This is a genomic window from Pelotalea chapellei (assembly GCF_018531195.1).
Lineage (GTDB): Bacteria > Desulfobacterota > Desulfuromonadia > Geobacterales > Pseudopelobacteraceae > Pelotalea > Pelotalea chapellei.
The window spans coordinates 1-57199 of sequence record NZ_JAHDYS010000010.1 but is presented as its reverse complement, the minus strand read 5'-3'; the positions used below and the strand labels follow the sequence as shown (position 1 = coordinate 57199).

The 57199-nt window shown below is 51.3% G+C and carries 57 protein-coding genes and 1 tRNA gene (1 of these 58 cut by a window edge); 31 read left to right on the top strand and 27 right to left on the bottom strand.

The genetic code is table 11. The annotated features are described in order from the left end of the window. Both KJB30_RS11655 and KJB30_RS11650 read left to right on the top strand, forming a co-directional pair. A protein-coding gene (locus KJB30_RS11655; protein ID WP_214299412.1) for a DUF1540 domain-containing protein crosses the window boundary here: on the top strand, window positions 1-14 show its 3' portion. 274 nt of this gene lie to the left of the window's left edge; only the last 14 of its 288 coding nucleotides appear in the window; its start codon lies off the left edge, out of view; its stop codon occupies window positions 12-14. Between the two features lie 103 nt (window positions 15-117). Continuing rightward, complete coding sequence (locus KJB30_RS11650) at window positions 118-489, top strand: rhodanese-like domain-containing protein (RefSeq protein WP_214299410.1); 372 nt, start codon at window positions 118-120, stop codon at window positions 487-489. Window positions 490-585: 96 nt separating this feature from the next. Here the strand turns inward: KJB30_RS11650 and KJB30_RS11645 are convergent, their stop codons facing one another. Next, window positions 586-5103, bottom strand: a complete 4518-nt coding sequence (locus tag KJB30_RS11645; protein WP_214299408.1) for a glutamate synthase-related protein — start codon at window positions 5101-5103, stop codon at window positions 586-588. A gap of 340 nt (window positions 5104-5443) precedes the next feature. Here KJB30_RS11645 and KJB30_RS11640 point away from each other — a divergent pair, with 340 nt between their 5' ends. The 4 genes from KJB30_RS11640 to KJB30_RS11625 all read left to right on the top strand — a co-directional run bounded on the left by KJB30_RS11640 (window position 5444) and on the right by KJB30_RS11625 (window position 8666). After that, on the top strand, window positions 5444-5857 hold the full coding sequence (locus tag KJB30_RS11640) for a hypothetical protein (protein ID WP_214299406.1): 414 nt from the start codon (window positions 5444-5446) through the stop codon (window positions 5855-5857). A 116-nt stretch (window positions 5858-5973) separates the two neighbouring features. Continuing rightward, on the top strand, window positions 5974-6891 hold the full coding sequence (locus KJB30_RS11635; RefSeq protein WP_367618973.1) for a L,D-transpeptidase family protein: 918 nt from the start codon (window positions 5974-5976) through the stop codon (window positions 6889-6891). Then, complete coding sequence (locus tag KJB30_RS11630; protein ID WP_214299402.1) at window positions 6888-7211, top strand: c-type cytochrome; 324 nt, start codon at window positions 6888-6890, stop codon at window positions 7209-7211. The genes KJB30_RS11635 and KJB30_RS11630 overlap by 4 nt, the downstream gene beginning before the upstream one ends. Before the next feature lie 21 nt (window positions 7212-7232). Continuing rightward, window positions 7233-8666 (top strand): OmpA family protein, encoded by a 1434-nt coding sequence (locus KJB30_RS11625; protein ID WP_214299400.1) that lies wholly within the window; start codon window positions 7233-7235, stop codon window positions 8664-8666. Window positions 8667-8757: 91 nt separating this feature from the next. On the opposite strand, the gene KJB30_RS11620 is transcribed toward KJB30_RS11625, so the two are convergent. The 6 genes from KJB30_RS11620 to KJB30_RS11595 form a co-directional block, all read right to left on the bottom strand. After that, window positions 8758-8967: a hypothetical protein gene (locus KJB30_RS11620; protein WP_214299398.1), complete on the bottom strand. Its 210-nt coding sequence runs from the start codon at window positions 8965-8967 to the stop codon at window positions 8758-8760. A 32-nt stretch (window positions 8968-8999) separates the two neighbouring features. Beyond that, window positions 9000-9470, bottom strand: coding sequence for a bacterioferritin (gene bfr / locus KJB30_RS11615; RefSeq protein WP_214299390.1), 471 nt, complete (start codon window positions 9468-9470; stop codon window positions 9000-9002). A gap of 46 nt (window positions 9471-9516) precedes the next feature. After that, a complete protein-coding gene (locus tag KJB30_RS11610) occupies window positions 9517-10923 on the bottom strand; it encodes a dihydrolipoamide acetyltransferase family protein (RefSeq protein ID WP_214299388.1) in 1407 nt (468 codons plus the stop codon). A gap of 49 nt (window positions 10924-10972) precedes the next feature. Next, window positions 10973-11965, bottom strand: a complete 993-nt coding sequence (locus tag KJB30_RS11605; RefSeq protein WP_214299386.1) for an alpha-ketoacid dehydrogenase subunit beta — start codon at window positions 11963-11965, stop codon at window positions 10973-10975. Window positions 11966-12058: 93 nt separating this feature from the next. Beyond that, window positions 12059-13036: a pyruvate dehydrogenase (acetyl-transferring) E1 component subunit alpha gene (gene pdhA / locus KJB30_RS11600; RefSeq protein WP_214299384.1), complete on the bottom strand. Its 978-nt coding sequence runs from the start codon at window positions 13034-13036 to the stop codon at window positions 12059-12061. Between the two features lie 51 nt (window positions 13037-13087). Then, window positions 13088-13282 (bottom strand): ferredoxin, encoded by a 195-nt coding sequence (locus KJB30_RS11595; protein WP_214299383.1) that lies wholly within the window; start codon window positions 13280-13282, stop codon window positions 13088-13090. 301 nt (window positions 13283-13583) lie between these two features. Here KJB30_RS11595 and KJB30_RS11590 point away from each other — a divergent pair, with 301 nt between their 5' ends. Next, a complete protein-coding gene (locus KJB30_RS11590) occupies window positions 13584-14069 on the top strand; it encodes a ferritin-like domain-containing protein (protein WP_214299382.1) in 486 nt (161 codons plus the stop codon). A 51-nt stretch (window positions 14070-14120) separates the two neighbouring features. Here the strand turns inward: KJB30_RS11590 and KJB30_RS11585 are convergent, their stop codons facing one another. Both KJB30_RS11585 and KJB30_RS18470 read right to left on the bottom strand, forming a co-directional pair. After that, complete coding sequence (locus KJB30_RS11585) at window positions 14121-15404, bottom strand: GGDEF domain-containing response regulator (RefSeq protein WP_214299381.1); 1284 nt, start codon at window positions 15402-15404, stop codon at window positions 14121-14123. Window positions 15405-15455: 51 nt separating this feature from the next. Further along, window positions 15456-18287 (bottom strand): sensor histidine kinase, encoded by a 2832-nt coding sequence (locus KJB30_RS18470; protein WP_214299372.1) that lies wholly within the window; start codon window positions 18285-18287, stop codon window positions 15456-15458. A gap of 186 nt (window positions 18288-18473) precedes the next feature. Here KJB30_RS18470 and KJB30_RS11575 point away from each other — a divergent pair, with 186 nt between their 5' ends. From KJB30_RS11575 to KJB30_RS11565, 3 genes are all read left to right on the top strand, one after another. Further along, window positions 18474-18998, top strand: coding sequence for a YkgJ family cysteine cluster protein (locus KJB30_RS11575; protein ID WP_214299370.1), 525 nt, complete (start codon window positions 18474-18476; stop codon window positions 18996-18998). A 38-nt stretch (window positions 18999-19036) separates the two neighbouring features. Further along, window positions 19037-20212, top strand: coding sequence for a class I SAM-dependent rRNA methyltransferase (locus KJB30_RS11570; RefSeq protein WP_214299368.1), 1176 nt, complete (start codon window positions 19037-19039; stop codon window positions 20210-20212). Between the two features lie 256 nt (window positions 20213-20468). After that, window positions 20469-20954 (top strand): YehS family protein, encoded by a 486-nt coding sequence (locus tag KJB30_RS11565; RefSeq protein WP_214299365.1) that lies wholly within the window; start codon window positions 20469-20471, stop codon window positions 20952-20954. A 3-nt stretch (window positions 20955-20957) separates the two neighbouring features. On the opposite strand, the gene KJB30_RS11560 is transcribed toward KJB30_RS11565, so the two are convergent. After that, entirely contained in the window at window positions 20958-21209 is a 252-nt protein-coding gene (locus KJB30_RS11560; protein WP_214299363.1) for a DUF2917 domain-containing protein, read from the bottom strand. A gap of 178 nt (window positions 21210-21387) precedes the next feature. On the opposite strand from KJB30_RS11560, the gene KJB30_RS11555 reads away from it, so the two are divergent. Together KJB30_RS11555 and KJB30_RS11550 are read left to right on the top strand one after the other, a co-directional pair. After that, the gene (locus KJB30_RS11555; RefSeq protein WP_214299361.1) at window positions 21388-22818 is read left to right on the top strand and encodes an aminotransferase-like domain-containing protein; all 1431 of its coding nucleotides are present in this window, start codon (window positions 21388-21390) and stop codon (window positions 22816-22818) included. 72 nt (window positions 22819-22890) lie between these two features. Beyond that, window positions 22891-25149 (top strand): PAS domain-containing hybrid sensor histidine kinase/response regulator, encoded by a 2259-nt coding sequence (locus tag KJB30_RS11550; RefSeq protein WP_214299359.1) that lies wholly within the window; start codon window positions 22891-22893, stop codon window positions 25147-25149. 93 nt (window positions 25150-25242) lie between these two features. On the opposite strand, the gene glgC is transcribed toward KJB30_RS11550, so the two are convergent. Continuing rightward, complete coding sequence (glgC, locus tag KJB30_RS11545; RefSeq protein WP_214299357.1) at window positions 25243-26475, bottom strand: glucose-1-phosphate adenylyltransferase; 1233 nt, start codon at window positions 26473-26475, stop codon at window positions 25243-25245. Between the two features lie 153 nt (window positions 26476-26628). Here glgC and KJB30_RS11540 point away from each other — a divergent pair, with 153 nt between their 5' ends. Beyond that, the gene (locus tag KJB30_RS11540; RefSeq protein ID WP_246545651.1) at window positions 26629-27645 is read left to right on the top strand and encodes a zinc-dependent alcohol dehydrogenase family protein; all 1017 of its coding nucleotides are present in this window, start codon (window positions 26629-26631) and stop codon (window positions 27643-27645) included. A gap of 27 nt (window positions 27646-27672) precedes the next feature. Here KJB30_RS11540 and KJB30_RS11535 read toward each other — a convergent pair whose 3' ends face one another. The 8 genes from KJB30_RS11535 to KJB30_RS11500 all read right to left on the bottom strand — a co-directional run bounded on the left by KJB30_RS11535 (window position 27673) and on the right by KJB30_RS11500 (window position 32052). Continuing rightward, complete coding sequence (locus KJB30_RS11535; protein ID WP_214299355.1) at window positions 27673-28428, bottom strand: SDR family NAD(P)-dependent oxidoreductase; 756 nt, start codon at window positions 28426-28428, stop codon at window positions 27673-27675. A gap of 22 nt (window positions 28429-28450) precedes the next feature. Next, a complete protein-coding gene (locus KJB30_RS11530; RefSeq protein WP_214299353.1) occupies window positions 28451-29338 on the bottom strand; it encodes a pseudouridine synthase in 888 nt (295 codons plus the stop codon). A gap of 59 nt (window positions 29339-29397) precedes the next feature. Next, window positions 29398-29601, bottom strand: coding sequence for a hypothetical protein (locus KJB30_RS11525; protein ID WP_214299351.1), 204 nt, complete (start codon window positions 29599-29601; stop codon window positions 29398-29400). A 93-nt stretch (window positions 29602-29694) separates the two neighbouring features. After that, a complete protein-coding gene (gene hisG / locus KJB30_RS11520; RefSeq protein ID WP_214299349.1) occupies window positions 29695-30570 on the bottom strand; it encodes an ATP phosphoribosyltransferase in 876 nt (291 codons plus the stop codon). Window positions 30571-30614: 44 nt separating this feature from the next. Further along, window positions 30615-30995: a phosphoribosyl-AMP cyclohydrolase gene (hisI, locus tag KJB30_RS11515; RefSeq protein WP_214299347.1), complete on the bottom strand. Its 381-nt coding sequence runs from the start codon at window positions 30993-30995 to the stop codon at window positions 30615-30617. Between the two features lie 151 nt (window positions 30996-31146). Further along, a tRNA-Met gene (locus KJB30_RS11510) sits at window positions 31147-31223 on the bottom strand. A gap of 105 nt (window positions 31224-31328) precedes the next feature. Beyond that, a complete protein-coding gene (locus KJB30_RS11505) occupies window positions 31329-31658 on the bottom strand; it encodes a hypothetical protein (protein WP_214299345.1) in 330 nt (109 codons plus the stop codon). Between the two features lie 181 nt (window positions 31659-31839). Then, on the bottom strand, window positions 31840-32052 hold the full coding sequence (locus KJB30_RS11500; protein ID WP_214299343.1) for a hypothetical protein: 213 nt from the start codon (window positions 32050-32052) through the stop codon (window positions 31840-31842). Window positions 32053-32385: 333 nt separating this feature from the next. Between KJB30_RS11500 and KJB30_RS11495 the strand changes: the two genes are divergently transcribed. After that, entirely contained in the window at window positions 32386-32868 is a 483-nt protein-coding gene (locus tag KJB30_RS11495; RefSeq protein ID WP_214299341.1) for a hypothetical protein, read from the top strand. Between the two features lie 119 nt (window positions 32869-32987). Continuing rightward, window positions 32988-33428 carry a hypothetical protein gene (locus tag KJB30_RS11490; RefSeq protein WP_214299340.1) on the top strand — a complete coding sequence of 147 codons (441 nt, stop codon included), beginning with the start codon at window positions 32988-32990 and terminating at the stop codon, window positions 33426-33428. Window positions 33429-33475: 47 nt separating this feature from the next. On the opposite strand, the gene KJB30_RS11485 is transcribed toward KJB30_RS11490, so the two are convergent. The 5 genes from KJB30_RS11485 to KJB30_RS11465 all read right to left on the bottom strand — a co-directional run bounded on the left by KJB30_RS11485 (window position 33476) and on the right by KJB30_RS11465 (window position 39007). Then, a complete protein-coding gene (locus tag KJB30_RS11485; RefSeq protein WP_214299338.1) occupies window positions 33476-34534 on the bottom strand; it encodes an acyl-CoA thioesterase in 1059 nt (352 codons plus the stop codon). Between the two features lie 113 nt (window positions 34535-34647). Beyond that, window positions 34648-35367: a FadR/GntR family transcriptional regulator gene (locus tag KJB30_RS11480; RefSeq protein WP_214299336.1), complete on the bottom strand. Its 720-nt coding sequence runs from the start codon at window positions 35365-35367 to the stop codon at window positions 34648-34650. Between the two features lie 162 nt (window positions 35368-35529). Then, the gene (locus KJB30_RS11475; protein ID WP_214299334.1) at window positions 35530-36756 is read right to left on the bottom strand and encodes an AI-2E family transporter; all 1227 of its coding nucleotides are present in this window, start codon (window positions 36754-36756) and stop codon (window positions 35530-35532) included. Window positions 36757-37050: 294 nt separating this feature from the next. After that, window positions 37051-37686, bottom strand: a complete 636-nt coding sequence (locus KJB30_RS11470) for a response regulator transcription factor (RefSeq protein ID WP_214299332.1) — start codon at window positions 37684-37686, stop codon at window positions 37051-37053. Further along, window positions 37658-39007 (bottom strand): sensor histidine kinase, encoded by a 1350-nt coding sequence (locus KJB30_RS11465; RefSeq protein ID WP_214299329.1) that lies wholly within the window; start codon window positions 39005-39007, stop codon window positions 37658-37660. The genes KJB30_RS11470 and KJB30_RS11465 overlap by 29 nt, the downstream gene beginning before the upstream one ends. Window positions 39008-39371: 364 nt before the next feature. Here KJB30_RS11465 and KJB30_RS11460 point away from each other — a divergent pair, with 364 nt between their 5' ends. From KJB30_RS11460 to KJB30_RS11390, 15 genes are all read left to right on the top strand, one after another. Continuing rightward, window positions 39372-39521 (top strand): lmo0937 family membrane protein, encoded by a 150-nt coding sequence (locus KJB30_RS11460; RefSeq protein ID WP_214299327.1) that lies wholly within the window; start codon window positions 39372-39374, stop codon window positions 39519-39521. 87 nt (window positions 39522-39608) lie between these two features. Continuing rightward, window positions 39609-41000 carry a lipase family protein gene (locus KJB30_RS11455; protein WP_214299325.1) on the top strand — a complete coding sequence of 464 codons (1392 nt, stop codon included), beginning with the start codon at window positions 39609-39611 and terminating at the stop codon, window positions 40998-41000. Window positions 41001-41151: 151 nt separating this feature from the next. Continuing rightward, window positions 41152-43284, top strand: coding sequence for an Ig-like domain-containing protein (locus tag KJB30_RS11450; protein WP_214299301.1), 2133 nt, complete (start codon window positions 41152-41154; stop codon window positions 43282-43284). Between the two features lie 98 nt (window positions 43285-43382). Continuing rightward, window positions 43383-44528: an OmpA family protein gene (locus tag KJB30_RS11445; RefSeq protein ID WP_214299299.1), complete on the top strand. Its 1146-nt coding sequence runs from the start codon at window positions 43383-43385 to the stop codon at window positions 44526-44528. Window positions 44529-44591: 63 nt separating this feature from the next. Continuing rightward, window positions 44592-44771, top strand: a complete 180-nt coding sequence (locus KJB30_RS11440; protein WP_214299297.1) for a CsbD family protein — start codon at window positions 44592-44594, stop codon at window positions 44769-44771. Window positions 44772-44824: 53 nt separating this feature from the next. Beyond that, a complete protein-coding gene (locus tag KJB30_RS11435) occupies window positions 44825-45475 on the top strand; it encodes a hypothetical protein (RefSeq protein WP_214299295.1) in 651 nt (216 codons plus the stop codon). A 54-nt stretch (window positions 45476-45529) separates the two neighbouring features. Beyond that, window positions 45530-45811 carry a sll1863 family stress response protein gene (locus KJB30_RS11430; RefSeq protein WP_214299293.1) on the top strand — a complete coding sequence of 94 codons (282 nt, stop codon included), beginning with the start codon at window positions 45530-45532 and terminating at the stop codon, window positions 45809-45811. Window positions 45812-45957: 146 nt separating this feature from the next. After that, entirely contained in the window at window positions 45958-46161 is a 204-nt protein-coding gene (locus KJB30_RS11425) for a hypothetical protein (RefSeq protein ID WP_214299291.1), read from the top strand. Window positions 46162-46234: 73 nt separating this feature from the next. Then, a complete protein-coding gene (locus KJB30_RS11420) occupies window positions 46235-47086 on the top strand; it encodes a hypothetical protein (RefSeq protein ID WP_214299289.1) in 852 nt (283 codons plus the stop codon). A gap of 132 nt (window positions 47087-47218) precedes the next feature. Further along, window positions 47219-47806, top strand: coding sequence for an outer membrane beta-barrel protein (locus KJB30_RS11415; RefSeq protein WP_214299287.1), 588 nt, complete (start codon window positions 47219-47221; stop codon window positions 47804-47806). Window positions 47807-47877: 71 nt separating this feature from the next. Continuing rightward, window positions 47878-48225, top strand: coding sequence for a hypothetical protein (locus KJB30_RS11410; protein ID WP_214299285.1), 348 nt, complete (start codon window positions 47878-47880; stop codon window positions 48223-48225). A 144-nt stretch (window positions 48226-48369) separates the two neighbouring features. Next, window positions 48370-49959, top strand: a complete 1590-nt coding sequence (locus KJB30_RS11405; protein ID WP_214299283.1) for a DUF748 domain-containing protein — start codon at window positions 48370-48372, stop codon at window positions 49957-49959. Between the two features lie 90 nt (window positions 49960-50049). Next, window positions 50050-51339 (top strand): alpha/beta hydrolase, encoded by a 1290-nt coding sequence (locus KJB30_RS11400; protein ID WP_214299281.1) that lies wholly within the window; start codon window positions 50050-50052, stop codon window positions 51337-51339. Continuing rightward, window positions 51336-52130, top strand: coding sequence for an MlaA family lipoprotein (locus KJB30_RS11395; RefSeq protein ID WP_214299279.1), 795 nt, complete (start codon window positions 51336-51338; stop codon window positions 52128-52130). The genes KJB30_RS11400 and KJB30_RS11395 overlap by 4 nt, the downstream gene beginning before the upstream one ends. A gap of 55 nt (window positions 52131-52185) precedes the next feature. Next, window positions 52186-52398, top strand: a complete 213-nt coding sequence (locus KJB30_RS11390) for a hypothetical protein (protein ID WP_214299277.1) — start codon at window positions 52186-52188, stop codon at window positions 52396-52398. A gap of 167 nt (window positions 52399-52565) precedes the next feature. Here KJB30_RS11390 and KJB30_RS11385 read toward each other — a convergent pair whose 3' ends face one another. Both KJB30_RS11385 and KJB30_RS11380 read right to left on the bottom strand, forming a co-directional pair. Beyond that, complete coding sequence (locus tag KJB30_RS11385) at window positions 52566-52823, bottom strand: DUF3553 domain-containing protein (protein ID WP_214299275.1); 258 nt, start codon at window positions 52821-52823, stop codon at window positions 52566-52568. 359 nt (window positions 52824-53182) lie between these two features. Then, entirely contained in the window at window positions 53183-54052 is an 870-nt protein-coding gene (locus KJB30_RS11380) for a hypothetical protein (protein WP_214299273.1), read from the bottom strand. A 228-nt stretch (window positions 54053-54280) separates the two neighbouring features. Here KJB30_RS11380 and KJB30_RS11375 point away from each other — a divergent pair, with 228 nt between their 5' ends. After that, complete coding sequence (locus KJB30_RS11375; RefSeq protein WP_214299271.1) at window positions 54281-55717, top strand: lipase maturation factor family protein; 1437 nt, start codon at window positions 54281-54283, stop codon at window positions 55715-55717. Window positions 55718-55782: 65 nt separating this feature from the next. Here the strand turns inward: KJB30_RS11375 and KJB30_RS11370 are convergent, their stop codons facing one another. Next, the gene (locus KJB30_RS11370) at window positions 55783-57042 is read right to left on the bottom strand and encodes a DUF445 domain-containing protein (protein ID WP_214299269.1); all 1260 of its coding nucleotides are present in this window, start codon (window positions 57040-57042) and stop codon (window positions 55783-55785) included. Between the last annotated feature and the right edge of the window lie 157 nt (window positions 57043-57199).

Here is a 57199-nt window from a genome sequence, read left to right as displayed (position 1 = left end):
TTCAGAGGAAATGATAAAGCAAATACCCTTTTCCTAAAAAACCACAAGAAGCTGCCCCTTCTTGTTTTTACGTTGAGAATATCTGTTGAATCAATGACTCAAGCGAGGGAGGTTTCCATGATTGACACCTTTGAGGTGAGCGTTGAAGAACTGAAACAACACATTGAAAAGAGGGAAGATTTTTTCTTCATCAACCTGCACCACCATCATCACCGGGACTGGTCCCTGATGAAGGCCAGGGGAGCCCTTGTTGTCGACGACGATGAGGTAGGAAAGCATCTTGAGGAAATCCCCCGAAACCGTCCTGTGATCGTATACGCCACATGTACAGGGGACGAAGCCGCCTTCAAGGTAGCCCACGAACTGCAGAATCATGGCTGGACAGATGTTCATCCCCTGACAGGGGGATTTGCGGCCTATGTGGGGGCCGGTCTGCCGGTGGAACCGAGCAAAGAAACGACTCAGGCACGAAAAACCATGCTGCTGTAAAGGCAGGTTGAGACTAAGGTTAAAGTTAAGTATTGAGGTTAAGGTGAAATGCTTCTCCTGCTTCTCCTGCTTCTCCTCAACCTCAACACTGTTTCCTTACTCCGTACTGGCCGGCATCAGCGCCGTCTTTTCGGGTACAATTTTCACAAAGCAGTCCCGGCTGCGGGCCATGACGTTTGCCACCCAGTCAGCCTCCTCTTCCTGATGGGAATGGAGCAGTTCACGGTGATATTTTCCCAGCAGCAGTTCGAGCTGACTGATATCTTCCTCCTCCACGTTGCGGATCTCCACACCGGCCCCAGCGGCAATCCGCCGTCGCAGTGCTTCCCGATCAAAGCCCATTGGCGCGTCCAGATAACAGTATACCGTCCCTCCCGTCATGCCGGAACAGAGCCACGGTCCCGGATCTCCCAGTACAACCACTCTGCCGGCGGTCATATACTCGCAGGCGAATCCTTTCAGATTGGCCCTCCCCGCGATATTGCCCAGACTGTCATCAAGAGGAGTCCGGATGCGCCCCCCCAGTACTACATCCGCTCCGGAAAGGCGGATACAGGCCCGGCTGTCCGCGTCCCCCTGGATAATGAAGGTACCTCCCTGGGCGCCATAGGCCAGTCCTTTCCCTACTGCTCCGCCGACCCTGGCTCCATTGCGATTCTCACCCTTCAGTACAACGATTTTGCCCCCCTGGGTCGATTTACCAACTCCATCCTGAGCTCCCCCCTCAACCCGTATGGCGATGCGCGGGATGGTAAAGGCCCCAAGACCATTACCGGGAATCGAATCGCGACGGAAGTAAAGCAGCGCTTCGCAACCGGAGGTAAAGCTGTTGTCCTGCCATCCCCGGACCATTGACCCGGCCAGATGAGTACCAATGGCCCGATCTGAACTGGTAGCATTGTCGTCGTCATAGCGCACACGCTCTTCTCCGGAAGCAAACGACTTGGAAACAAGATCAGAGATCAACGAAGTAAGGTAGTTGAGGGGTTTGCGGATTATGCGTACTTCGCTCTCCACTGGGCTGGCGGTGGTATGTGCCGGCTTCAGAAGGTCGGCCAGGTCCAGTCGATCCAGGCCGCGGGCCTGCACCAGCAGGTCGGCGTGACCGACAAGGTCCTGACTGCGTCTGAAACCGAGCTTGGCGGTCAGAATCCTGATCTCACGTGCCATGCCTCTGAAAAATGTGGTCTCATAAATGACGCCATTCTCCAGCACACGGGGGATGAAGCGTTTTAAGCCTTTCTGTTCAGCCTCTTCCGCAGTTTCAATCTGGGTGGCGATACCCACATGGCAGGTCCCAAGATGGCAGCCGCGACAGGTGGTACAACCGATGATGACCATGGGCAAGGTACCGAATCCGACCCGGTTGGCCCCCAGAAGCATCAGCTTGACCACATCCCGTCCGGTGCGCGCACCGCCATCGGCCCAGATCTCCACCCGCTCGCGCATCCCCGCCGCCACCAGGGCGCGATGCGCCTCGGCAACTCCGATATCAGCAGGCAAACCAACAAATTTAATGGCATGCTTCCTGGCAGCACCAGTGCCGCCGTCATAGCCGCTGATGGTAATGATATCAGCTCCCGCTTTGGCAATGCCCAGGGCAATGGTGGCAATGCCGGCCACTGCCGGCACTTTGACCGAGATGCGGGCCGTGGGATTGGCAGTGCGCAGCTCTTCGATAATCTGCGCCAGATCCTCGATGGAATAGATATCATGGTTGTTTGAGGGGGAGATCAGCGAAACCCCCGGGGTGGCATGTCTGGCTGCCGCAATCTTGGCGGTCACCTTGAAACCGGGCAGATGTCCCCCTTCCCCCGGCTTTGCCCCCTGTCCTACCTTGATCTCCAGGAAATCTGCAGAGTTAAGATACTCCATGGTTACACCGAAACGGCCTGAAGCGATCTGCTGGCCCCGGTTCGAGCGATATTTGCCGAGCATGTCGGCTATTTCGCCCCCTTCGCCGTTCATGCAGACGATGTTCAACCGCCGGGCGGCTTCGGCATAAATACGAAAAGGGGTCTCCCCCTGTGAACCGAAGCTCATGGCGGAGAATAGAATCGGCAGGTCATGGTTTCCAATAGTGGTGTCTACCTCTTCAGGGTCCACACTCAACTCATCCTGGTAACGCAGATCAATCAGATGGCGGATCGAGGTGGGATGTTCTCCCTCCAGTTGCTGGATCAGTCGGGAAAGTTCCGCATAACTCTCCTCCATTTTAGCCACCTGGCCCACCATTTTCCAGATACGAGGATACAGGCGGAACTGCACCGGTACAGGCTGCTTGTCGTTGCTGCGGGCCACAGCAGTACGGCTTCTGTTTTCAACCTCCAGACGTTCCAGGGTGAGGCCCCCCTTGCCGGAGCCGCAAAAGTTGGGAGTCTCAAAAATACCTGCCAGATGGCTGCACAGGCCGATGGATGCGAAATATTTGCCGTAGCCCCCTATCTCGTGTGTACCCATGGTGGAGATCACCTTCTCCAGCCCTTTGGCCAGCACGCCGTAGAGGTTATCCACTCCGTTTTGGTGAGCAGTCGCCTGTTCCCACATCAGGTAGGGACAGAGGGCATCCGCTCCCATGCCGAGAGCGAAAATCAGGTCATGCAGGTTACGAAGAGCGCCGGAACGTACCACGATCGAGGCATTGCGCCGCAGGCTGAGCCCGCCCTTGGCAGTAATCTTTTTAAGTGCCTTGTGCAGCACCGCAACCACCAGAAAAGGATCGAGGAAGCTCTGCCCAGGTGCAAAAGCTCTGCTGTCATCCAATAACAGGATGCGCACACCCCCCTGTACCGCCTCGATTGCCTCATCGGACAACCTCCGCAACGCATCGTGCAGGGATTCATTTCGGCCCATGGCGCAGGAAAGAATGCGGCTGCGTCCCCGACCAGCCTGGATCAGCAGAGCCTCAAGAGTGGTTATGCCATGACGACGTGCAATTTCGGTTTGCTCTTCCCCCGCTGCTGTACGGAATCCACCCAGCAGCAACGGCACGGCAAGTTCAACAGCCGGCTGAGGAGTTCCGGTCAGAGCTGGACGTGGCCCAAGATACACCCGGGTGGAAAAATGCTCCGCTTCCCGTTCCCGGTCAATGGCCGGGTTGGTCACAACCGCCACCTGTTCCTTGAAGTAGTCGGACAGGTTCTGGCGCGACAGCGAGAGCGCGGCCAGCGGGCCGTCGTATCCCAGCGAAGCAATCGGGTCCTGTCCCTTTGAAGCCATCTCCCGCAGGTTCTGCACGTCGGTCGATTTCCAGGCAAGAGCTGCCAGCAGATTATCCTGCACCAGCTTGCCGGTATTTCCCCACGACATGGCGGGGGCAATCGGAAGGTCGGCGCCCTTGACCAAAGCCTTTGCCTGACGTGCGATACGAGTCCTTTTACGGAAGAGGCTGATAACCTCGTGGCGCAATTCGTGATGCTGCAGCAGCTGCGGGGATCTGCCCTCGAAAAGACGGACGCCCATCTTTTCACCTGGGGCCAACGGCCGGGGATCTCCCATGATTTCTTCGTGGGGCACTACTCCCAATTCTGATGACGCGAAGATCTCCTTGGCTGTTTCCCCCACCCACAAGGGACGCAGTCCCATGGCGTCAACACTGAACACACAGCGTTCGCCGTAGCGGGCAATGATGGCGGCCGGTCCCTGGGCGCTGGCGGTCAAATACCGGCGAAACCAGGTGTACATGTCACGCTGTTCCGGCTCCATCCGGTCCATCACACTGAAGATGGGAGGAAAGACCATTTCCATGGCCTCGAAGAGAGTCAACCCACTGTCGCAAATCAAACCTTCAAGGGTACGGTTTAAGTCCTGGGAGTCGCTTCCTCCCAGCGGCAGGCCGATGCCCAGCATGGCTGCCTCCTCCCTCAGACGGGCGATTGTGTTGATTTCTCCATTGTGCCCCAGTAGTGAAAAAGGCTGGGCACGCAAAACAGTGGGGAGTGTGTTGGTGGAGTAGCGACTGTGGCCGATAGTCACGCCGGAAAGAAAATCGCGACGCTTAAGCTCGGGATAATAACGAGGCAGTATTTCCGGTGCTCCGTGCACCTTGTAAGCAGCCACACTTGTTGACAGGGAGGCAACATGGATTGGAAATTCATCCTCCAGAGCCGCCTGCAGCCTGAACAGTACACAGGGAGCAAGAGGCGGGTCAGGGCATAATAGTCCCATCTGCCACAGAAGCGGTTCTCCCTGATGGGCACGTGTGGTCAGCACCTCGCTGCGCACCGATGCCGGCCGCTCCACAAGGATTTCAACTCCTGCATCCCGGATACGCTGCATTATCGATTCCTGCATTTCGGGATGGCGCGCCAGGTCGTGACGGTCGATCATCAGGTGGGCCACGGCAAAACCGGGTGCCGTGGCTAGTTCCGGATTCCGTCCCACTGCATGCAGCATCTCCGACCAGATCAGGCGCGGGATATCGGTAAGAATGCCACATCCGTCCCCTTCGCCATTAATCTCACCTGCCCGGTGTCCCATCTTAACCAGTGCATCGATGGTGCGCTGCACATTTCCATGGGAGGGACGGCCAAGTTTATTGATATAGCAGATGATGGCACAGGCATCTCTTTCCTGCGGGATCAGGCCTGAAGGATCGGGATCTATTGTTTTCATGGGGGCTCCGGTAGCGGATTGGATATTTTCTAAATGCAGCAGAGATGGTGAGTGTAATCCGATTAGAGTAGAGGCGTCAATGGGCTACGGGAAAACGCATTACCGAAAGGGCACGTAAAAAAGCAGCTACGTAAAAAATTTGTCATTAAAGAAAAAATTTATTTTTACAGTATAATAACCACAGCATGTTTGTTCAGCAGCTGTAGCCCGGGCAATTTTTCAAATATCCCCAGAGCAATAAGCAATAAGCACCAGAAAGCGATGAAGTTACGCCAGAGTAACGGGAGCCGGTGAGCTCACGTTCCGGTACTTCAAATAATGAGGCCAGGAGGTAATAATTATGATGCGTATGAAAATGCCGTTGATGCTGGTGGGACTGGCACTTGTTTCAGGCTGTGCTACAAAAGGGTATGTCAGCACACAGACCGACCCCATAGTGGAGCGACTGAGTACACTCGAGCAGAAGATGTCAACTCTCGATGCACGCGTTCCGGCTCTGGATTCGCGGGTAACGGTACTGGACTCGAGAGTGCCGGCGATGGAATCGAAATTAACAACCCTTGATACCAGAATGACGACCATGGAGAACAAACCAGCACCCCGTGCAGAACTGTCGCCAGCCGACCAAACCGCCATCCGTGAGGCCCGGGATATGGCAAAAGCCGCGCTGGATAAGGCCAACAGCGCCGAAGCAGCAGCTCAGGACGCGCTCAAGCGAAGCGACAAAATGTTCAATCTGCATCAGAAGAAGTAGATCAGACAACGGAGGTCAGATGTCGGACCATTGCCCGACGTTTGACGCCTGACGTCTGGGGTCTTTCTCCCCCCTCTATCATGCACCGAGGCCTATTAATCCTCATATGTCTGCTCGTGGCATGCTGCCCGGGTGCAGGCAGTGCATCAGAGTATCATTCACAGGCTTTTGGCTTTGATGATGCAGTGCTGCGCTATGCCGTCAAGCCGAATGAATCGCTGCCTGAAATAGCCCGCAGATTCGGTCTGGGCTACAACTCCATCATGAATGCCAATCCTGATGTCGATCCGTATATCCCCCCCACCGGCACACTGCTTACCATCCCCGCAGCCTGGATCGTGCCCGACACAACCGGATTTCAAGGGGGCATACTGATTAACTTGCCGGAACTCCGCCTTTACTTCTTCCCGTCCAATATGAGCGGTTCAGTCATTTCTTTCCCGATTGGAATCGGAGACCTTGGTAAAGACACACCTGTAGGTACCTTCACTATCATCGAGAAGAAAACCGAACCTACCTGGTATGTGCCGGATTCTGTCCGCCGTGAGAAACCCTATCTTCCACGGGTTGTGCCGCCAGGTCCCGACAATCCACTCGGCAGCCATGCCCTGCGGCTCTCTCTGCGCACCATTCTCATTCATGGCACCGATAAACCCTGGGGAATAGGCAGAAGATCGAGTTTTGGCTGCGTGAGGCTCTACCCGGAAGACATTCGACAGCTCTACAACCTGGTGCAGACCGGAACCAGGGTCACCATCGTCAGCCAGGCTGTCAAAGTTGCTGTTACCGCAGATGGAAATGTCTTTGTGGAAGTCCACCGCTACGACGACAGGAATTATCTGCACGATGCGGTCAGACTGCTTGGTGAGCACGACCTGCTTGAAAAAATCGATCTCTTCAAATTATTTGGTGCATTGCAGGAAAAAAGGGGCATGCCGGTTGATATAACAGCAGGAAATGACCTGCCTGCCACCCCCATCAGACATGCCGCTTCTTCTAAAACCGGATCTGCGGCGGAAAGGAAAATACCATGAACTCTCGTTCCATATTTTTAATCGTATTTACGCTGCTGTTCTCTGCCCTTCATGCCGAGGCAGATGCCAAAGGCAGGTTGAGCGGCGAAAAAGAGTTTGAGAAACATTGCGCCTCGTGCCATCCGGATGGAGCAAATACAATCAATCAGAACAAACCGCTGAAGAAGGAGAGCCTTAAAAAAAACGGCATCACCAACTGGCAGGGAATCGTGGCTGTCATGCGTCAACCAGGTCCGGGTATGATTAAGTTTGATCAACAGACCATACCTGACAAAGAAGCTCGTGCCATCGCGGAATATGTGCTGAAAACATTCAAGTAGTACCAAAACAGGAGGTAACTTATGAAACACTTTGCACGGTACCTGTTGTACACCGCCATGTCTTTAGTCGTGGCGATGGCTGTTCAAGCCGAGGCGGCCAATCGGGAGGGGCAATTTTCAGTCTCCCCGGTTATCGGCGGAATCACCTTCGATGGTCCGCAACACCTGGCTACCAGGCCATTCTTTGGTATCAGGGGAGGATACAATTTTACCGACCACCTCGGAGTGGAAGCACTCCTGGATTATGCTCGAATCGATGCCACCAGGGGTGGAGGTGAGGCAAATTTCTTTCGCTATGGTGGTGAGCTGCTTTATCATTTCATGCCAGAAAAAAGACTGGTCCCTTATGTGGCGGCAGGATATGGCGGACTCAATTTCGATGAATCCAGGGGATCCATGTTCAAAACCACTAAAGGAGTTTTCGATTATGGTCTTGGCTTGAAATATTTTGTAACCGATTCCATCGCTTTGCGTGGCGATGTACGTCATCTTGTTTACAAGGTCGGCGACACCCGCAACGCTGTGGAATATTCCCTGGGTCTCTATATTCCATTCGGAGGTTCACCGGCAGCGGCAGCAGCGGTGCAACCAGCTCCAATAGTTGCTGAACCTGCCCCTGCACAAGCAGAGCCACAGGCTCAACCCCCGGCTCCCGAAGCAGGGCAACAGACTCAACTTCAGGAGCCTCCACTGGAACCGGTGCCGGCCAGCGAACCACAGCCGGGAAGATATAAGTACTGTATCGGCCTGAATATTGAGTTTGATATCGATAAAAGTAAGATACGGCCAGAGTTTCACGATGAAATTGCCCGGGTTGGAAATTTCATGAAAACCTACGATACGACTACAGCCGTTATTGAAGGGCACAGTGACAGCGTGGGCACTCCGGAACACAACGCTAAACTGTCCTTGGCCCGCGCGGAAAGTGTGAAGCAATATCTGGTTACCACATTCGGCATAGACCCAGCCCGGCTGACCGCTAAAGGGTACGGTCCCTGGCGCCCGGTGGCTGATAATACCACCGAGGCAGGTAAACAGAAAAACAGACACATTGATGCAATCATTGACTGCGCCTTTGATGTCAAGGAAATCAAGCCACCCGATACGCTTTGCATGCAGCTCAATATGGAGTTCGACAGCAACAGCACCGAAATCAGACCGCAATATTATCCAGAAATTGCAAGCGTCGGGGAATACATGAAAAAATATCCCACGGTCACCGCCCTGGTTGAAGGGCATACCGACAACGTCGGCGGAAAAGAAGCTAATCTGAAAATATCACGCCAGAGAGCCCAGCACGTGGTGGACTACCTGGTAAATACACTGGGGATCGATCGCTCCCGTCTGACGGCAGTCGGATATGGAGAAAGTCGCCGAGTGGCCTACAACTCGACCCCCGAAGGGCGCCAGAAAAACAGGAGAATTACTGTCATAATGGATTGCGTTGTCAGATAGTTGCCGAGCGCAGGAATTGTAATTTGCGAAGGGCAAAAAACGGGCGCTATGCCATCGGCATAGCGCCCGTTTTCATCTTATAAACCTCTGTTCAATGCAGTTTTTGATAATCTCCGCGTACATGGGGAAACACATCATGGCCGACCTCATGGTCGAGCGCCATGATCTTGCCGCACGAAACACAAAGATACTTGTCTCCACTTGTAGCGTAGTCGCTTCGTTTGCACTCGTCGCACCAGACTCTGATGTGGCATTCTCCACCAGGCTTTGCTGTCATGACATCGATTTTAGGATCGCTCATAACCATTGCCTCCCTTTGCTTCCAGACCGACCTTACTCGCGAATCTGGGCAGCTAGATAGTTCTGGATGCCCATTTGACCGATCTCGTCAAGTTGGGCTTCAATCTCGTCGATATGTTCCTCTTCATCCTTAAGCAATGAATTCAACAAATCACGAGTTCCATTGTCCCCCACTTCCACCGCCAATCGGATGGTTTCATTGTAGCCACGTATGATGGTTTCTTCTGAGATATGATCATTATGATGCATCTTCTCAACCTCTGCCCCAATGCGAATGTTGTTGAGATTACTCACAATGGGTCTGCCCTCCAGGAACAGAATCCGCTCGATAAGTTTTTCCGCATGCACCATCTCCTTGAAGGCGCGTTTTTCAATCTGCTTGTGCAGGCGTTCATAACCCCAGTTTTCGCACATCTCGGAATGCACCATATATTGGTTGATGCAGGTCAGTTCTTCTGCCAGGCGGGTATTCAACTGTTCGATTACCTGTTCGTTTCCTTTCATACCATCTCCTTTATGAGGTCCTAGTTGATGCTGCATTCTGCAGCCTCTACAACAGGAGCTGCACCGGGTTTTCCAGTATTCTCTTCAACTCCTTGAGGAATGTCGCTGCCTCAACCCCATCCAGAACCCGATGGTCGGCTGACAATGTTGCTTTCATGTAACGCTCGACTGTCGGTACTCCCTTGCCCCCCTTCACTACGTCACAAACGGTGCCTGTTGCAAGAATTGCCACTTGAGGAGGAAGGATGATTGCCGTGAACAGAGTGATATCGTACATCCCCAGATTCGATATGGAAAAGGTTCCCCCACTTATTTCAGATTCGGTGACTGTACCGCCACGTACCCGCTCCAGAAGTTTCCTGGTACTGCCGGAGATTTCCAGGAGCGAGAGAGCCTGACACCCCTTGACAACCGGCACCAGCAGGCCGTCCGGCACCTTGGCCATGATACCGATGTTGATTTCTTTATTGTATATGATGCCCTTGTCATTAAAGACGGAATTGACTTTGGGAAACTTGAGCAGGGCCAAAGCGGCAGCCTTGATGATCATGTCTGTAAGCGAAACCCGGACGCCATTGATCTTTAATTCCCTGCGGGTCTGTTCGGCCCGGTCCATGCGAATATCCTGAACCACCGAAAAATGGGGAATGGAGCGCCAGGATTCACTAACCGTTTTGGCAATGGCAGCCTGCATGCGGTTGAAAGCATGACTCTCCCCTTCCCTGTGCACCTGCGCATCACGAGGCCTTACCGCCTCTTTTCTCTCTTCCGGTGCTGCCTCTTCCGCCTCCTTCCTGCCTGATGCTTTCGGCATTCCGGCATACTTTTCCAGGTCATCAAGCAGAACGCGCCCCCCCGGGCCGCTACCATTTACAGCAGCGAGATCAATACCTAGTTCATGGGCGCGTCTTCGTACTACTGGTGCACTCTTTTCTCCGGAAGCGGCCTTATCCGATTCAGTGGTTCTTGCTTCCACCTGCTGTTCCGGGGCACTACCCATCTTGCCTGTTTCTTCGTGCAGATCGGTTTCAGGGCCCGGTGCAGGAAGACGAAACTCTGCAGTCTGTTGATTTTCGTCCGGAAGCACAGCTTCTTCGGCAGGAGCTGGCGGCTCGTGTTCCACATGCGCTGGAGGCTTGGCCTCGGAAGTTGTCACTCTGACTTCAGCAGGCGCTGCCGGCTTGGTTTCAACCGGTGCCGATGTTTTCGTTGCCTGTTCAGCTTCACCGATTACCCCGATCACCGCACCTACGGCAATCGTTTCTCCGGCTCTCACACGCTGTTCCACCAATATACCGGATGTAAATGCCTCAAGTTCCATGGTCGCCTTGTCAGTCTCTACTTCGGCAATAATGTCACCTTTGGAAACCTGATCGCCCACTGACTTTTTCCACTCCCCAAGCACCCCCTCGGTCATGGTATCCGATAACTTCGGCATGGTGATTTCAGTCATGAAGCCTTCTCCTCTGTCCGGCGATTTTCATTGTTAACTCAAGGTGGACTCACCCTTGGGATGCGCCGGACAGCACACTCCGCACCGCCTGAATGATTGAAGACACCTGAGGGATGCAGAGTTTTTCAAGCTTGCGAGAGTAAGGCATCGGTACATCAAGCCCTGAAACACGGGCCACCGGTACAAGCAGCGTTTCAAAGCAGGCATTATGGATACGCCAGGCGATGTCCCCCCCCAGTCCCGCTGAATGCCAGCACTCTTCCACCACTACTGCTCTGCCGGTCTTGCGGGCAGATGAAATAAACGTTTCTGTATCCAGCGGCGTCAGCGTTCGCAGATCGACCACCTCGCAGGAAATACTTTCCCGTTCCAGCTCTATGGCTGCCTCTAGCGCAAGAGCCGTCATTCGGGAATAGGCTACTATGGTCACATCACTCCCGGCTCGTATCACATTGGCCTTGCCAAAGGGGATCAGGAATTCCGGGTCTTCCGGCACCTCTCCCTTGCTGTTGTAGAGCAGTTCATGTTCAAGAAACATGACCGGATTGTTGTCCCGGATAGCTGTTTTGAGAAGTCCTTTTGCATCGGCCGGGGTAGTCGGCATTGCCACATACATCCCGGGGCAGTGCATGAAAAAAGTCTCCAGGCTTTGGGAATGCTGCGCTGCCAGTTGGCTGCCGCCCCCCCCTGGCGCACGTATCACCATCGGAAGAAAAGTCTGTCCGCCGAACATGTAGCGGATCTTGGACATGTGATTCACGATCTGATCCATGGCGAGCAGTGCGAAATTGACGGTCATCAGCTCGGCAACCGGGCGCAATCCTCCCATTGCCGCGCCAATGGCAACACCGATAATGGTGTTTTCCGAAATAGGAGTATCCTTGACCCTCTCCTCTCCAAATTCAGCCAATAGCCCACGGGTTACCTTGAAGGAACCTTCGTAAAGCGCAACATCCTCTCCCCAGGTTACCACCGAGGAATCACGCCGCATCTCTTCCTTGAGAGCAAGGTTGATGGCATCGCGATAGGTCATCTCCGGCATACCACCTCCAAAGGCAGTCGCAAAGTCACGGAGTCTCTTAGCCACTCAGTGTCAACCCAAAGGTTCAGACTCAGAGACCCACGGGACTGCCTCTTAAACATACACATCCTCATACACTTCATCATCCTCCGGCCAGGGAGATTCCTCCGCAAAACGGACCGCTTCTGATACCTCCTCGCTGCACTCCTTTCTAATCTCAGCCAATTCGCTTTCAGTAACAATTACTTCTTCAATCAATCGCTTGGCAAAGGATGGAATGGGATCCCTGGCCTTCCACATCTCATGCTCGGCGGCACTGCGATATTTGGCGGGATCCGACATGGAATGCCCCCTGAAACGATAGGTCACAGCCTCCACAAAATAGGGGCGCTGCTCTTCGCGCACCTTGTCCGCGGCATGTCTGATCGCCCGCAGAACTGCAATCACATCCATGCCGTCCACCTTTTCCGATGGTATATCGTAACCGCAGGTGCGCTTGTGGATGCTGGCCAAGGCTGAAGAACGGTGCATCTCGGTTCCAATGCCGTAGAAATTGTTTTCGCAAATAAACAAAACCGGAAGTTCCCAGAGTCGCGCCCAATTAAGGGATTCGTGAAAGGTGCCCTGATTGACGGCACCATCTCCGAAAAAGCATGCTGTAATACGGTTTTCACCACGCTGAACGGCACTGAGTGCCAGACCAACCGCTATGGGAAGTTGTCCCCCCACTATAGCGTAGCCACCCATGAAGCTGAGCTCCGGATCGAAGAGATGCATCGACCCCCCCTTGCCCTTGCACATGCCGGTGGCTTTGCCAAACAATTCAGCCATGACTCTGCGAGGCTCCGCCCCGCGGACGATTGCCTGGGCATGTTCACGATAGGCTGAGAGAATATAATCATCTCGCCCCAATGCCGCGGTGGCACCTACCGCCACAGCCTCCTGACCAGTGTACAAATGCAGAAATCCGGTTATATTGCCCTTCGTATACTGCTCGGCGCAGGCATCCTCAAATTCCCTGGACAACACCATCTGCCGGTAGAGCCTGATCAGCTCTTTATCGGCCAGGACAGCACGCAGTCGTACCTCCATCGTTTTTCACCCCGCTTGAATTGGGCTGACGCACTCCTGACACAATGAAAATCAATCTTTCCAGTGAATGCACAGTACCGGGCAGGCATCAATTGCCTCACTCTGGATCTCCTGTTCGCTGGCTCCCTCTGGATCGTAACATTCAGCCTTGCCGTTATCGGCAAACTGGAAAACATCCGGTAAATTGTTGATACATAGACCGCAGCTGATGCATGCATCCTCATCTACCCATGGTTTGCGTGCCATTTGGTTCTCCTTTTGATTCAGGCTTCTTGAATTATCGACCGTCGATGTTTTTCCAACAATAACGCCGAAACATTAAATACTTAAAAGCGTGATTTTCCAGATCGAACGCTCAACGCTGGTGCATCCTGTTCAGTTTTATGTAACATACAATTGTACTTTGGCAAGCCGGAGGGGATCGAGCTGGAGCAACAGTCAAGCGGCATCAGGAGATTGACAAAAGGTGCTTTGAAGGTAAATTTAATCTAAATATTTCTATAATAAGGCCCACTGGCAGGGGCTGGACCGCAGGAGAGAAAAAACAATGAATATTCTGGATTTTGCGCTGAAAATGGAACTGGACGGCAAGGCGTATTATGAAAAGCTGGCTGTTGAAACAGACATACTCAGTCTGAGAACCATCTTCATTAACCTGGCTGCAGATGAGCAGAAACATTACGATATTATCAGCTCTTTCAAAGCAGGTACAACAACCGGAATGGCCGATTCTACTGTTCTGGAGGACGCAAAGAATGTATTTGAATGTTTGCGCCAGGACAATGAAACTCTGGGAGCATTGAAGAAATCACTGCATGGGTATGAGTATGCTAGGAAGATAGAAGCTGACAGCATCAAACTGTACGAAGAAATGGCGGATAAAGAAAGTGATACCGGGAAGGTGGCATTGCTACAAAAAATAGCCGCTGAAGAAAGGAAACATTACAACATCATGGACAACCTGGCTGATTTTACTCTGAAACCGGAATATTATCTGGAATGGCGTGAGTTCAGCAATCTGGAACAGCTCTAAGCACAACGTCACCCACATGCGCGGTGCGCTTTTAAGGCAGATTCTTCCTATTCATGATTGATAAAAGCGGTAGGTATTCTTCCCCTGCTGTTTGGCCAGATACATTGCCATATCCGCGTTACGGACAAGAGTATTAAGATCTGATCCATGATCTGGATACACCGCAATACCGACACTGGAGGTTATGTCCACACTGAATTCGTCTATCTCAATTGCGGGGATTAATACATCAAGTATTTTTTCAGCAGCCCGTTCTGCATCGGGCAGCCCCCCTACCGAGCTTTGAACGATGATAAACTCGTCTCCTCCCAATCGGCATATCGTATCATTGGCACGGAACAGGCTCTGCAGTCGTCGAGCCACCTCCTGCAACACCCCGTCTCCCACCCCATGACCGTATGAATCATTAATGAATTTAAAGTTATCCAGATCGACAAAAAGTACCCCCAATTGCTCCCCATTGCGGCTGGCACTGGCCAGAGCCATTTCGAAGCGCGCCATGAGAAGGCTGCGGTTGGCCAGACCGGTGAGATTATCGTGCTGGGCGAGGTTACGGAGATTTTCTTCTGCCAGTTTGCGTTCACTGATATCCGAGAAGATACCGATACGATTAGTTACCTGACGGTGTGAATCGTAAAGTGTGGTGATGGAAAGCCACTCGGGATAGATCCTGCCACACTTGCACCTGTTGATCACCTCCCCCTGCCAGCATCCTTTGGTGGCAAGATCCCTCCACATGTTTGTATAAAAACGGACATCCTGATATCCAGATGAGAGTACCTTCGGTGTTTTTCCCACCACTTCTTTGGGTTGATAACCGGTAATGGAACAAAAAGCGGGGTTCACGGAAATGATTTTATTTTCCGCATCCGTGATCATGATTCCTTCCATGCTGCTTTCGAGTGCTTTTGCCGCCAGCCTGAGCTGGTCTTCAACCCGCAAACGATGCGCACAGTCCAGCAGTGCGGCGTATAATCGTTCGGTTATTACCGGCTTGATAACATACTTATCCACTCCCACATCAATTGAACGCAGCAGATAATCAGTCTGTTCAAAGGCTGTGGTGACAATGAAGGGGACGCTGTGATCAATCGCTTGAATTTCCTTCAGCATTGACAGTCCGTCCATAACCGGCATCTGGATGTCCGTTATGATGATGTCAGGTGCATGATCGCGAAATGCTCTTAATCCTTCTACACCATTGAACGCGGTGAGCAACGTGGCGCAACGACGACGCAAGAAATATTCAAACTGACGTCGAACCTCTTCATCATCTTCGATATAAAGCACGGTGAGAGTTTTGAGATAATCGAGATCAAGATTGTCTAGTTGCATCAATTACTCCTTCCTCGAATTGCAGATTGAACAGCTGATACCGATCTGATTTCAACTGCCTGCCGCAAGCCGGGTGCAGACCCTGAATTCTGCTCCCTCCTCCACATTGCGCGCCGAAATGGTACCATTCATATTACGTTCTATAATCATCTTGGACATGTAAAGTCCGATGCCCGTACCCATTTTCTTGGTAGAGAAATAAGGTTCAAAAATCCTGTCCATGGCATTCTCGGGAATGCCCCCGCCATTGTCTCTTACGGTGACACAGCCCTTTCCAAGCTGTTCGGAAAGTTCTATCTCCACACAGCCGCCCATTGCCCCTCGTGCCAGGATAGCTTCTTTCGCATTAGTAAGCAGGTTAAGCAGCACTTGGGAATACTCGTTGGGAAACCCGTACAACTTCAGGTCATGGTTGGATGTAACCTGAATCTTGATGTTATCGTTTCCAAAGCTGGATTCTACCAGGCTGATAGCTTCATTAACCTGAGTGAGTGCTGAAAAAGGAACCCTTTCCTTGTCAGGCATAAAAAAATTACGAAAGTCGTTGATGGTGGAAGACATCTTCTGGACCAATCTATTACCATCGGCAACCAGCTGCGCCAGACAATCCGCATCCAACTCATCAAATTGATGGGCTTCACGAATGTTTGTCAGGACCATGGCCAGTGCATTCAGGGGCTGCCTCCACTGGTGGGCGATGTTACCGATCATTTCACCCATGGCAGCCTGACGGTTCTGAGTGATCATAAGCTGATCCTTCTCGCGGTTTTTGCTTACCTCCGCCTGGACCATTTGTTCGAGATTGTCATTAAGCAGCTGAAGCTGCTCCTCCATATTTTTCTGTCCGGTGATATCTGACACAAAACCATGCCATATAATGCTGCCATCCTCCAAGCGTTGAGGTCGAGCCGTTCCATACCTCCATTGCAGTCCCTGGCGGGGCAAAACCACCCTGAACTGACATTGCCAATGGTCGAGGGTGCGGGCCGACTCTTCGATCCCAGCCATGACACTTTCGCTATCAGCAGGGTGCAGGCAGTTAAAAATTAATGCAGCGTCCTCACGCACCTCTTCCGGAGTGACTTCAAAGAGATCGCTGATAGCTTCACTGGCATAGGGTATGGAAACACGACCATCGGGAGCCAGTACGAACTGGTAGATGAATCCTGGCAACTGCTGAGAAAGGTTGGTCAGCAAATCATGGCTCCTGCGTAGATCGGTGGTACGTTCCTCAACCCTCTGCTCAAGGCTCTGGGTCAAATTTTCCATTTGCAGGACATGATGCTGCAGCGTAGTCGCCATCTGCTGAAAATTTGCTGTGAGTCCCTCAGCCTCGCTCACCATGGCAGGAGGCCATGAAATGGTCTCACCGGCTACGATTCGATCCGGCAGCTGTTGTGTTATATTTTTCAGCTGCACGAAAATGTTTGCCAGGTATTTGGAGAGCAAACGGGACAAGGCTATGATAACCAAAAGTATTGCGGCAACAATACCCAAGGATCTGATAGTTTTACTGCTTATATTTTCCAGCGACGGCTTCAGTGACGATTCCACGACTACTTTCCAACCACCCACTGCTGAAATTGGCGCTTCGCTCTGGTAATAGGAATTTGTCCATCGTTTCATGCTCCCCCCTTCCTTAAGGTCGGGAACAAGTTGTTTCACCCCTTCTTCCAGAGGCTTGAGCCGACCTTTAACTGGCAGGGTATACATGTCCAGCGGTGTAAGTCCCTCACGGGTGCTGGCTATAACCTTGCCGTGGTCGAGCAGGGTGATATTCAATGGGCGATTGCCAATCAGCTTCCGCAGCATGTCCTGCAATACTTTTATATCCAGCACCCCGACAACCGCACCCTGTATTGTTCCCTCCTTTAACAGCGGGACAGCCAGCGTCAAGCGTGGCCCCGGATCCCCCAACTGCCCCACAAAGAGATCAGTCACAAAAGGACGACCTTCATCCCATAGTTGGCGAACAAAAGGCCGGTGCGCGAGGGAAGCACCAACACCGGAAGAACCATCCTCCAGAACTGCGGGAGAAAAAGTGGTGGCCACCTTATTCCGGTCCAGAACTATTATCCTTTGAAAATCCTGGTTGATACGGAGAACATTTTCTGTAGAGCGCTGCAGTTGAGAGCGGGAAACGGTTGAAGGATCACTGGCCAGACTGGCAAGTGTCTCAATAGCCTGTCGATTGGTGGTGATCCAGAGTAACAGGATGTCGGCCGCCCTGCCTGACATCCTTTGGGTAGTTTCCTGCACCATTCCAAATTCCTCTTTTTGTTCCCTCCGAACATCGAAATAGAGAAATCCAAAAACAGGAAACATGACCAGCAAAAGCATGGACACAAAGAGGATCTGCCTGAAAGAAGGTAGCTGTCTTTCGGGCTGGTTTAAGCGACGCAGGATCAGGTCCAACGTCAGTGCGATCAAGGTGTTGAAGATTCCGTTCAGCCCTTGCTTCATAGCCACAAGTAACGCGCTTTGAGTAGAAAATCCCATTACGTTGTAATACAACAGCCACACCAACACTACGCCGCCGCTGAACCAATAGAAAATATCAGCCAACAACAGATCCCAGCCACGTCGTTTATGAAGCCATCCTGCCCACAGCACTTCTATGGTGAAAATGACAATGGCCCAGGGATGGTTCCAGTGAATCAGCGTGTAGAACGAGGCGATGATACTGGCGACTGCGCCGGCTGCCACCCCATACCGCAGCACCACCAGCATGACGAAGATCGACCCGAACACCAGGTCACAGTCAAAGAAAAGCTCCAGCTTGAAGCGATTGCCCAGTAAGGCGGCAATGACAAGCAGAGCAAACAGCACTACAGACCGGATGTTCATATGAGTTGAAGCAGAAGTTTTATCTACAGTATTCACCTTTTGGGCCCCGGACGAAAGTTGCGGAAGTATTGAATTCAAGGTGACTAACGAGGTAAATCTACGCGATTAATTAGATTATGTAAACAAAACAGTAAGCGCTATCTGTCGAATTCTTACTATCCCGTTAATCTCCATCCTACCGTGGACTTTAACTTTATTAAAATGTGTGCTACCTGTAGAAACATGGAACCATTACTTGAAAACTACCGCCAGCTTGTGGCCCGGGTGGATGCTCTCTGCCAGGAGATTGAATCCATCCTTGGAAAAAGCATCACCTGTTCTGCCGGGTGCAGCTCATGCTGCACATCTATTTCAATTTTCCCTGTGGAAGCTGCTGCACTTGCTTCCGGACTGAAGCGCCTGTCTGCTGAAGATGCTGCCACTATCCACAATCATGTAACACAGGCTGCTAGCGGAGAACGCTGCCCCCTTCTCCACAATAACCACTGCCTGCTTTATCAGTCGCGCCCAATCATCTGCCGCACCCACGGTCTGCCGATCCTGTTCATGGAAGAGGGCCAACAACGAGTAGATTGCTGCCCGCGCAATGATCTGGAACACACGGAGCTGACCGGCTCGACTGTCATTGACCTGGAGCGGCTTAATTCCGTACTGGTGGCTGTCAATGCACTCTTCATTTCTCAGACTGGTGCTGCTGCACAGTCTTCAGAACGAGTTACGATTGCCGAAGCGATAGAAGCCTGTTGACGGGATGCATGAACCATGAAGTAGAAAGGTGATACAGCATGCTTTCCCTGAGATTGAAAAAGAACGAAGACCGCCGCATCAAGTCAGGCCATCCCTGGGTCTTCAGCAACGAGATTGCAAGCATTGTCGGCACACCGGAACCGGGTATGAGCGCCGAACTCCTGGATGCCAGCGGTGCTTACATCGGCTGCGGATACTATAACTCTCGCTCATTGATCGCCTTTCGGCTCCTCTCACGCCAGCGAGTGGACCTGGACAACGTTGATTGGTACGAGCAGCACATACGCGCAGCCCAGATCCTTCGCCAGGCCACCTACCCCAACTTGCGGACTTTCCGCGCTGTGTATGGCGAAAGCGACTTTCTCCCCGGCCTGGTTGTGGACAAATATGGGGAGTACCTTTCCATTCAGATTCTGTCTGCCGGCATGGAACGAAGACGTGATCTGCTTATTGAAGCTTTGCAGCGAGTCTATGAACCACAGGGAATTATCGCTCGCAATGATGTTTCCGTACGCACTCTGGAGGGACTGACGGAGAACGTCGAGGTGCTGACCGGAGAAATTCCGGAGTTGGTGGAGATCGAGGAAAATGGTTTGAAGTTTCTGGTGGATCTGGTTAATGGCCAGAAAACCGGCGGATTTCTTGACCAGAAGGAAAATCACCTGCTGCTGAAGAATATTGCGGCAGGCAGGGAGGTGCTGGATTGCTTCTGCTATGCCGGCAGTTGGGCAGTGCATGCCGGTGCCTTTGGTGCTGACTCTGTCCTGGGGATCGACATTTCGGCTCGAGCAGTGGCCCAGGCATCTCGAAATGCCGATCTGAACGGTCTGTCCGGGCGGGTCAACTTCGAAGAGTGCGATGCCTTTGACCGCTTGCGATCTCTCAAACATGAAGGACGCCGCTTTGGTGTGGTGGTCATGGATCCACCAGCTTTTGTCAAAAGCCGCAAAAACATAGCCGAAGCCACTAAAGGCTATCTAACCGTGAATCGCCGCGCCCTTGAACTGCTGGAGCCGGGTGGCTACCTGATTACCTGCTCATGTTCACATCACATGGGACGCGAACTATTTCGCGACATGCTGACCCAGGCAGCTCGTCAGGCCAAACGCGAGGTGCGCCTGGTGGCTACCTGCTCACAAGCGGCCGATCACCCGGTGCTGCTCTCCTTTCCGGAATCTGAATACCTTAAATGTTTCGTATTGCAAGCGGTCTGATCGCCACCTCCCCTAAGAGGCTGTTGAAATACTCAGGTTGTTCAAAAATAGTCAGATCGTCGCACCCGGAGAAAGCCCTGCGGAGGCAGCCCCCTCTCTATCTCTCCCCCGCTGCGGCCCTCACCCAATCCCTCTCCCTGTGGGAGAGGGATTGGGTGAGGGCCGCAGCGCTACGCCGCACAAGGGGGTTTTCGAGGACGGCGGCGAGATGGCTGTTTTTCAACAACCTTCTAAACATCCAAGACGGAGCCCTCTGATGACAAACAACGACATACTGCGCCGATTTCGCTATGCGCTTGATATCAGTAACGCCACCATGATCGAAATTTTTTCCCTGGCCGGGGGGAAAGTGGATCAGCCAAGCCTGTTGGATCTACTTAAAAGAGAGGAGGAGGTTGGGTATCGTGAGTGCGATGCTACTCTCATGGAGCAATTTCTGGATGGATTGATCGTGCTGAAGCGTGGACGGCAGGAAATTGCTGTGGGACGGCCACCTCAGGCGGTGACAGAATTAAATAACAATGACATTCTTCGAAAGCTGCGGATTGCGTTGGAATACAGAGAGGAAGATATGATCGCCACCATGCATGCGGCTGACGTAACCATCTCCAAGTCAGAACTGAGTGCGCTGTTCAGAGCCAGGGGGCACAAAAACTACAAGGAATGCGGCGACCAGTTCCTCAGGAATTTCCTTAAAGGGCTGACCATCCGTACCAGGAATATCAATCCTGAAGAAGGCTGAATCCTAGCAAGGCGCCAGGCGAATTACGGTTTTCTGCATCAGCGCAGGCTTGCCCAGGTAAAGTTCACTTGTCTGCAAAGCCTCTACAATGGCGCTTTCTCCCCTGGGGAGTTCAAAAACCTTGCCCGGGGCTACCAGATAATCGGCTCCATCTCCCCGGGTTAGCCAGACAGCTCCGCTTGAACAGCGAAGAATCAAACCGGCCTTACCACCATCCAGCCTCATCAACTCACCTTTCCTGAAACAACATTCCATCGCCTGTCCTCCACCTGAGAGTGTTTAATCATGTTAATAATACTACACCTGATGCGGGAATAGGTACAGATACAGCATATTAATTTTGTAACCATAACAGTTATGATGTAGTGTATCTGCACCCACACAAAAAGCATGAAACTGTACCTGTGTAAGAAAACATCTGCGAGAGGATACAATGGCAATGGAGAGCACTCTGCTGTACGAACGTGTAGCGGCAGAAATTGCGGGACTTATTGAGGGAGGCACCTTTCGGGCAGGCAATCGGGTTCCCTCTATCAGGCAATTGAGCAAGCGCATGAACGCCAGTATCAATACTGTCATGCAGGCCTATGCAGTTCTTGAAGACCGCCATCTGATCGAGGCCCGCCCCCAATCAGGCTACTATGTGCGGGCGCGTGCACCGGAAATTTTCGAGCCCGATCTGACGACGCGCCAGATTATTACTCCCGCCACGGTGACCATCAGCGATCTTTGCCAGCAGGTTATCCGTAACATGATGAACCACGACCTGTTGCCGCTAGGCAGTGCCATACCTCACCCACACAACCTGCCGACTGGCAAACTGAACCGCATGATGGCCAGCGAGTGCCGAAGATTCGGAAATCAAAGTGTTGGCTACATGATGCCCCCCGGCAATGAGCGCCTGCGCATCCAGATAGCACAGCGTTCTCTGGTTGCCGGAATAGGTGCCAGGCCGGACGAGGTGCTCATTACCTCCGGATGTGTAGAAGCCGTTGTGCTGGCCTTGCGTGCCACCTGCCGGACCGGAGACACTGTCGCAGTTGAGTCTCCTTTCTATTTTAACTTTTTACAACTGATTGCAGAACTAGGGCTCAAGGCGCTGGAAATTCCGTCTACGCCACGTGAAGGAATCAGTATTGAGGCTTTACGCTATGCCATCGATCACAACCGGATCAGCGCCTGCCTCGTGATTCCCAACTTTGGCAACCCCCTGGGCAGCCTCATGCCCGATGACCGCAAGAAGGAACTGGTGGAACTACTGTGCCAGCACGAAATACCTCTCATCGAGGATGACATTTATGGCGATCTTTACTTCGGGCCACAGCGTCCGATTGCCGCCAAATCCTTCGACCGCACCGGCTCGGTGATTTACTGTTCCTCGTTTTCCAAAACTCTGGCACCAGGGTATCGAGTTGGGTGGGCAATGGCCGGACGCTATCAGACGGATATGGAGCGCCTTAAAACGATGATCAATCTGGCCACCTCTTCGCCGCCTCAATTGGCTATTGCCGAATTCCTGGCAACCGGCGGCTATGATCATCATTTACGCACCATCCAACGCATCCACAGCCGCAACCTCTCCCAGATGGCTGAAGCGGTGGTCCGCTATTTCCCCTCCGGCACCCGCATGACACGGCCGGCAGGAGGATTCATGCTCTGGGTGGAGATGCCGTCGGAAATAGATGCGATCCAGCTCTTTCACCGTGCCGTTGAAAACGGCGTCAGCATCGCGCCCGGACCCCTCTTCTCCCTTACCGACAAGTACCGTAATTACATCCGCCTCTCCTCCGCACTGTGGGACGATCGGGTTGAACAAGGCATCCGCACTCTGGGAACCCTGGCTCACGATTTGCAAACCGGTTGAGGTTAACTGCAGATGCTTGCACACAAAGACAGTAAACGAACGAACTTCAACTTTTAACAGGAGAATGTTCCCATGCCTGTTTTCATTTCTTCACTCTGCCGCCTGACTTTAGCCGGTCTGTTTTTCCTGCTGTCATTGGCCAGTTTTCAGCCGGCTCATGCCATGGAAAAGGCTACGGTACAGCTTAAATGGCTGCATGATTTCCAGTTTGCCGGATACTACGCTGCACTGGAAAAGGGCTTCTATGATCCCACCGGCATCATCTATCACCCAAAACCTGAAAATGACCACGGAGTGTTGCTGGGTGCCATCTTACTGCTCAGCCTGATTACCATCACCCTGACAGGTACTGTGCTCGCGTTCAAAAGACTCAACAACCGGCTGAACAGGGAAATAGCCGAACGAAGAGAAACGGCAGATGCCCTGCAACAAAGCCATACCCTGCTGAACATGTTGTCGCAGCAGGTGCCAGGCATCCTGTTCCAGTCATGTCTTTCACCTGATGGCAGTTTCCAGACACCCTATGCCAGCGGCAAGTCACATGAAATTTACGAACTCTCACCAGCAGAGATTAAAGCCGATGCCACCGCAGTTTTCAGGAGATTTCATCCCGATGACAGGGAACGGATCATGGCGACGATTATGGAATCAGCCAATAAACTGACGCCATGGAAATGTGATTATCGGGTGCTGTTGCCACGCCAGGGCTTGAAATGGCTCTTTGGTACCGCCCTACCTCAAAAACTGGAAGATGGCAGTGTGGTCTGGTATGGCATCGTCATGGACATAACAGAGCGCGTCAGAACTGAAGCAGAACTGCATCGTACGGAATCCAAATACCGCAACCTTCATGAAAGCATGATGGATGGCTATGTTTCCTCAGATATGCAAGGATCTTTGAGGGAGTGGAACGAAACTTTCAGAAACCTTCTGGGATATTCACCGGAAGAGATGTGCGGACTGACCTATCAGAAACTGACCCCCGAGAAATGGCATGATCTTGAAGAGGACATCGTCCGGGAACAGATTCTAACCCGGGGATATTCGGAGGTGTACGAAAAGGAATACCGCTGCAGTGATGGCAGCATTCTGCCGGTCGAACTCCGGGCGACACTTTACAGGGATGAAAGAGGTGAACCGGCAGGTATGTGGGCAATAGTTCGTGACATCAGCGAACGAAAGCACCTGCAGAATGAGAGTCTCAAGATGCAGAAACTGGAGTCTCTTGGCGTCCTGGCCGGTGGAATTGCACATGACTTCAACAATATCCTCACCGGCATCCTGGGCAACATCTCCTTTGCCCGAATGTTTTTAGATTCATCGCATAAATCCTGGAAAATACTATTAGAAGCTGAGAAAGCATCCCGGAGGGCAACGGAACTGGCTCATCAACTCCTTATTTTCTCCAAAGGCAGCCAGCCAATTAAAAAACCGGTATCACCCCGGCAGTTGTTGGATGCGTCCGCTGCGCTGGTGCTGAGCGGCTCCAATGTTTTGAGCATCATGGACATCTCCGACGATCTTCAGGCTTTGGAAGCTGACGATGGCCAGATCAGTCAGGCTTTCAACAACATTCTCATCAATGCTGTTCAGGCCATGCCGAATGGAGGCACCATCACCATAAAAGCAAGGAACCTGGTTCTTAGCAGTGGCAATACCATGGGACTTGCTCCCGGTGCCTATGTGGATTTCACCTTTGCTGACACCGGTTGTGGAATACCCGAAGAAATCCAGAAAAACATCTTTGATCCTTATTTCACAACAAAGATCGGAGGCAACGGACTCGGATTGGCCTCGGTCTATTCAATTGTTACAAAACATGACGGCCACGTAAGCATGCATTCTACTCCCGGCACAGGTACTACATTCAGAATACTCCTGCCTGCAACCCATTGGGCGGCGACGGAATCACCACCAGAACCTCAACTTAAAGCGTCAGGACGAGGAAGCGGGTCTATCCTGGTAATGGATGATGAGGAAATAATCAGGGATTTGGCGGCAGAACTGCTGAGAGAACTGGGGTATCAGGTGCAGACCTGTGCCAACGGCGAGGATGCCGTTGAATTGTACCGGTCAGCCTGGAACAAGGGGACTCCGTTCTCAGCCACAATAATGGATTTGACCATACCAGGGGGCATGGGAGGCAAGGAGGCAGCACAACAGATCCTGGAGATAGATCCCCAGGCATGTCTGGTGGTTTCCAGCGGCTATTCGAATAACCCGGTCATGGCAGAATATGCCCGCTTCGGCTTCAGCGCCACCCTCAGAAAACCTTATGACGTAGCCAGTGTGGCCCAGGTGCTGACTGACCTGGTTGCGCCCATATCCTGAAACATTCTTTGTGAACTAAAAAAGACAATGACATGTGGGTATTTCCACGTGCCATTGCCTTTGATGCTTCTCACGTTACTTATTCCAATCAACTTACTTCGTCACCACCACGATACCCGACTCAGTTACATCATATCCCCTGGCCCGGTCCTGATCGTGGTCATACCCAATGATAGTGCCATCAGGAATAACGATATTCTTATCAATGATTGCACGCTTGATTTTAGCATGCCGACCCACTGAGACATTTTCAAAGAGAATGGAATCTTCAACCAGGCTATAGCTGTGCACCTTGCCGCGCGGACCGATGATTGATCTGCGAACCGTCCCGCCACTTGTGATGCAGCCGGCACAGACATACGAATCTACATTCTGTCCGCGGCGAGCATCATCATCAAAGACGGTTTTGGCAGGGGGCAAATTACCCTGGTTCGTCAGGATCGGCCATTTATAATTATACAGGTTCAGCTGCGGATCTACGTGGATCAGATCCATGTTAGCCTCATAATAGGAATCAATGGTACCCACATCCTTCCAGTAGCCCCGCTCCTCCGGCTTCATGCCGGGAATCAGATTGTCATTGAAATTGTAGGCAAAAACTCTGTCCCCGCTCTGCAACATGGCCGGTATGACATGCTTTCCGAAATCCAGATCAGCGTGATGTTTTTTCCCCTCCTGGAGCACCTCGATCAACTTGCGCACAGAAAATATGTAATTTCCCATGGAGGCGAAACAGGTATCTCTACCCGGAATTTTGACCGGCTTATCAGGCTTCTCCGAAAAGTTGGTCACCCGGTAATCATCATCTACGGAAAACACGCCGAAACGCTTGGCCTCTTCTGTAGGTACTTCAAGAGCGGCGATAGTAATATCGGCCCTGTTCATGCGGTGGTATTCGATCATCTGGCTGATGTCCATCTTATAAATGTGATCACCACCGAAAATAGCCACGTATTCGGCATCAGAAGACTCAATGAAACGCAGATACTGAAAAATGGCATCTGCAGTACCCTTGAACCATTCTTCACTTTCACTGCGCGTTTCAGGTGAAATGGCCACAAAAAATTCTCCCAGACCGGTCCACTTTGCCCAGGATTCACGAATATGCTTCATTAGCGAATAGGCACGGTACTGGGTGAGTATGTAGACCTGCTTGATTCCGGAGTTGAAGAGGTTGCTAAGAACAAAGTCTATGATCTTGTACTTGCCGCCAAAAGCTACTCCCGGTTTTGGTCTGGTAATGGTCAACGGGCTGAGACGCTCTCCCTTGCCTCCTGCCAGTACCATGGCTATGGTGTTTCGCGTACTGTTGCTCGTCATGAACATTCGCGTTCCCCTCCTGGAATGAATTATAATTGAGTATTAAATACTAGATAATATTAGAATAAATACAAGTTTTTATTAAAATGTAAATTGAAATTGCACCACAGAGGGGTATGTTTATGTATCAAGTCACCATGTAAAAGAAAGGCATTGATTATGACTCACAATACCCAGATGCATGCCATGGTAATGGAGCGGGCAGGCGAACGGCTCAAACTGGAAAGGATTGCAATCCCCATACCTGGATCGGGCGAGCTGTTATTGAAGGTGCAAGCCTGCGGCATCTGTCGGACCGATCTGCATGTGGTGGATGGAGAGCTGACTGCTCCAAAACTTCCGTTGGTGCCTGGACATCAGATTATCGGGCTGGTGCAGGAATGCGGGCAAGGGGTGATCGGGTTTCAAGATGGCGATCTGGTGGGGGTTCCGTGGCTGGGAGGCACCTGCGGGGAATGCGAATATTGTGTGTCAGATCGGGAGAATCTGTGCAATCGGGCCATTTTTACAGGGTATCAACGCAACGGTGGTTTTGCCGAATATTGCACCGCCGATGCCCGTTTCTGCTTTAGTATCCCGGAAGATTATCTTCCCACCCAGGCGGCTCCACTTTTATGTGCCGGGCTGATTGGCTATCGCTCTCTACGCATGGCTGGCAAGGGAAAAAGACTGGGAATTTACGGATTCGGGGCAGCGGCACATATCGTGACCCAGGTGGCTGTATGGCAGGAGCGCGAGGTCTACGCCTATACTCGTGAGGAAGATACTACAGGTCAGGAGTTTGCCCGGTCCATGGGTGCCTGCTGGGCAGGCAGTGCACTCGAACCGCCTCCGGTTGAGCTGGATGCGGCCATCATCTTTGCACCTGCCGGAGAGCTGGTGCCACTGGCACTCCAGGCTGTCGGCAAGGGGGGCGTGGTAGTCTGCGGCGGCATCTATATGAGTAATATTCCTTCATTTCCTTATGAACTACTATGGGGGGAGCGCAGCATTATTTCCGTAACGAACCTGACGCGCCGCGACGGCGAAGAATTTCTGGAACTGGCCCCACGCATACCGATCCGCACCGAAGTACAGGTCTTTCCTCTTGATCAGGCCAACGAGGCACTGGATGCTTTGCGGTCAGGCTGGATCACAGGCGCCGCCGTGCTGGTGCCCGACACAGCGGACGTTTAAGACTTCCCGTCCCAAGCCCCTGATCCCCTAGCTTCTGTTTATCGCAAACGGACCCCAGGCCTGATCAATGGACATGAGCTCAAGGGTGTTGACATTGACATGCCCCGGACGGTCCACCACCCAGGCAATGGTTTCAGCAATATCCTCTGCTGTTAAAGGCTCGGTACCGGCATATACCTGGGCAGCCTTTTCTTCATCCCCCTTGAAGCGCACAGTGGAAAACTCCGTCTCGGCCATACCTGGCTGAATGCAGGTCACCCTGACTCGCGTGCCAAGCAGGTCACAGCGCAGATTGCGTGAAAACTGGGTTACGAACGCCTTGGTGCCGCCGTAGACATTGCCTCCCGGATAAGGCCAGGCTCCCGCGGTGGAGCTGATGTTGACGATATGCCCGCTGTTGCGAGCAACCATGCCGGGCAGAATGAAGCGGGTACAGTACATCACCCCCTTGATGTTGGTATCGACCATGGCCTCCCAATCTTCCAGGCGGGCGTCCTGAGCAGGTTCCAGCCCCAGTGCCAGGCCGGCATTATTGACAAGTACATCGATATCACGGAAATCCACAGGCAGTGTTTCTACTCCCCTCCGCACCGCTTCAGGTTCGCGCACATCCAGGGGGAGGATATGAACGGCGTTGTCTGGAAATTCCTTCTGCAGTGCCAAAAGCGGCTCAACGCGCCGAGCTGTCAAAACCAGTCGATCCCCTCTTCCTGCGAACAGGCGGGCGCTGGCTGCGCCAAATCCGGCTGATGCACCGGTAATAAAGATGGTCTTGCCATTCATAAATGGTCCCTCCTGTAGTAATTTATTCGCCTGCCAGTTGAACAACGCTTTTTAGAAGCACATCAACTGCGATACCCCGTGCCGTGCAAAGATCGATCAGCTCTTGTGGCAGTGGAGCGCAGACGATCAGCGGACCCGTTTCAGGACGAGGCAATACGGTGCGGAAAGAGTGCAGCGCGAACCCGCTGTAGCCAGGGACTTCTCCGCCATTGTAACGTTTGTCACCCATCACCGGATGACCGATTAGCTCCAGGTGACGCCTGATCTGATGCATGCGGCCACTGATGGGGGTCACCTCCAGCAGCGAGCAGCCTTCGCCCTCCAGCAAAATCCGATAATGTGTTTCAGATTCCTTGTCATCCAGCGGAACGTTGATGGTACCGCCATCATTATCCGGAACCCCCATCACCAGCGCGAGATAAAGCTTGTCCAGACCCGTTTCCTTGACATGACGACCATAAATGCCGGCATTGCTCGAACTCTTGGCAAGGATAACTGCACCGGAGGTACCCCGGTCAAGTCGGTTGACCGGATACAACTTGCAGGGGGTGCCGCGATCGGACATATAACTGAAGCCCAGGTCCACAAGATTTGCCTCCCTTTCCGCAGTCTGATGCATCGGCAGTCCGGGAGGCTTGTTGGCAACAATGATTTGGTCATCCTCGTATAGGATATCAAGAACAGGACGCTTTTCTGCAATCGACTCGCAGGTTGCAGCACTCTCTTTGAGCGTGATGCTGTCATTAACGAGCAGAAATCTATCCGGGACGGCCGCATGTCCATTGAGTTTTGCGGCGCCGCTTTTGATCAGCTTGCGGGCATAACCGGCCGATGCCTTTGGCATGAGCGTACGCAGGAAACTTTCCATGCGGCGCGTATGGTCAATAGGAGTAACAGTGAAAGTGAGCATGGTTACCGTGGGGGGAAATCTGTAAACGACGTGAGGGGGCAGGAAAGATCATGATCAGATCATTCCTGCGGTGCTAATCCATGATCTTTCATCAAATTTCTGAGTGATCGGTCATAGGTCCGCTCGCCGGCCGGGGTAAACATGCAGCCGGTAGCTTCGCCGCGTCCACGGTGAAAGGAAACACACTGACAGCAGTTACCTTTGCGGGAACAGGCTGGAGTGTAGGTACATTTGCAATCATCTCCGGTACGTGTACAGGCCATGGGATCTCCGTGTGTTTATAGATTAAAACCTGGAAGCTGCTTCACTACAAAGACACAAAAGGAAGCATCTTTGTAGTGAAATGGAATTCAGGGTTAGATGATCTTGTTCAGGGGGTATTCGATGATGCCCTGTGCCCCAAGCTTGATCAGCTCCGGCACAATCTGGCGCACTTCCTTTTCTGACAGGATACTTTCAATGGAAAGCCAGTCAGAATTATAGAGATGCGACACAGTGGGAGTCTTCAGGCTGGGCAGCATGCGGGTAATTAGTTCAACCTTGTCGGCCGGAGCGTTCATTTTCAGACCAACCATTCCCTCGGCTGCAAGTGAAGATTTGAGAAGAGTCGCAATTTGCTCTATCTTTTCACGCTTCCAGGGATCAGCCCAGGAAGCCCTGTTGGCCAGCAGCACCGGCACTGATTCCATAAGTTCACAAACGATACGCAGGCCATTTGCCTTGATGGTTGATCCGGTTTCCGTCACCTCAACAATGGCATCGCATAATCCGTCAACAACCTTGGCCTCTGTGGCCCCCCAGGAAAATTCGACGTTCACCGGAATATTGCGTTCAGCAAAATAGCGCTTGGTAAAGCCAACCAGTTCGGTTGAAATGGTGGCGCCGCGAAGATCTTCAGGCCCCTTGACTGCGGAATCGCCATTGACAACCAGCACCCAGCGGGCGGGTCGGCGGGAAACTTTGGAATATACCATCTCACATACTTCGACAACGTCAGCCTCGTTCTCGCGCACCCAATCACGGCCGGCAATCCCGGCATCGATGGTGGCGCGTTCCACATACCTGCCCATTTCCTGGGGTCGAATCAGCTTGCAGTTCATCTCGGCGTCATCCACACCTGGGAAGTAACTGCGTGAAGAAATGGAGATCTGCCAACCGGCTTTTTTGAAAAGATCTACAGTAGCGTTTTCAAGACTTCCCTTGGGGATACCGAAATTAAGAATGTGAGACATTGCACGGCTCCTTCATTTGAATTACCAGAGGTAGGGTGATCTATTTATTTCTTCTTATAGACGTCATCCGGATTAAACAACGGATTTGAATGCTCAACCCATTGACCATTCTCCCACTTCACATAAAAGCAGCTGCGGTTTCCGGTATGGCATGCGGCAGGGCCGTTCTGTTTCACCTTGATCACCACCGTGTCGGCGTCACAATCAGTCAACACCTCCATCACATCCTGAGTGTTGCCGGATTCCTCACCCTTCATCCAGTACTTGTTGCGGGTGCGGCTGAAGAACCAGGTCTTGCCATCTTTTAGGGTGAGGTTAAGGGTTTTTTCATCCATGAACGCAACCATCAATACGTCGCCGGTCTCATAGTCCTGAATCACGGCCGGAATAAGGCCGCCCATCTTGTCAAAATCGATTTTAATCACATGCTTCTCCTTGCAATAAAAGGTAACAGGCGGGGAAGTATAGGGTCTAAGGCATTGAAATGCAAGCGTGACTCTGCAGGAACATGTGTAATTGCTAAAAAAAAAGCCCTGATTTCTCAGGGCTTGCTTTCCGGTATGCCGGACTTATAAATGGTGGCAGTGCAGGGATTCGAACCCCGGACCTAGCGAATATGAGTCGCTTGCTCTAGCCAACTGAGCTACACTGCCAAACTTGAAAAACTGGGGGAGAGAGAGCCAAAAAAAGAGACTTGATTAAATAAACGATTCTCCTGACCGTGTCAACAAAAAAGGTGTTGCATATCCCTGAAAAGCTCACGACTGCTTGTTATCTTTTACATGCAGTTGGCAGTGCAGACATTTTCGGAAATACAGAAGGGTCATGCCGTTCATGTGGAAATAGTTGCCGCACCGGGGGCAAACCGCCAAGGCAGAATACAGCATAACCGCAACCATAATCACCACCCAGATTCCAAAGGCAGTGAGCATGCTTTTAGGTGCGAGCTGCTGCATGACCCACATTATCGGAATATAGATGATAAGACTTCCAAAGAACATTTTGCGCCGTTTAAGCAATTGAGCAAAACGTGCCTTGTAAAGAGCTGGATCTTCTTGCTGATCTGGTTGGATATTCTTATCTTCCATGGTTTCCGCTGCCGCCATAGGCCCTGGACATTCTGAGTATTATGAAGATGATGTATTTTTCACACATTATCATTCTTTCTTCATCATTTCCAAGCAGGTAATGTTTCGGGAGTCCTTAAACGCCAACGGAGCGGGTACACATTGGTACCAGCTCCGTTGGCATTGAACAAAATTATTTTGTTCAGGCTTTTACATCAGCTTCCGTTTTTCCTACAATACCTTTGACCAGTCCGAAGAACATAAGTGCTGCAGGAACAACCTGTGCTGCCACTATAAGTGCGCAGAAGCCGAGAAAGATCCAGACAAAGAGGCCGCTATTATCTACATGTGCCGTTGAGGCTGCGAACGCTGTTGCCGGGGCGATGGTTGCCAGTAACGTAATAAGTGCTCTCATGACATCCTCCTCTATCTGGGGTTGGTTTGTGTGCTTTTACTGTATGTATAGCATTAGACATGCCAAATTTATTTTTTACAGTTTAAATTCAATAACTTGTTGTAATTATTGCATTTAACTTAAAAACAAATCAAATTGGCTCAATTATTACAAAAACGGGTGTATAGGAACCATATACAATAATGAGAAACCATAAAAACCCAAAGATCCGCTCCGGAAGCGGCCTCACAGGGCAAAAATGCTTTTCACACCCATGTACATTTAATTTATTTTAAACATTAAATCTCAAGCAGGAATATAGGTAGCTCCATAAAAACTGTAGAGACGGTCATAATGCTTGTTCCTCTTGTGCTGATCGGCTTAACCCACAAATGGGTAGCATGTCGTGGATCTTTGCTCCTGATGATCTCGAACCTCCCAATGACGATCATGCATGAACTGGCTCACTTCACAGTTGCACTGCTACTGGGCGGAAATCCTTCTGCCATCAGCATCTGGCCTGTAAGGAATGGTAAACGCTGGCAATTAGGAAACGTTACATTTCGACCCACCGTCTTATCGACAGCCCCTACTGCTCTTGCTCCCCTTTTGTGGCTGATTGTTGGTGGATATCTGCTGCTGAACAAAAACGGACTGGCTGAAGGATCGTTGGCATGGCTCTGCGGGATTTACCTGTGCGCCTATGTCTGCATTTCTGCAAGCATCCCGTCGACTCAGGACATCCGGATCATCTTGAGAAATCCCATGAGTCTGATGGTATGGGCTTCTGTCTTCTATTGCCTTGTACATTTTAGCCTTCTCCTGAGCGGAGAGTAGAACAGCGCCCTCAGCCAACGACGGGGCATTGCCTTAATCAGAATCCAGCGTAAGCTTTAGTCATATCGGGTATGCGTATGAGGTTGTGAATCCAAAGTGAGGGAGTTGGGGAAAAAACCATGACTGATATTCCCATACACATGAAGCGGCTTTTTTCCGGCTTCATCGCTGGATTTCTTGCCACAATGGTCTTTCACCAACTGACGCTGGAAGTACTATGGAAGCTCGGCATTGCGCCGTCGGCTCCCTTCTCAATGGTGCCGACCCAACCGTTCATGATTCCTGCGACATTGTCACTGGCGTTTTGGGGAGGAATATGGGGAATATTATTTGTGCTGGTTGAGAGGAAATTTCCACAGGGAGGCGGATACTGGCCGGCTGCCTTTCTGTTCGGAGCCATCCTGCCATCCATTGTTGCCCTTCTGATTGTATTGCCTTTAAAAGGTCGCCCTATGGGTGGTGGCTGGAAACCATCATTTCTCTTGACGGTCTTTGTGGTTAATGGAGCATGGGGCGTTGGGACAGGCCTCCTGGCGAGAGTTTTGCCCCCTCGTCGGTAGCCCCCCGCTCACCCCATGCTAAAAGGTTAAATCTCACCAACTCCGGGTCAATCGAGCCTCTGACGATATGCGTTGAGAAAGCGGGCATCCTCTGCATAGGTAACCGGATAAATAAAAGGCACGGGTTGCGCCTGCATTTCATGATCAACATTGCGGAAAGTAAACAGGCATGAGTTGGAGAGCGCCTTATCATCAGCATTGCGACCGAATCGTTCAATATCCGACTGCACAGTGATTGTCGTTTTTCCGGTAAAAACCACCCGAGCTGTAAATTTAAGCAGATCTCCAAGTAGCACCGGCTGATTGAAATTGATCCGGTTCACCTGACAAGGAACCGCCCGATCCTTGGCCACCATTTCCGCAGCAATTGCAGCCAGTTCATACGCCTTTCTGATCAGATAACCACCAAAAACCGTCTTGGGTACATTTTCCTGCTCCGGATAAGCTCTGTAGGTCGACTCCAGCACCAACTCTCCAGCCCTTAATCCTGTAAAATCAGGAGATTCCTGCTCCTTGTGCAGTTTTTTAAGGAACAGGTATTCATCAAGGGAGGGCATTTCCTCAGCTTTTGCCAGGCCTTCACGGTATGCCTGCCGACGCAGTTCCGCCTTATTGTACCTCTTGAGTTCCACATCCTGCTCGTATGTTAACGGCGGCAACTTGAGACTCTTGGCCTCATGGGAATCGGTCGAGCGGGCCACCATGGTGAAATAACAGGTGGCAAGATGGCTTGATCCAGCCCCAAGACATTCAACGCGAATACCGACTTCCATGGATGATGTGCCGACATGATTTATCTGGGCTGAAAAAATCAGGTCATGATTGGTATCAGCCGGATTTCTCAGGACAATGTTGTCGATGGCGGCTGTTACTACACGGGCGTCGGGGTAAAAACGGTGTACATACGCCAGAGCCGTATTCTCGGCCACCTTGTCGAGCGTTTCCAACAATTTGCCAAAACGGATGTTGCCGACCATTTCACAGTCCCTGGCAAGAAAACGCCGCCCCAGAGCCGGATCAGTGGAAAAAGGGAGCACAAAGATGTATCTCGTATCACGGGGAGTCAGAGGCTTACTATCGCCCGGCAGAGTGTTGTTTGTCGGCATGGTGTAGCTCCTTTGCGCTTTTTCCATTACTTTTTTTAGATCAGGAATCATTGCAACAATAAAATAGATCCGCGACAACTATACCGTATACCTCACCTTTTTCATAACCTGGCTCAATCTTCCTGGGTGCGAGCAAGATAGGCAACACTGCGCTGTTCTGCAAAGGTCAGGTGATCGTGCATGGCTATCCGTGCACCCTCACTGTCTTTAGAACGAATAGCTTCGAAAATGCGCTTATGGTGACTGAAGAGCAGATGGTGGTCTTCACTCGTGAGATACACGGCGCGCCAGACACTTTTCTGAAATTCCTGCATCGCATCGAACAGGCTCTGCATCAGGTGCAGCCAGACGATATTTCGTGTGGCACGCGCGATGACGATGTGAAAATTTGCATCCAGGTCTTCGGAGGGCTTGAGACCATTCAGGTTCTGCTCCATACCGGAAATGATCTCCCCCATCCGGGACACATCCTCGGGCAGCGCCCGCTGAGCTGCATAAAATGCGGTCCAAGACTCCAACCCCTTACGCACCTCGATTACATCAAGCGCACGCTCCTGTTCCTGACGAATCAGGTCAGACAAGGGGTGTCCCGCTTTGTCCATCAGGGACATGACAACGGTTCCCCCTCCCTGATAGGACATAACCAGCCCGGTGGAAGAAAGATTATTAATGGCCTCACGTACAGAAGGGCGGGATACGCCAAACATCTCCGCCAGTTCCCGCTCAGGTGGCAACTTGTCTCCGGGAGAAAACTCACCCGCAAGAATGGAGGACCGAATTTGATCGGCTATCTGGGTTGATACTTTTTTGGGTCGTATGGGCTGGAATTTCATAGGGCCTGTATCTTAAGTAGAGTTTATAAAGAGAGGTTATTTTTACAGCATCTCGTGCCGCCTTGCAACCATGACAAAATGACGAACAATGAAAGAGGCCATCACTATGATGCGCCTCACTCATAAGTCCCTCATGGTTAAGAGTAAAGAACGCGTCCTTTCCTACCCGGGTGCATCTGTTTTTGTCAGAGTGTTTTCTTCCTTGTGGCGATCAGTAGCGATTTCAACAGCGATGGCAGCAGCCTGCTCGGCGGGCATGCCTTCGGCCCGACGTTCATACTCCTCTTCACCTCGGTCGTCACGCTCCCTGATTTCCACATCTTCTGCCTGCTCCTGCTGCCCAGGCAGTTCAACGCGAAGTTCCTCAATCAGCATTAACACCGCCGCTGCCACCGGTAGAGCCAGAAGCGCTCCGACCATACCGAGCAAAACACTTCCCGCCAAAAGCGAAAAAAGGATCACTGAAGACGGGAGACGCAATGCGCGCCCATAAATCCTGGGCAGAATCACACGGCTTTCGAATTCCTCGTACAAGACCATCAGCACGAGCACGACGATAATTATAGTGGGGCCGTGGGGAAGCGCTGCCGACACTGCGGCACCAACGGAAAGCAAAGCGCCGATATAGGGAAGGACATCAACAGCGCCCGCAAATACTGCAATGGCCAAGGCATTTGAAACACCGCAGGCTTTCAGAAGCAAGAACACGAAGATGGCCATGAAGGCGGAAGTGATCACCTGTCCGCGGATGTAACCACTGACGATGGTTTCCAGATTTAGCATGACCCGGGAAAGCCGGATGTGATGACTCCTGGGCACCACCAGGAACAGTCCTCCGCGCAGCCGGTCGCGGTCGATCATGATATAAAGCGCCAGGAATATGGAACTCAAGATGTACGCGCAAATCTCGATGGCCCGAGTGGAGTACTCGTAGGCATTCGAGGCGGCCATCCTCACAAGATCTCCGGAGTGCACGTTGCGCAGCAGTTCCGCCAAAGGGTTTGTCAGATTGGACCCAGCCAGCCATTTTGCCAATCGAGACCGCAGGGCTGGCTCCAGGTCAAGAAGGGTCGTCACCTGGGCCATTAGTGTTGGAATCGTCAGGGTAAGGATGAGAACAGCGACCATGGTGAGCGCAGTGAAAACGATTCCTATGCCCATTCCCCTGCTCATCCGCCGCTCTTCGAGCCACCGGACGGCTGGGCTTATTGTGCCAACGATAATGAGAGCCGCAACGAGGACCAGAATCACCGGCAGAAGTCGGTTCAGCACCCAGAGGCCAGCCACGAGAATCAGCAAAGCAACTATGGCGACGGGAGATGGTTCAATTCGAATAACAGGGGAACGGTATTCTGTATCAGTGGATGGGGCGGGTTTTTGATTCAGCATGATGTTGTATCCTTCCGGCGTCAACACCAGCCAAGTCCCGGCCGGTGCGGACTTCGAAAGTACTGCTTGGCCGATTTTTTTCTGTAGCCCAGGAGCCTGTCGGACCTCTAGCCATTTTCTATCGACTTTAATAAGCAGCCAAAGACCAAAATCAAATGCCAGGGAGGCCTGACCTTCTTGGTTTTCGTATCTGCCAGCTGCCGGGGCGAAGACATCGAGGAAGGCACCTTTTCAAACTATCTGGGAAGAGACAAAGGGGGCGAGAGAATTTGATTGTTTTGCCTAGGCAGACCTTTACACCAGGCAATTCTCGATGGCGAAACGCGTCATTTCACTGTTGTTTTTCATGTTGAGTTTTCGAAGGATATGGCTGCGATAGGTACTTATGGTCTTGGCGCTCAGGGCAAGTTCGTCGGCGATACTGCCAACCGTTTTACCGGAAGCGATCATGCACAGCACCTGGTATTCACGGTTTGAAAGCGTATGCTGGATCTCTATCTGAGTAGGTTCGCCCAGGCCGCAGATCATGGCCTCCGCCAGATCTGCACTGACATATTTTTTGCCCAGTGCAAGCTTGCGCAGGGCATCAAGCAATTCGCTGACCGGACTCCCCTTGGTCATGTACCCGGAAGCCCCTGACTTATAGGCCCGGAGCGCATACTGCTCTTCCGGGTGCATACTCAGAATGAGGACCGGCAGCTTGGGCCTGACCTTTTTCAGCTCTACCAGAGTGTCGAGCCCGTTCCTCCCCGGCATGGAAATATCCAGAATTACCAGGTCATAATCGTTTTCCTGCACTTTTTGCAACAATTCCTGGCCCGTGCTCGCCTCATCCGTAACAACCATGTTCTCGGCTGACGAAATCACCTGCTTCAGACCTTCGCGAAATATAACGTGATCATCAGCAATGATGATTTTCTTGAGTGACATACGATGTCTCCTTTGGTGTGACTGGCGCACGGACAAACAGCGCAGTTCCTTGTTCTGAAGAGCCGAAGATCCTCATGCTACCCCCGATGATAAATACCCGCTCCCTGATGCCTATCAGTCCGATGGATTGAGGAGAGGCAATTTCCTCTGAAGTGATTCCCCTTCCATTATCGCGGACCGTGAGACTGTAATATCGACTCCGCTGCACCAGCTGCGCCTCCACTCTCGTGGCCTGTGAATGTCGCTGCACATTGGTCAGCGACTCCTGAAAAATCCTGAAGAGTGCTGTTGCCACATCGGGATGAACACGATTTTCCAGTAGCAGAACATTTATTTTGCATTCTATTGCGGTTCGTTTCTGAAAGTCCTGGCTTTGCCACTCCAGGGCGTCGGCCAGACCAAGCACATCGAGCATCGCCGGTCGCAGTTCAGCTGAAATACGCTGTACGGTCTTAATCCCCTCTGCAATCTGAATCTCCATTTCTCGTGTCTTGGCGACAAGATTTTGGTGATTCGAATATTCACCGGCCAAAAATGATACTCCCAACTGGACGGAGGCAAGCAATTGTCCCAACTCATCATGGATTTCACGGGCAATCGCCTTGCGCTCCTCCTCCCGGATGGACTGCAGGTTGGCTGTAAGGTTACGCAGCCTTTTCTGAGAATCCAGCAGTGTTTTTTCCAGTTTTTTCCGGTTCTCGATTTCCTGGACCAATTGACTGTTAAGCGCCAGCAACTCCGCGGCTCGAGTCTGTGCCTCCAACCGCTTGCGCTCGGTGATATCGATAATAACGACCAGACATTCATCAGCGGTAGCCGAGGCCATGGCCACAATCTGCACGGTGGTGGGTGACCGGAGCCCTCTTGGATGAATGACAACCTCACAATGAGCTTTTTTCTGCTGACCATTGAACGCTGTGGCCAGCATTTCATCAAAAAATGCTGTGTTGTTATCGGAGACAAACTGGCTCAGACGAAGGTTGATTAATTTGGAGCGCTTTTCCCCTAGGAGAATGGCGCCGATCACATTTATGCGCTGGATAGCACCATCCCGGTGGAGGGTGCAATAACCGACCGGTGCAAAATCATAAAGCTCGGTGTAATTCTCCAGTACCGACTCAACTTCATCCCGGGACTGGCGAAGCTCCGTATTTTGCAATTCCAGTTCGATCTGACCGATCTGCAACTCATGCAGAACGCGCCGTTCAACATCTTGAGAACTGGCAGTCAACTCCGTTTCGTCCGCCCGCACAGACACTTCAGCCTTGCCTGGTAGTTCCACTGCATCTGCCGGCTGAATCATGTCATTTTTCTTTCCCATTGTTACCTTCCATTTTGGATACTCTTTATGCTCCAGATTGTGCCCGGGGAAAATACGCGGGTGTCTGAATCTGGTATCGGAGACAGTCACAAAACCACATAAGAACTAATGAAGCTAAAACTAGGTGTTTGTCCTATAGCCACACTATTTTTTCAATAATACCAGCATCCCAAATTGCGATTTTAATCTTCTACCTGCAATTTCAGGATGACATAGGTTCGATAAAACCAGTCTTCCATAGGACAAGCACCGATTCTCCTTCCCGTAAACCTATGGAACATGCGGACATGCTCCGATTTTATAGAGATGTCAGCATTGTGTATTTTGTTAAAAAAGTAAAACCTAGTTGCAAAAGGAGAAACATATGCTTTGGACAATCAGTGTCATTTTAATAGTGCTGTGGTTATTGGGAATAGTTACTTCATATACATTGGGGGGCCTGATCCACCTTCTTTTGGTCATTGCAATCATTGTGGTGCTGCTACGCATCATTCAGGGTCGAAAAGTACTGTAGTCAGTAAACATTTATCTTATCACATTCCTCTGTGCGACGCCCGCCCTTTTACAGCGAGTACACAAGGCATACAAGGAAAGGAACAACATGCTTCAAACATCCAATGTAGTGCGCATCCTTGGTACAGCCGTCGTTTCTGCCACCCTCTTCATGTCTGGCTGCGGTTCAAAATCACTCCTTCAAGAAGCTAAACAGGTGAGAATTGATGCGCTTACCTTGTATTCGGACATAACAAGCAGCACCCAGCAGACCGCATCCAGCACCTTGGGCGGATGGGAATGGTCCGGGGTCAACGGGTTCGCCAGCAGCTTCGGACCTCTTCTGACCAACGCGGCATATAACGTTGAAATGAGAAAGGTAACCTACCAATCCACCGGCGCAGATGGGCAGTTGCACTCCATGACCGGGTTGCTGATGCTGCCGGCATCGATTCTTCCCGCCTCCCTCGGAGGCACCACACCAGCGGTCCCGATCCTCATGTACCAGCACGGCACGGAGATGTACCGCCCCTACTCTCCGTCACAGTATCTGCTTCATCGAGACAGAGCCGCCGACTACCCGGAAGTGATGGTCGCAACCGCAATCGCCGCCACCGGCTATGCCGTTGCCATGGCCGACTACCAAGGAATGGGCGATAATACCGACCCGCAACCTTATGTGCATGGTGCTTCCCTTGCCAAGCAGGTGATCGACATGCTCAGGGCAAGTCGCGACATCATAGGAACCGGCACCACCCCCTGTTCATGGAACAACCAGCTCTTCCTGATGGGTTATTCGGCGGGCGGGTACGTGACCATGGCAACAACGCGTGAACTGCAACTGAACCATGCCGCTGAGTTCACCGTCACCGCCTCGGCCCCTCTTTCCGGTCCCCATGATCTCTCCGGAGTCATGCGCGGAGTGATGCTTTCCGATACGGCCAGCAAGGCACCCTACTTTCTCCCTTTCATACTCACCAGCTATCAGTATGCCTATGGAGGCACGACCCCGTTCTTCAGCGCCGACTTCGCCATGAAGCCTTCATTCAACACCACGATTCCTCCACTGTTCGCCGGTGTTTCGCAAGCAAACACAATCAGCGAGGCCATGGGGATGATCTTCAATCCAGTGAACTTGATCGTGCCAAAGAGCATCCTGGCGCAACAGTTCATAGACCAGCTGATCAGCGATACAAGTACAGTGGTTACCCTGCTCAGGGAGAACGATTCCTACCGCAACTGGGCGCCAACCATGCCGATGCGCATGTCGCACCACAGAAGCGATGAGCTGGTACCCTATGGCAACTCCCAGGTAGCCTTCAACTCCTTCAGCACTGCAGGGGCAAAGAATCACACCCCAGGAGGCCCTGGAGTCGAACTGATAGAAGAAACAGTCTCCCTCAACATCTCCCCTGTCGACCCTGTCAAGACGGTCCATTATGGCGCCGCTTTTCCGGAGCTGAGCAATGGATGGCAATGGCTCAACAGCTTCAAAAAATAGAAGGAAGGAACTTTGCTGCTAACTGTCATGTGAACACAAGGAGGAAAAATGGTGAAGCACTTCGAACACAGATATGGATGCTGAATGAACAAATGAAATTAGTGACGGTGATGTAGATTTTTAAAAGCAGTAATTAAAAAGGGAGAAATTCATGAATAAAGTAGAAAGATATTCCAGGCGACTGACGTGGTTTCTGATGGCCTCTTTGCTGGCCATGCTGGCCGCAGGATGCGGAAACTGGAAAGGAAGCAATCCGGACACCACCGCACCCACAGTAACTTCAACAGAACCTGCCAATAATGCCGGGAATGTGCCGCTTAACAGGAAAATCACCGCCACCTTCAGTGAGGCAATGGATTCTGCAACGATCACCACAACAACCTTTACACTGACTGGGCCAGGCGCGGCGGCAGTTGCAGGCACCGTGAGTTATACCGGTGCAACAGCGGTCTTCAGCCCTGCCATCAATCTCTTGAGCAATACCGCATACACCGCATCTATTACCACAGGGGCCAAAGATCTGGCTGGCAATGCTCTGGTAAACAAGTATGACTGGAAGTTCACCACCGGGACAGACCTGGACAACACTGCGCCGACAGTAACCTCAACCGGTGTTGTTAATGGTGCCACCGGCCTGCCGGTCAACAGAACCAGCACTGCAGTTTTCAGTGAGGCGATGGATCCTGCTACGATCAATTCGACAACCTACACGGTAACAACCGGTTCACCGGCAACGCCGGTTGCAGGAACCGTGACCTACACAGGGACTACCGCGACCTTCACACCTGCAGCAAATCTTGCAGCCAACACGGCCTATACTTCCACGATAACAACCGGGGCGAAAGACCTGGCAGGCAAACCAATGGCAAGTAGCTACTCATGGAGTTGGACCACCGGGACAACTTTGGACACTCTTGCACCCACCGTCATTGCCACAGGAGCTTACGGTGCTACTGGCATCACAACTCCCAGCCTTACAAATCCTGCAGGGTTCACCGGCATGGACCTCCCCACCAACCGTGCCAGCAGCGCAAGATTCAGCGAACCGATGGATCAGTTAACCATCACTACAGCAACCGTAAAAGTAACCAGATCAGATACCCCGCTGGTCTCAGTTCCGGGTACAGTAACTTATACCGGGACTACCGTGACCTTCACACCCTCGGCAAATTTTGCAGCCAACACAACTTATACTTCCACGATTACCACCGGGGTCAAAGACCTGGCAGGCAATCCAATGGCAAGTAACTATTCATGGAGTTGGAAAACCGGAGCAGCCCCGGACGTATTAGCACCCACGGTGATTTCTACAATCCCGGCTGACAATGCCAATGATGTTGTGATCGGAACCAATGTAGCGGCAACATTCAGCAAAGAAATGGATGTTGCATCCATTACCAACCAGACCTTTATCCTTAAACAGGGGCTCAATCCCGTTGCAGGCGCAGTGACCTATGAAGGCACCACCGCGACCTTCAACCCGAACAGCGACCTCACAGCAGGTACCGTCTATACCGCCACGATTGCTGGCGGAGTCAACGGAGTCAAAGACCTGGCCGGCAATGCACTGGCGAGTGACAAGGTATGGAGCTTTACAACGGCTGTAGGATTCCCTGCGGGCCAGGCAATTGTACCCCTTGGAACAGCAGCAAGATTCGCTATTTTGTCGAACTCGGCAATTACCAACATACCGACTTCCGCTATCGTCGGAGATGTCGGGGTAAGCCCGGGTGTCAGATCCACAATAGCCGGATTAACTGCTCCGGAGGTAACTTTGGGCGCCATATACGCAGCAGATGACATAGCTCCTCCCGGTGTTCCTGCAATGCTGATTGCAGCAAAAAATGACGCTGAAATTGCGTTTCTCAATGCAAACGCCGCCGTACGGGGAACTCCTACCCCTTTATCAGGCAACATCAACGGACTGACACTGGTTCCTGGACTGTATGAATCAGGCAGCTCGATCGAGATCTCCCCTGCCGGCATCCTCTACCTGGACGCCGGCGGCAACGCGAATGCCATCTTCATCATCCGCAGTGCAACCTCGATCACTACGTCGGCAACCAGCGAAGTTAGGCTGACAGGAAATGCGCAGGCTGCAAACATCTATTGGACGGCAGGAAGCGCAATAACTCTCGGGACCAATTCAAAAATGAAGGGAAACTTGTTAGCCGGAACCTCAATTTCATTGTTGACCGGTTCAAGGCTTGACGGAAGGGCCTTGATCCAGGGAGCAGCAGCCGGACAAGTTTCTTTGGATAAATGTACGATTGTAAAACCATAACCATCACTTATCGAGAAACAGATTCAGGAGACAGGCAGCAGCCTGTCTCCTCCAAGAATCCAGCAAACATGTACTTGCAATTTTAAAGGAGGTTTCAGATGGAAAACATTGTTCAAAAAGTTCCTGTTGCAAAAATAATAGCCGCGGGTTTTTTATCCCTGGCATGTATCCTTCCTATACCTGCCCATGCCGAGATAAAGGCAGGCAGCGTGGAGATAAGTCCTTTCGTAGGTTTCAACCTGTTCGAAAATGGACAAAACCTGAACAACAACCTGATCTATGGTGGTCGGGTCGGTTACAACTTCACCAACCATTTCGGTCTTGAAGGTTCAGTAGAATTTATCAATACCCGCGTAGACGACAAATCAAGAACCGGCATAAAGGAAGGACAGTTCAGAAGTCCTACCAATGATGTGAATCTTGCTTTCTATCATCTTGATGCGCTCTATCACTTTATGCCTGAAGGCAAATTCAATCCCTATGTCGTGGCTGGTCTCGGCGGCGTTCACTACAGTCCCAGGATAGCTACCCAGGACATGACTGCCATAAGTTTTGGTGCAGGAGCGAAATATTGGGTGGCAGAGCATGTCGCCCTGCGGGTTGATGTCAGAGACAATGTGGTTTCAGAGGTCTTCCAGGAGGCTTACCACAATGTCAATGCAACCGCAGGTGTAGTCTTTGCCTTTGGCGGCACCTCAAAAGCAGCGACCCCGGTTGCAGCGCCTGAACCTGTGGCAAAACCTGTTGCAGCGCCTGAGCCTGTGGCAAAACCTCAACCAAAAGCTATTGAGAAGGTAGTTATCGTCGTGGCGGAAGTGCCGCCACCAAAGATCGAGGAACAGGTAAAAGTACTTGCGACTGCGCCTAAAGTTGAAGAGAAAGTTATTATTCTTGCTTTCGAAGATGTGCATTTCGATTTCAACAAGGCAACTCTTAGCAAAGAATCTCAAGTGATATTGAAGAAAAGTGTTCAGGTTCTGAAAGACAACCCTAAAGCCAAGGTCCGCATTGCAGGTTACACCTCTGCTTCCGGCACTGATGAATACAATCAGAAGCTGAGCGAGCGTAGGGCAAAGGCTGTCGAAGAGTACCTTATTAAAGAAGGAATTGTCACACCCGACAGGCTTTCAATAGTCGGATATGGTGAGACAAGACCGGCTGAGTATGAAGCAGCGCCGAAAGATCTTTACTCACATGCGGCCAAAGCCAACATGAGAGTTCTTTTTGAGGTCATAGTGAAATAAAGGGATTATGCAGGGGCGGAACTTCCCGCCCCTGAAAGTAGTCTGCAAAAAAGGAAAACCACGATGAAAAACAGCACTAAGGACCAAGCAGAGGGAACCTTGCACCAGGTCAAGGGTACTATCAAAGAAGCTATCGGTAAAATTTGTGAAGATAAGAACATGGAATCGGAAGGCAAAAAAGAAAAAATTATTGGTAAAGTTCAGGAAAAAATTGGTCAGGTGGAGAAAGTACTGGGTAAGTAAAGCATCCAATGTGATTTATTCATTATGCAGGTTTGAAAGAACAGGAGATTCCCATGAAATTAAGTACCAGATACGCAGCTTTCTTCGCCACTTTACTGCTCGCTGGCATTACATGCCTTAGCGGTTGCGCAACAACAGGCATGCAACGGTCCGAAAAAACCGGCACCACCATGAAGACGGTGGAATCCGATATTCAACAGGCAGTTATTCAGGTGAATCTGACAGACTCGTCATTGGAAGATCTGATTCGACCAGGTCAACTTGATGTGAAGAAGTCCTTCGAAACCTATTCCAAAAACGTGGACACGTTGGAAAACCAGGGGAAACGGTTGTTTCAGCACTCAGACAAGATGAGAGCCCAGGGCAAGGAGTATTTTGAAGAATGGCAGAAGCAGGGCAACAGCTACACCAACCCCGAAATACAGACTCTCAGCGAACAACGCCGTGCCGAGCTCGGCGCAGTCTACGGCAACATATCCGATTCAAGTGTAGGAGTTAAGGGCGCGTTTAAAACCTATCTAACCGATATCAAGGAAATTAGGAACTACCTCTTGAATGACCTTACGCCCAAAGGCATCGACACTATTACGCCGTCTGCCCAGAAGGCCATCAAGGACGGTGACAATCTTAAAGATTCCATCAAACCGGTCCTGGCTGCTATCGGCAGCGCACGGTCGGAGCTGGCTCAGAGCGGCACAAAATAGCATTCACGGGAACAATGTTTAGCAGGCAGACAGTATCAGAAAGAGGTAAACAATATGGACAAACGGGTAGCATACGAAGAAAAACTTGCGGCGCAACTGGAAGAATGGAAGGCACAGCTTGCTCTGTTAAAGGCCAAAGCAGACAAAGCCACGGCTGAGGCAAAGATTGAATACTGCAATGCCACCGAAGCTTTGAGAAACAAGTATGAAGAAGCCAGGATGAAGTTGCAGGAGTTGAAGGACGCCAGCGATGGCACTTGGGAAGAGATCAAAAGAAGCACGGAAAAAGCCTGGACTGAAGTCAAGAACGCCTTCCATGGTGCAGATTCAAAATAAGTACTGCAGCAAAGGCTCTGTGGAGCCTCCTTCTTGTTATGGGGGGATCTTCGATCCCCCGTTTTTTGGGAATACCCATTATGGATGCAGTTGGAATCAAGGGTAATCTCGAGCTGATGGAATAAAGATATGTCACCGATTTAGATGTGAGCGGCAATACCGGCAACTTCAAGGGCAGCACAAAAATAACCTACGGGCTCCATGCCGGAGCAGGATTTAACATCAATCTGAGCGATGAATTCTTCATCCGACTAGAAGGAAAATATCTTTGGGCACGACCTTCATATGGCGGCCAGGATATAAAACTGAATGGTTTCGCCACCACTGCCAACCTGGGTGTGCGGTTCTGATATCATGGCTGGAGACAGTCAGTGTAGAGCGGTTTCGGAAAGTAGAGTGTCCGCAGAATGAAAGGGCAAAAAAATGAAAAAAGTGATTCTTACAATTCTTCTGGCACTGGTGCTGTGGGTTCCAGTGCCGACAATGGCAGCAGTAAATATCGACATCGGCATTTCCCTGCCGGTTCCCATTGTATTCGCGTCACCTCCGGATGTGATCGTAATTCCGGATACCAACAATGTGTATGTCGTTCCCGATATTGATGCAGAGCTGTTTTTCTGGAATGGCTGGTGGTGGCGTCCATGGGAAGGTAACTGGTATCGTTCGCAATACTATAATCGCGGTTGGAACTATTACAACAGTGTCCCCAGGTTCTACTTCGATGTTGATCCGGGTTGGAGAACGTATTACAGCACCGGTAACTGGTCCGGGCACCGGTGGAATCAGCAAAGGATTTCCAACGCACAGCTAAGACAGAACTGGAAGGGCTGGAACAATACCAAACACTGGGAAAGGCAAAAATCCTGGGGCGTCCAGAACTACAGGCCCCGTCCGGCACAACAAAGACAGGAATTACGAGCTCAAAGACAGGTGCAATATAAACAAAGGCCTGAAGTCAGGCAGCCTCAGCAGCAGAAACCAGTTGTCCAGCAACAGAGACCAGTTGTCCAACAGCAACAACAACAGCAACAGCAGCGACAACAGCAGCAGCAACAACAGCAACGACAGGAGCAGCGCCCCCAGGTTCAGCAGCCCGAGAGGCAGCAGCCTCAACATGGCCAGCAGCAGCGGGAAGAAACACAACGTGAAAATGCACACCAGGAGCGGTCGCACGACAACAACGGAAGAGGAGATTCTGAGCATGGGAGAGGAAACTCCGACCATGGCAGAGGAGATTCTGACCGTGGAAGAGGAAACTCCGACCATGGCAGATAGATAGGACAGATAAACAGGCAACGTCCTCCCTTCAGCCCCGCGGGGACTGAAGGGAGGCGTTTAAAAGTGAGCATCAGTAGAAACTCTAACCATATTTTGCGATGCCTAAATCAAGTATCAGGAGAGACCATAATGAAGAAGCTTATAGCCATAACATGCCTTGCAACAACCATAATGGCCTCGGGTTCGGCCATGGCCGACAGCATCAAAGGAAAAGTCGGCGTCACCGGCAGGCTCGGCTTCCTGATTCCGTCGGACAATGAGACGGATATCAGGAACAATCGGACGGATGCCGGTTTCATCGGCGGCGGCGGCGTTATTTACGGCATCGACGATCATTTCGCAGCTGAACTGGACATCACTCGTGCTATGTTCGGTTCCGATACCGGAGATTTCGGTGTTACCAATTATTCCCTCGGCGGACAGTATCGCTTCGCACTTCCCAATCCCCAGTTCGTCCCCTACGCCGGGCTTGGACTCGACATCCTGGTTAGCGATTATGATCCTGATAACGGGACCAAACGCGATGTGGACACCACGGTCGGCTTTCATGTCAGCGGTGGCGTCGACTATTTCATATTGAAACAGGTAGCCCTGACCGGTGAGGCAAAGTTCGTCGTAGCCCCCGATACGAGTATCACCAGCAATGGCAGCCACAGAGGCGATTTCGATCCGACGAGTTTTTCCAGCACAGTCGGCATCCGGTATTTCTTTAACTAGTTCCAACAGTTTCGCTGCTCGCACGTAACACGGGTAACAAGGTTGCATCAGCAAGTAAAAAAGGAGCACGTATGAGTAAGTCATTTATTTCCACGATTACACTGGCAGCGGTTATAGCCCTTTCCAGCATCACCGTTTCAGCATCCGGCCTCCCTGGATTGCCCGGGCTTCCCGGACTCCCAGGACTGCCTGCTCCTCCTGGAGTAAATGTCCGGGTGGAGGGTTATCTGCCACCCCCACCGGGTGTACGAGTCTATCAGGATAGCGGCCGCCCCTATTATGTGGAAAGGGATCGACGGGTATATGTAGAAAGGGACCCGAAATATTACAAGAAGAAGCATTACAAAAAACATCGGCGCCATGACTACGATGACCACCATGGCCGGGGCAATGGCCATAACAAGCACGATCGCGACTAACTAAAAAACCCAGATCATTGAAAAAGCGTGGTGCAGCAGTGGTACCGATTCAGTCTGGTACCGCTCTGCACCACGCTGTCGTTATCCCTCTGTTGAAATTGCACCAAAGTCAAAGCCGGATGCATCTATGGTCCTGGAGATAGCATGGTTGAGCAATCAGAAAGCAAGCTTCTCAGAAAACGGCAGATTCCACGACCATTGTTCTGGTTGGCAGGGATAGGTGCAGCAGTTGCGCTCATCCTCTTCCTGGCGCCTTTTTTTCTCGATGGACCGCTGCGCAGTACTATTGAAAAGAAAATCAATCGCGACCTGAAGGGTTATTCCGTTACTCTTCCAGGCCTGCACATCCGCTTGATTGACCTCTCTCTCACCCTGAAAGGGCTTACTGTCCGGCAGCAGGCGCATCCTGATCCTCCACTGGCCTATTTTCCTTCTATAAAGGCACGCATCCACTGGCGCGAGATTTTCTCTGGCAAGTTGTTCGCCGAGTTCGTTCTGAAAGAGCCAAACCTCCACATAAACCTGAAGCAACTGCAAAACGAAGCAGCCAATAAGGTTTCGATAAGAGAGCGAGGCTGGCAGCAGGCGGTAGAAGATATCTATCCCCTTAAGATCAACTCCCTGAGGGTGAATGAGGGGAGTATCACCTACATCGACCAGGATCCCAAGAGACCTCTTGTCCTGAGTCACATGAATCTTCAAGCAAGTAACATCCGTAACATCCATTTGCCTGACAAGGTGTACCCCTCATCTTTTCACCTCGATACTTCTATCTTCGACACCGGGCACGGTACCATCGACGGCAAGGCAAATTTTCTTGCTGAACCGATACCAGGGGTCAAAGCTCATCTGAAATTGGAAAATGTTCCGGTTGACTATTTCCGGCCGGTAATTGCCCGCTCCAATCTTTCCATTAGCGGCGGGGTATTAGGTGCATCCGGAAATGTGGAATACGCACCGAAAGTGAAAGTGGCCCATCTGGACATACTGACTATCCAGGGGATGAAGCTCGATTATATACATTCGAAAAAAACAGCTGGCGCTGAGTTAAAAAAAGCCGTCGTGGTTGGAAAGGCGGCCAGCAAACTCAGCAATAAACCGGGCGTGCTTATCAGCGCCGATCAGTTGAACCTGACCGGGTGCAACCTGGGCATAGTGAATAACGCTGTCGGTAAAAACTACCGCATTTTCCTTTCCGACGCCAATTTCCGTCTCAGCAATTTTTCAAACCAGTTTTCGCAAGGATCCTCCAAAGCGCTGCTGCAGGGAAAGTTTATGGGAAGCGGTAGTACCACAGTGTCCGGGGAGTTTAGACCGGAAAACAACGGGCCTGACCTTGACCTCCATATCAAAGTGGATACTACCAGTCTGGTTCAGATGAATGACTTTTTGCGAGCATATGGCAATTTCGATGTCTCCAGGGGAACCTTCTCTCTGATTTCGGAACTGAACATTAAAAACGAAAAAATCAGCGGGTATTTCAAACCGTTTTTCAAAGATATGAACGTGTATGACAGACGTCAGGACAAAGGCAAGAGCATCTCCGGCCAGGCGTACGAGTTGATGGTCGGCGGAGTTGCGCAGCTTCTGGAAAACAGGCCGCGGCAGCAGGTAGCCACCAAAGCCGATATTTCGGGATCACTGAAAAACCCGGAGACAAGCACCTGGCAGATTACTGTTGAACTGATCAAAAATGCTTTTTTCAAGGCCATTCGTCCCAGCTTCGAGAAGTAGAACGACAAAAAACCGGGTTCCGCCTCCGAAGGTTACAGTTGAGGCTCTGTAGCGACAGATGAACCCGAACGAGAAAAATGGAGCTAACGCATGAAACAGCTGAGATTACTAATCACGATCTGCCTTCTTCTACTTCCTGTCTCAAGCTTTGCGGAGGATAAGGGCTACGACTACCCGATTCCTGGCTCTTATGAGGCTACCATCCTCGGAACACCAACTGCACTCATGGGGGAACTCCCCTCTGAGATACGCATGAAGCAGCTTGTGCTTGATGTCCTACCCGAGCGCGAGAAGCCTCCGATCTTCTTTTATGACCAGGGGTTGCTCTGCAATTTTGCCTACCAGAAAAAGAAAGCCCCGCTGATCTTCCTGATCGCCGGGGCCGGTTCCAGCGGTCAGTCCTCCAAAATTGTTACCATGATGAAAGCCTTCTATAAGGCCGGTTACCACGTCATCACACTCCCTTCTCCTTCCAACGCCAACTTTGTTATCTCTGCATCCCAAAGTCGCGTTCCCGGAGACCTTACCGAGGATACCGAGGACCTTTACCGCGCAATGGAAAGTGCCTGGGACAAGGTCAAGGGAGATATCGAAGTATCCGATTTCAACCTCTGCGGCTACAGCCTGGGAGGCACCCAGGCCGCCTTCGTGGCCAAACTGGACGAGGAACGTAAGAGCTTCAATTTCCGTAAAGTCCTGATGATCAACCCTTCGGTGAGCCTGTACAACTCGATTACCCGGATAGAAGGGCTGTTGAAGAACATCCCCGGGGGCGCTAAAAAGGAGGGAGTTTTCTTTAACAAGATGCTGGACAAATTTGCCAACCATTATCGCTACGGCAACTTCATCGGCATCAACGACGACTTCATCTACTCCATCTATGAAGAAAAACTTTTCTCGAAAGAAGAGACCGGAGGGCTGATCGCGCTTGCCTATCGCATCAATCTGGCCGGCATGATCTTCTCTTCCGACGTTATGACCGGGGGAGGCTATGTGGTGCCGAAGAACAGGGTGCTCAAGGCGACCGATTCCATCTTCAACTATTTCCTGGTTTCCAGTCATTTGAGTTTCTTCGATTACTTCAATGAATACTTTTATCCCTACTTCCAGCAGAAGAGGCCGGGACTCACAAAGCAAGCGCTGATCGCTTCTGAAAGTCTCAAAAGCATCAATGACTACCTCAGCGCCTCACCCAAAATCGGGGTGATGACAAACGAAAACGACTTCATTCTGGCGCCGGATGAGCTTGAATATCTAAAGCAATTGTTTGGAGCCAGGGCCAAGGTCTATCCCCGCGGCGGACATCTCGGCAATCTGGAGTATAAGGATAACCTGGCTCATATGGTCGGTTTCTTCAACACAGCAGGGGGCACACCATGACTCGATGCAATGTGATCAGAATTTCTCTGGCGACCTGTTTCCTGTCCCTTGCACTTCTTTCCGGGGGCTGCGCCATTACTACCTCCGCTACCTTATCGGAAGTTCCTCCCATGCATACCATTGAGGAGTTCAAGGACCAGCGTTTCGCCGAAGTATACGATCCCTGGGAAGGATTCAACCGGAGTATCTATCGCTTCAACTATTACTTCGACTCATACGTATTCCTTCCGGTGGTACAAGGCTATGAAGAGATTACTCCTGTTTTCGTTCAGGACCGGGTCTCCGGGTTTTACAACAACCTCTCCGAGATTCGTAACCTTTCCAACAGTCTTTTCCAACTCAAGGGAAAAGAATCCCTGACAACCCTGGGGCGCTTTGTGACGAACAGTACCATCGGCATAGGCGGTTTATTCGATCCTGCCACCCGCTTCGGTCTGGACCGGCACGTCCAGGACTTCGGCAAGACCCTGGGCTATTGGGGTGCCGGCTCCGGTCCCTATCTGGTCCTGCCCCTCTTCGGCCCTTCATCCGTGCGCGACACCAGCGGACTGGCTGTAGACACCGGCATAACTTACGGAATCTACACCGCGGCCGCTCCGTTTTCAGGTACCGGTCACAGCTTTGAGATCTCCACGGGAGTGACATCCCTGGAGGCGGTTGACATGCGGCACCGGCAGAGTTTCCGCTACTTCGAGAGCGGCTACCCGTTCGAATACTACATGGTCCGTTTTTTTTACCACCAGAAGCGGGAACTTGAATCTGCCAGGAACCCCGACGCCCCTTCCGAATAACCGGAATGGGCACAGCATGCAGAAAAACCATAAACACATCCAAAGGAGTTACATCATGTCTGTTTCAAGAAAAGCTTTAGTGATTTTGTGTAGTGCAATGATCGTCATTTCCTGCGTTGCCTGCAAAAAGGAAGGTGCTGCCGAGCGTGCGGGAAGGAATATTGATGAGGCTACGAATAGTGCAGGTAAAAAGATAAAAGAGTCGGCGGAAAAAGCAGGGAATAAGATTGAAGAAGCGGGGAAAAAAGTCAAAGAATCTGCTAAATGAGATACGCTCTGTCACTAACGCTTCTCACCGGCCTTTTCCTTTTCTGTGGCTGCATCCCGTCCACCTACAGGCAATCTTAGGATCGAATCAATACGAGGCGGCTGAGGCTGCTTGATCCCCCTGCAAAATCCTGCTTTCGCAGGGGGATCAAAGCGATGAACCGCTCATCAGACTACCGGCTGTTTCACCTTTTTCAATTTTTTAACAGTCGAGCGAGCCTTGACTACCGGAATCTTATCGGGAGCCGACACGAAAGAAACCGGATCAGCCGACTGCAGGACGGTGTAATGGGAAGCGGCTATTTTTCTGATGATTCCATCACTGAATTGTATCGTCGCCTTCACAGGAGTCACTTCCACTACCTTGCCAGAGCCCCACTCCTGCGCTCCTGTGTGACTTACAACACTACCGCGTTTGATAATCATTTTCTCTCCTTATCTGGTTGTTGCTAATAAACTTCGGGCTTCTCTTTACACGGCCAACCGGCAACACTTTCCACTGTACTTTCGGAACCTGCATAACATCTGGGGAAAACAGGTTTTCAACGGATTGAAGTGAAGGGAGATAAATGGAAAGCTAAAGTAATGCGGACTGTCTGGCAAGATCGGGACAAAATTAATCATATGAATCATTGTATACTATTCCTAGGTTAATAGGTATTTATTCGCCGGTTATTCCTCATGAACCCTGAAGCCATTTTCCTTGAAGTAGTTGCAAAAAAAAAGACCTGTCGTTGTCATCAGAGCAGCGACAGGTCTTCAAGTGTTTTATGTGAAGCGAATGTCTATATATGTGCCAGTGGGTGGCGGCGCCTTTCCGTAGCCCGCGCCCCCATTGCACCGCCTGACAGCCCAAGAATCATCGACAAAAGCAGGGCCACGAACAGACCCCAAGATACTTTTGATACTCCTGAAACCGCTGAAGTAGCCACATCTCTGGCTTGTTGCGGCATATTCTGGGCCGATCCAAACAGTGCCATTCCTTTGTCTACAATCGGTGTTGCCCGGTCTTCAGTAAAACCCATGCGGCTAACCATTATGTTGATTGCTCCGTCGCGGTCTCCCGCGGACATACGTTGCTGAAGTGCGGCCATTGATTCTTTACTGATTTCACCGCCACCTCCGGCGGAACCTTTCAACAGCGTCTCCAGCTGATTCTGGGAAGATTTGGAACTGGCCACCCCCCCTGCCGTCGCTGCAGCACCACCAACAACCGCTTTAGCCCCCTGCCCCACCACGCTGAAAGCACCACCTATCAGGGAGCCTGCAGAGGTGGTCAAGGCATATGCAAAAAACAACGTACTGATTCCCCATGCTACCATACCGTGCATAACCCCATCGGTCCTTCGTGAGTAACCTGACATTCTCGAGGCAATGTATCCACCGGTAAAGGCAGAAAGGATCAGGCTGATTCCGGTCCACAATCCAGCCAGCAGGGGAATCTTGCCAACCGGCTCCGCAGACTGTGGATCAACAGCGGAAAGCCCTGCTGCCAAGCCTAATACGGTAAGCACCAACTGTACTGCAATGCCACTGGCAACTCCGCCAAAAATTGCGCCCCAACTGATGGAGGGAAAATGTGAGACGGTCGTAGCGGTTCGGTTTTCAAGTATCTGGTTCTCAAACGTTCGATTTTCAAAGTTTTGGTTTTCCATGATGTACCTCCTTGGATGGCTGTTACTCTTGGACCCGCGACTTTGTGGATTGATGTCATCTGCCTCATCGTCTCTTCTTTCAGATCCGGGAAGGAGCGCATCCCGACCTTCTTTTATAAGTATATGCCGGTGGCACGATGATGCAAATTGTTTCCCACCCCCTGCCCACTGGGAAAATCCTGATAAACTTTTAGAAGAAATCTGGGAGCCTGAATGAAGGGGTGAACCATGGAAGCTGACGGTTACTGGCTCATTCGATTGTTCCTTCAGCGCGGTCTGGGCTTTATCTATCTGATGGCCTTCCTCGTCGCACTCAACCAGTTCCGCCCGCTGTGCGGGGACAAGGGACTTCTTCCGGCGCGGCATTTCATTAAGGCAATTCCGTTTCGTAATTCACCCAGTATTTTTTACATGCTGAAGGGGGACCGTTACTATTTTCTATTCGCCATTCTCGGCGTAGCACTCTCGCTGTGCGCTGCAAGTGGACTTTCGGATGCAGGAGGCACGTTCCTGTCAATGCTGGTCTGGTTCCTGCTCTGGATCATCTACCTCTCCTACGTGAATATCGGGCAGACCTTCTATGCCTTCGGCTGGGAATCCCTTCTACTTGAAAGCGGCTTTTTGGCAATCTTTCTTGGCCCATCCACCACCGAGCCTCACTGGGTTGTTATCTGGCTGTTTCGCTGGCTCGCATTCCGGGTAATGTTTGGCGCCGGATTGATAAAACTACGTGGGGACCCATGCTGGCGAGATCTCACCTGCCTCGATTATCACTTTGAATCGCAACCGATGCCGAACCCTCTCAGCCGCCTCTTTCACCGACTACCGCAATGGCTGCACAAGGCAGGTGTCCTCTTCAACCATCTTGCTGAAGTCGCTCTTCCGATCCTCTTTTTTGCGCCACAGCCGGTTGCCGGCATCGCAGCCTGTATCTGTCTGCTGTTTCTGGGCTCTATCATCGTGAGCGGCAACTTCGCCTGGCTCAATTGGTTGACTGCAATCCTCTGCCTGAGCCCACTCGATGGATCGTATCTGGCAGATCATCTCCCGGTGCATGCGCCTTTACTTATGCCCAGACCGCCGCTCTTTGAAGCCCTGATCTGGGGTCTTCTGATCCTCGTGGTCATCAAGAGCTGGCAGCCTGTCAGAAACCTGATCTCAAAAGCACAGCTCATGAATACCTCCTTTGATCCGTTTCACCTCGTCAACACCTACGGGGCTTTCGGGAGCATCACCCGCGATCGCTATGAAATAATTATTGAGGGAACGGAAGAGATGAAGGTGACCCCGCTTACGGCCTGGAAGGAGTACGAGTTTCGCGGCAAACCGGGGAACCCGCTTAGGCGGCCACCATTCATCGCCCCTTACCACCTGCGTCTCGACTGGCTGATGTGGTTTGAAGCCATGCCTTCCCGTGGGTTTTCCCCTTGGTTCATAAACCTTGTGGCACAGCTTCTTCTGGGGGAGCGCCAGATAATCGGGCTCCTGGCAAGAAATCCGTTTCCTGACGCTCCGCCTAGGTTTATCCGGTGTTTATATTACAGCTATAGTTTTGGAGAGAATGAATGGTGGGAACGTCAACTGATTGGGGAGTTTTTACCACCGCTTTCAGTCGACAGCCCGGTCTTGAAGAGAGTGTACTCGGCACACATGCCTTGTAGCTAAGCACACTCAACTGAATAAAGAACAGAGGATTGATGCAGAAATTATGTGGGAAGGATGTGCGGCCTCTAAAGCAACAAGGCGATTGCATGAAGCAGCAGGCCGATCAACCCGCCAACCAATGTTCCATTCATACGTATGAACTGCAGATCGGAGCCGATGCTCAACTCGATTTCATTGACATACTCATCGGTTTCCCACTGCTGCACTGTTTCTGAAATATGTTTGGCAACGGCAGTTCGCATTGTATCCCCGTAGCGGATAACCAGTGTCTCAAGGTGCTCATTCAAGGAATCTTTCAGTTCACGATTTTTAGCCAGCGTACTTCCAAAACCGGTAATAGCCTCTGCTATCTTCCCATGAATTTTTGAATCGGGCCGTTCCAGGTCATTGCACAACCAAACCTTTAGATCGTTTGCCAGATTCTTAACGTAATCGGAAAGAAAAGTATTGTGCACCGCTTCAAGCTTTACGGTCTCTATCTGGGTTCGCAATACTTGATCAGACTTCAATCGAACAACAAAATCAGTCACAGTAATGTCAAATGTCTGTCTGAACTTATGGGCAGGATCAGCACTGACATCCTGAACAAATTCATTGATCCTGTTGACGATCTTCTCTCCTGCTCCTTTTGAAAACTGGTCTCTGTTGGGTATGAATTGACTAAGGAGTGGATATTCTTTCTTTACCAGGTTGTCTATGGCAACTGCCAGCTTGGCTTGGGCCTCCGGGCTTGAAAGCCATGCCGCACATCGAGCCATCACGTCATCCAGAACTACTTGATGGCGATTGTTGTTCCTGAGGGTATCAATCAAAACTGCTGCTGAAGATGCTAGATCAAAATTTTCTATCCTGTTGGACAGTGCAGCTTGAAGTAACCTTTGAACACGATCATCGTCCATAAAATCCAAAGACTCGGAACAAATACGGACTGCCCCCCTAGCCAACACATCCGCATTGTTGCCGGATATCAAATATGAAGCAAGACGCTCAGCCGGATCATATTCTTTGAGTTTGCCTGCCAGAGTTTCAGGAGCCAGGAACTTGTCCCGAATAAAATTTGCAAGATTCCCAGCTATGGCATCTTTTTTATTTTTGATTATGGCAGTGTGAGGGATTGGGATACCCAGAGGGTGTCTGAAAAGAGCCACAACAGCAAACCAGTCGGCAAGTGCTCCAACCATGGCAGCTTCTGCAAAAGCAGCCACCCACTCCCACGCGCCACTCCCCTTCTGGGTTCGTGCAATCACAAAAAGTATTGCTGCTCCGACCATTAATCCGGTGGCAATCATTTTGTTTCTGCGTAACATTTGCTTTTTGTTATCCATGTGATGACTCCATTTTTATCTGAACAGTTTAAAAGGCTATTGAAATACTCAGGTTGTTCAAAAATAGTCAGATCGTCACCCCCGGAGAAAGTCCCGCGGAGCAACCGTGTTCTCTGTCAAGTGAAAGCATAAAAACTATCGTTCCAGCGGCGGTTGT

Excerpts from the sequence above, each read along its gene's own strand:
- KJB30_RS11395 (WP_214299279.1), top strand. The coding sequence starts at position 51,336 with ATGACTCGATGCAATGTGATCAGAATTTCTCTGGCGACCTGTTTCCTG.
- KJB30_RS11630 (WP_214299402.1), top strand. The coding sequence starts at position 6,888 with ATGAACTCTCGTTCCATATTTTTAATCGTATTTACGCTGCTGTTCTCT.
- KJB30_RS11465 (WP_214299329.1), bottom strand. The coding sequence starts at position 39,007 with ATGGGAAAGAAAAATGACATGATTCAGCCGGCAGATGCAGTGGAACTA.
- KJB30_RS11450 (WP_214299301.1), top strand. The coding sequence starts at position 41,152 with ATGAATAAAGTAGAAAGATATTCCAGGCGACTGACGTGGTTTCTGATG.
- KJB30_RS11455 (WP_214299325.1), top strand. The coding sequence starts at position 39,609 with ATGCTTCAAACATCCAATGTAGTGCGCATCCTTGGTACAGCCGTCGTT.
- KJB30_RS11625 (WP_214299400.1), top strand. The coding sequence starts at position 7,233 with ATGAAACACTTTGCACGGTACCTGTTGTACACCGCCATGTCTTTAGTC.
- KJB30_RS11460 (WP_214299327.1), top strand. The coding sequence starts at position 39,372 with ATGCTTTGGACAATCAGTGTCATTTTAATAGTGCTGTGGTTATTGGGA.
- KJB30_RS11540 (WP_246545651.1), top strand. The coding sequence starts at position 26,629 with ATGACTCACAATACCCAGATGCATGCCATGGTAATGGAGCGGGCAGGC.
- KJB30_RS11470 (WP_214299332.1), bottom strand. The coding sequence starts at position 37,686 with ATGTCACTCAAGAAAATCATCATTGCTGATGATCACGTTATATTTCGC.
- KJB30_RS11590 (WP_214299382.1), top strand. The coding sequence starts at position 13,584 with ATGAATATTCTGGATTTTGCGCTGAAAATGGAACTGGACGGCAAGGCG.
- KJB30_RS11375 (WP_214299271.1), top strand. The coding sequence starts at position 54,281 with ATGGAAGCTGACGGTTACTGGCTCATTCGATTGTTCCTTCAGCGCGGT.
- KJB30_RS11550 (WP_214299359.1), top strand. The coding sequence starts at position 22,891 with ATGCCTGTTTTCATTTCTTCACTCTGCCGCCTGACTTTAGCCGGTCTG.
- KJB30_RS11650 (WP_214299410.1), top strand. The coding sequence starts at position 118 with ATGATTGACACCTTTGAGGTGAGCGTTGAAGAACTGAAACAACACATT.
- KJB30_RS11640 (WP_214299406.1), top strand. The coding sequence starts at position 5,444 with ATGATGCGTATGAAAATGCCGTTGATGCTGGTGGGACTGGCACTTGTT.
- KJB30_RS11595 (WP_214299383.1), bottom strand. The coding sequence starts at position 13,282 with ATGGCACGCAAACCATGGGTAGATGAGGATGCATGCATCAGCTGCGGT.
- hisG (WP_214299349.1), bottom strand. The coding sequence starts at position 30,570 with ATGTCTCACATTCTTAATTTCGGTATCCCCAAGGGAAGTCTTGAAAAC.
- KJB30_RS11560 (WP_214299363.1), bottom strand. The coding sequence starts at position 21,209 with ATGGAATGTTGTTTCAGGAAAGGTGAGTTGATGAGGCTGGATGGTGGT.
- KJB30_RS11370 (WP_214299269.1), bottom strand. The coding sequence starts at position 57,042 with ATGGATAACAAAAAGCAAATGTTACGCAGAAACAAAATGATTGCCACC.
- pdhA (WP_214299384.1), bottom strand. The coding sequence starts at position 13,036 with ATGGAGGTACGACTGCGTGCTGTCCTGGCCGATAAAGAGCTGATCAGG.
- KJB30_RS11575 (WP_214299370.1), top strand. The coding sequence starts at position 18,474 with ATGGAACCATTACTTGAAAACTACCGCCAGCTTGTGGCCCGGGTGGAT.
- KJB30_RS11430 (WP_214299293.1), top strand. The coding sequence starts at position 45,530 with ATGGACAAACGGGTAGCATACGAAGAAAAACTTGCGGCGCAACTGGAA.
- KJB30_RS11610 (WP_214299388.1), bottom strand. The coding sequence starts at position 10,923 with ATGACTGAAATCACCATGCCGAAGTTATCGGATACCATGACCGAGGGG.
- KJB30_RS11480 (WP_214299336.1), bottom strand. The coding sequence starts at position 35,367 with ATGAAATTCCAGCCCATACGACCCAAAAAAGTATCAACCCAGATAGCC.
- KJB30_RS11410 (WP_214299285.1), top strand. The coding sequence starts at position 47,878 with ATGAGTAAGTCATTTATTTCCACGATTACACTGGCAGCGGTTATAGCC.
- KJB30_RS11400 (WP_214299281.1), top strand. The coding sequence starts at position 50,050 with ATGAAACAGCTGAGATTACTAATCACGATCTGCCTTCTTCTACTTCCT.
- KJB30_RS11530 (WP_214299353.1), bottom strand. The coding sequence starts at position 29,338 with ATGCTCACTTTCACTGTTACTCCTATTGACCATACGCGCCGCATGGAA.
- KJB30_RS11570 (WP_214299368.1), top strand. The coding sequence starts at position 19,037 with ATGCTTTCCCTGAGATTGAAAAAGAACGAAGACCGCCGCATCAAGTCA.
- KJB30_RS11605 (WP_214299386.1), bottom strand. The coding sequence starts at position 11,965 with ATGCCGGAGATGACCTATCGCGATGCCATCAACCTTGCTCTCAAGGAA.
- KJB30_RS11445 (WP_214299299.1), top strand. The coding sequence starts at position 43,383 with ATGGAAAACATTGTTCAAAAAGTTCCTGTTGCAAAAATAATAGCCGCG.
- KJB30_RS11490 (WP_214299340.1), top strand. The coding sequence starts at position 32,988 with ATGACTGATATTCCCATACACATGAAGCGGCTTTTTTCCGGCTTCATC.
- KJB30_RS11380 (WP_214299273.1), bottom strand. The coding sequence starts at position 54,052 with ATGGAAAACCAAAACTTTGAAAATCGAACGTTTGAGAACCAGATACTT.
- KJB30_RS11565 (WP_214299365.1), top strand. The coding sequence starts at position 20,469 with ATGACAAACAACGACATACTGCGCCGATTTCGCTATGCGCTTGATATC.
- KJB30_RS11385 (WP_214299275.1), bottom strand. The coding sequence starts at position 52,823 with ATGATTATCAAACGCGGTAGTGTTGTAAGTCACACAGGAGCGCAGGAG.
- KJB30_RS11585 (WP_214299381.1), bottom strand. The coding sequence starts at position 15,404 with ATGCAACTAGACAATCTTGATCTCGATTATCTCAAAACTCTCACCGTG.
- KJB30_RS11495 (WP_214299341.1), top strand. The coding sequence starts at position 32,386 with ATGCTTGTTCCTCTTGTGCTGATCGGCTTAACCCACAAATGGGTAGCA.
- KJB30_RS11620 (WP_214299398.1), bottom strand. The coding sequence starts at position 8,967 with ATGAGCGATCCTAAAATCGATGTCATGACAGCAAAGCCTGGTGGAGAA.
- KJB30_RS11420 (WP_214299289.1), top strand. The coding sequence starts at position 46,235 with ATGAAAAAAGTGATTCTTACAATTCTTCTGGCACTGGTGCTGTGGGTT.
- KJB30_RS11500 (WP_214299343.1), bottom strand. The coding sequence starts at position 32,052 with ATGAGAGCACTTATTACGTTACTGGCAACCATCGCCCCGGCAACAGCG.
- KJB30_RS11645 (WP_214299408.1), bottom strand. The coding sequence starts at position 5,103 with ATGAAAACAATAGATCCCGATCCTTCAGGCCTGATCCCGCAGGAAAGA.
- KJB30_RS11405 (WP_214299283.1), top strand. The coding sequence starts at position 48,370 with ATGGTTGAGCAATCAGAAAGCAAGCTTCTCAGAAAACGGCAGATTCCA.
- bfr (WP_214299390.1), bottom strand. The coding sequence starts at position 9,470 with ATGAAAGGAAACGAACAGGTAATCGAACAGTTGAATACCCGCCTGGCA.
- KJB30_RS11390 (WP_214299277.1), top strand. The coding sequence starts at position 52,186 with ATGTCTGTTTCAAGAAAAGCTTTAGTGATTTTGTGTAGTGCAATGATC.
- KJB30_RS11535 (WP_214299355.1), bottom strand. The coding sequence starts at position 28,428 with ATGAATGGCAAGACCATCTTTATTACCGGTGCATCAGCCGGATTTGGC.
- glgC (WP_214299357.1), bottom strand. The coding sequence starts at position 26,475 with ATGTTCATGACGAGCAACAGTACGCGAAACACCATAGCCATGGTACTG.
- KJB30_RS11440 (WP_214299297.1), top strand. The coding sequence starts at position 44,592 with ATGAAAAACAGCACTAAGGACCAAGCAGAGGGAACCTTGCACCAGGTC.
- KJB30_RS11415 (WP_214299287.1), top strand. The coding sequence starts at position 47,219 with ATGAAGAAGCTTATAGCCATAACATGCCTTGCAACAACCATAATGGCC.
- KJB30_RS11475 (WP_214299334.1), bottom strand. The coding sequence starts at position 36,756 with ATGCTGAATCAAAAACCCGCCCCATCCACTGATACAGAATACCGTTCC.
- KJB30_RS11435 (WP_214299295.1), top strand. The coding sequence starts at position 44,825 with ATGAAATTAAGTACCAGATACGCAGCTTTCTTCGCCACTTTACTGCTC.
- KJB30_RS11555 (WP_214299361.1), top strand. The coding sequence starts at position 21,388 with ATGGCAATGGAGAGCACTCTGCTGTACGAACGTGTAGCGGCAGAAATT.
- KJB30_RS11525 (WP_214299351.1), bottom strand. The coding sequence starts at position 29,601 with ATGGCCTGTACACGTACCGGAGATGATTGCAAATGTACCTACACTCCA.
- KJB30_RS11485 (WP_214299338.1), bottom strand. The coding sequence starts at position 34,534 with ATGCCGACAAACAACACTCTGCCGGGCGATAGTAAGCCTCTGACTCCC.
- KJB30_RS11505 (WP_214299345.1), bottom strand. The coding sequence starts at position 31,658 with ATGGAAGATAAGAATATCCAACCAGATCAGCAAGAAGATCCAGCTCTT.